The organism is Texas Phoenix palm phytoplasma (assembly GCF_005774685.2).
GTDB lineage: Bacteria > Bacillota_I > Bacilli_A > Acholeplasmatales > Acholeplasmataceae > Phytoplasma.
Genome location: NZ_VBRA02000009.1, coordinates 1 through 57,671, shown reverse-complemented (window position 1 = coordinate 57,671; position 57,671 = coordinate 1). Strand labels below are relative to the sequence as shown.

General features: G+C 22.9%; 65 protein-coding genes, 2 tRNA genes and 3 rRNA genes (1 of these 70 running past the window's edge). 68 read left to right on the top strand and 2 right to left on the bottom strand.

Features of this window, described 5'->3' with window-relative positions:
- From FEF22_RS01420 to FEF22_RS01360, 13 genes are all read left to right on the top strand, one after another.
- Nucleotides 1-337 carry the 3' portion of a uracil-DNA glycosylase gene (locus tag FEF22_RS01420; RefSeq protein ID WP_308699408.1) on the top strand. Its footprint begins 338 nt before the window's first position, so the window shows 337 of its 675 coding nt (coding positions 339-675); the start codon falls outside the window, past its left edge; the stop codon is at nt 335-337.
- Nucleotides 338-391: 54 nt separating this feature from the next.
- Complete coding sequence (rnhC, locus tag FEF22_RS01415; protein ID WP_246833705.1) at nt 392-1,309, top strand: ribonuclease HIII; 918 nt, start codon at nt 392-394, stop codon at nt 1,307-1,309.
- Nucleotides 1,310-1,404: 95 nt separating this feature from the next.
- A complete protein-coding gene (locus tag FEF22_RS01410; protein ID WP_138107892.1) occupies nt 1,405-1,827 on the top strand; it encodes an HIT family protein in 423 nt (140 codons plus the stop codon).
- 69 nt (nt 1,828-1,896) lie between these two features.
- Nucleotides 1,897-2,583, top strand: coding sequence for a PAQR family membrane homeostasis protein TrhA (trhA, locus tag FEF22_RS01405; protein WP_246833704.1), 687 nt, complete (start codon nt 1,897-1,899; stop codon nt 2,581-2,583).
- A 690-nt stretch (nt 2,584-3,273) separates the two neighbouring features.
- Nucleotides 3,274-4,383: a thiamine pyrophosphate-dependent dehydrogenase E1 component subunit alpha gene (locus tag FEF22_RS01400; protein WP_246833703.1), complete on the top strand. Its 1,110-nt coding sequence runs from the start codon at nt 3,274-3,276 to the stop codon at nt 4,381-4,383.
- Between the two features lies 1 nt (nt 4,384).
- Nucleotides 4,385-5,365: an alpha-ketoacid dehydrogenase subunit beta gene (locus tag FEF22_RS01395; RefSeq protein ID WP_138107893.1), complete on the top strand. Its 981-nt coding sequence runs from the start codon at nt 4,385-4,387 to the stop codon at nt 5,363-5,365.
- 137 nt (nt 5,366-5,502) lie between these two features.
- The gene (locus tag FEF22_RS01390; RefSeq protein WP_138107894.1) at nt 5,503-5,727 is read left to right on the top strand and encodes a biotin/lipoyl-containing protein; all 225 of its coding nucleotides are present in this window, start codon (nt 5,503-5,505) and stop codon (nt 5,725-5,727) included.
- A gap of 65 nt (nt 5,728-5,792) precedes the next feature.
- Nucleotides 5,793-6,560 carry a dihydrolipoamide acetyltransferase family protein gene (locus tag FEF22_RS01385; protein ID WP_138107895.1) on the top strand — a complete coding sequence of 256 codons (768 nt, stop codon included), beginning with the start codon at nt 5,793-5,795 and terminating at the stop codon, nt 6,558-6,560.
- 39 nt (nt 6,561-6,599) lie between these two features.
- Nucleotides 6,600-7,982 (top strand): dihydrolipoyl dehydrogenase, encoded by a 1,383-nt coding sequence (gene lpdA / locus FEF22_RS01380; protein ID WP_138107949.1) that lies wholly within the window; start codon nt 6,600-6,602, stop codon nt 7,980-7,982.
- Between the two features lie 133 nt (nt 7,983-8,115).
- On the top strand, nt 8,116-8,874 hold the full coding sequence (locus tag FEF22_RS01375; RefSeq protein ID WP_138107896.1) for a TatD family hydrolase: 759 nt from the start codon (nt 8,116-8,118) through the stop codon (nt 8,872-8,874).
- Between the two features lie 26 nt (nt 8,875-8,900).
- Nucleotides 8,901-9,485 (top strand): lambda-exonuclease family protein, encoded by a 585-nt coding sequence (locus FEF22_RS01370; protein WP_138107897.1) that lies wholly within the window; start codon nt 8,901-8,903, stop codon nt 9,483-9,485.
- Between the two features lie 146 nt (nt 9,486-9,631).
- Nucleotides 9,632-10,024, top strand: a complete 393-nt coding sequence (locus FEF22_RS01365; RefSeq protein WP_138107898.1) for a hypothetical protein — start codon at nt 9,632-9,634, stop codon at nt 10,022-10,024.
- A 28-nt stretch (nt 10,025-10,052) separates the two neighbouring features.
- Complete coding sequence (locus tag FEF22_RS01360; RefSeq protein WP_138107899.1) at nt 10,053-10,925, top strand: hypothetical protein; 873 nt, start codon at nt 10,053-10,055, stop codon at nt 10,923-10,925.
- A gap of 62 nt (nt 10,926-10,987) precedes the next feature.
- Here the strand turns inward: FEF22_RS01360 and FEF22_RS01355 are convergent, their stop codons facing one another.
- Nucleotides 10,988-11,764 carry a Bax inhibitor-1/YccA family membrane protein gene (locus tag FEF22_RS01355; protein ID WP_210352276.1) on the bottom strand — a complete coding sequence of 259 codons (777 nt, stop codon included), beginning with the start codon at nt 11,762-11,764 and terminating at the stop codon, nt 10,988-10,990.
- A gap of 388 nt (nt 11,765-12,152) precedes the next feature.
- On the opposite strand from FEF22_RS01355, the gene FEF22_RS02175 reads away from it, so the two are divergent.
- The 43 genes from FEF22_RS02175 (at nt 12,153) to FEF22_RS01140 (ending at nt 40,292) form a co-directional block, all read left to right on the top strand.
- Complete coding sequence (locus FEF22_RS02175; protein ID WP_210352275.1) at nt 12,153-12,398, top strand: acyl carrier protein; 246 nt, start codon at nt 12,153-12,155, stop codon at nt 12,396-12,398.
- Between the two features lie 74 nt (nt 12,399-12,472).
- On the top strand, nt 12,473-14,977 hold the full coding sequence (gene leuS, locus FEF22_RS01345) for a leucine--tRNA ligase (RefSeq protein WP_138107901.1): 2,505 nt from the start codon (nt 12,473-12,475) through the stop codon (nt 14,975-14,977).
- A 63-nt stretch (nt 14,978-15,040) separates the two neighbouring features.
- The gene (gene gmk / locus FEF22_RS01340; protein WP_138107902.1) at nt 15,041-15,673 is read left to right on the top strand and encodes a guanylate kinase; all 633 of its coding nucleotides are present in this window, start codon (nt 15,041-15,043) and stop codon (nt 15,671-15,673) included.
- An 11-nt stretch (nt 15,674-15,684) separates the two neighbouring features.
- Nucleotides 15,685-15,918: a DNA-directed RNA polymerase subunit omega gene (gene rpoZ / locus FEF22_RS01335; protein WP_246833701.1), complete on the top strand. Its 234-nt coding sequence runs from the start codon at nt 15,685-15,687 to the stop codon at nt 15,916-15,918.
- Nucleotides 15,919-15,988: 70 nt separating this feature from the next.
- The gene (gene rsmH, locus FEF22_RS01330) at nt 15,989-16,915 is read left to right on the top strand and encodes a 16S rRNA (cytosine(1402)-N(4))-methyltransferase RsmH (protein ID WP_138107903.1); all 927 of its coding nucleotides are present in this window, start codon (nt 15,989-15,991) and stop codon (nt 16,913-16,915) included.
- Between the two features lie 498 nt (nt 16,916-17,413).
- The gene (gene rpsJ, locus FEF22_RS01325; RefSeq protein WP_138107904.1) at nt 17,414-17,728 is read left to right on the top strand and encodes a 30S ribosomal protein S10; all 315 of its coding nucleotides are present in this window, start codon (nt 17,414-17,416) and stop codon (nt 17,726-17,728) included.
- A gap of 48 nt (nt 17,729-17,776) precedes the next feature.
- Nucleotides 17,777-18,436, top strand: coding sequence for a 50S ribosomal protein L3 (gene rplC, locus FEF22_RS01320; protein WP_138107905.1), 660 nt, complete (start codon nt 17,777-17,779; stop codon nt 18,434-18,436).
- Complete coding sequence (gene rplD / locus FEF22_RS01315) at nt 18,429-19,067, top strand: 50S ribosomal protein L4 (RefSeq protein WP_138107906.1); 639 nt, start codon at nt 18,429-18,431, stop codon at nt 19,065-19,067. The genes rplC and rplD overlap by 8 nt, the downstream gene beginning before the upstream one ends.
- Nucleotides 19,064-19,354, top strand: coding sequence for a 50S ribosomal protein L23 (rplW, locus tag FEF22_RS01310; RefSeq protein ID WP_138107907.1), 291 nt, complete (start codon nt 19,064-19,066; stop codon nt 19,352-19,354). Before rplD ends, rplW begins: the two co-directional genes overlap by 4 nt.
- Nucleotides 19,355-19,430: 76 nt before the next feature.
- Nucleotides 19,431-20,261 (top strand): 50S ribosomal protein L2, encoded by an 831-nt coding sequence (gene rplB / locus FEF22_RS01305; protein WP_138107908.1) that lies wholly within the window; start codon nt 19,431-19,433, stop codon nt 20,259-20,261.
- A 33-nt stretch (nt 20,262-20,294) separates the two neighbouring features.
- Complete coding sequence (gene rpsS, locus FEF22_RS01300) at nt 20,295-20,591, top strand: 30S ribosomal protein S19 (RefSeq protein WP_138107909.1); 297 nt, start codon at nt 20,295-20,297, stop codon at nt 20,589-20,591.
- A 29-nt stretch (nt 20,592-20,620) separates the two neighbouring features.
- Complete coding sequence (gene rplV, locus FEF22_RS01295) at nt 20,621-20,995, top strand: 50S ribosomal protein L22 (RefSeq protein WP_138107910.1); 375 nt, start codon at nt 20,621-20,623, stop codon at nt 20,993-20,995.
- Nucleotides 20,979-21,674 (top strand): 30S ribosomal protein S3, encoded by a 696-nt coding sequence (gene rpsC, locus FEF22_RS01290; protein ID WP_138107911.1) that lies wholly within the window; start codon nt 20,979-20,981, stop codon nt 21,672-21,674. The genes rplV and rpsC overlap by 17 nt, the downstream gene beginning before the upstream one ends.
- 43 nt (nt 21,675-21,717) lie before the next feature.
- Entirely contained in the window at nt 21,718-22,140 is a 423-nt protein-coding gene (gene rplP / locus FEF22_RS01285) for a 50S ribosomal protein L16 (protein ID WP_138107912.1), read from the top strand.
- On the top strand, nt 22,137-22,331 hold the full coding sequence (rpmC, locus tag FEF22_RS01280) for a 50S ribosomal protein L29 (protein ID WP_138107913.1): 195 nt from the start codon (nt 22,137-22,139) through the stop codon (nt 22,329-22,331). Before rplP ends, rpmC begins: the two co-directional genes overlap by 4 nt.
- A 53-nt stretch (nt 22,332-22,384) precedes the next feature.
- Nucleotides 22,385-22,654, top strand: a complete 270-nt coding sequence (gene rpsQ, locus FEF22_RS01275; protein WP_138107914.1) for a 30S ribosomal protein S17 — start codon at nt 22,385-22,387, stop codon at nt 22,652-22,654.
- Entirely contained in the window at nt 22,651-23,031 is a 381-nt protein-coding gene (gene rplN / locus FEF22_RS01270) for a 50S ribosomal protein L14 (protein ID WP_138107915.1), read from the top strand. Before rpsQ ends, rplN begins: the two co-directional genes overlap by 4 nt.
- A 13-nt stretch (nt 23,032-23,044) precedes the next feature.
- Nucleotides 23,045-23,392 carry a 50S ribosomal protein L24 gene (gene rplX, locus FEF22_RS01265; RefSeq protein WP_138107916.1) on the top strand — a complete coding sequence of 116 codons (348 nt, stop codon included), beginning with the start codon at nt 23,045-23,047 and terminating at the stop codon, nt 23,390-23,392.
- 17 nt (nt 23,393-23,409) lie between these two features.
- Nucleotides 23,410-23,949: a 50S ribosomal protein L5 gene (gene rplE, locus FEF22_RS01260; RefSeq protein WP_138107917.1), complete on the top strand. Its 540-nt coding sequence runs from the start codon at nt 23,410-23,412 to the stop codon at nt 23,947-23,949.
- A gap of 25 nt (nt 23,950-23,974) precedes the next feature.
- Nucleotides 23,975-24,244, top strand: a complete 270-nt coding sequence (rpsN, locus tag FEF22_RS01255; protein ID WP_138107918.1) for a 30S ribosomal protein S14 — start codon at nt 23,975-23,977, stop codon at nt 24,242-24,244.
- A 14-nt stretch (nt 24,245-24,258) separates the two neighbouring features.
- Nucleotides 24,259-24,657: a 30S ribosomal protein S8 gene (rpsH, locus tag FEF22_RS01250; RefSeq protein ID WP_138107952.1), complete on the top strand. Its 399-nt coding sequence runs from the start codon at nt 24,259-24,261 to the stop codon at nt 24,655-24,657.
- Nucleotides 24,658-24,690: 33 nt separating this feature from the next.
- Nucleotides 24,691-25,233: a 50S ribosomal protein L6 gene (gene rplF / locus FEF22_RS01245; RefSeq protein WP_138107919.1), complete on the top strand. Its 543-nt coding sequence runs from the start codon at nt 24,691-24,693 to the stop codon at nt 25,231-25,233.
- A 41-nt stretch (nt 25,234-25,274) separates the two neighbouring features.
- A complete protein-coding gene (gene rplR, locus FEF22_RS01240; protein WP_138107920.1) occupies nt 25,275-25,628 on the top strand; it encodes a 50S ribosomal protein L18 in 354 nt (117 codons plus the stop codon).
- On the top strand, nt 25,628-26,197 hold the full coding sequence (rpsE, locus tag FEF22_RS01235; RefSeq protein ID WP_338140410.1) for a 30S ribosomal protein S5: 570 nt from the start codon (nt 25,628-25,630) through the stop codon (nt 26,195-26,197). Before rplR ends, rpsE begins: the two co-directional genes overlap by 1 nt.
- The gene (gene rpmD, locus FEF22_RS01230) at nt 26,169-26,363 is read left to right on the top strand and encodes a 50S ribosomal protein L30 (RefSeq protein WP_138107921.1); all 195 of its coding nucleotides are present in this window, start codon (nt 26,169-26,171) and stop codon (nt 26,361-26,363) included. The genes rpsE and rpmD overlap by 29 nt, the downstream gene beginning before the upstream one ends.
- A 2-nt stretch (nt 26,364-26,365) precedes the next feature.
- Nucleotides 26,366-26,806, top strand: coding sequence for a 50S ribosomal protein L15 (gene rplO / locus FEF22_RS01225; protein ID WP_138107922.1), 441 nt, complete (start codon nt 26,366-26,368; stop codon nt 26,804-26,806).
- Between the two features lie 16 nt (nt 26,807-26,822).
- Complete coding sequence (secY, locus tag FEF22_RS01220) at nt 26,823-28,076, top strand: preprotein translocase subunit SecY (protein ID WP_138107923.1); 1,254 nt, start codon at nt 26,823-26,825, stop codon at nt 28,074-28,076.
- A gap of 73 nt (nt 28,077-28,149) precedes the next feature.
- Nucleotides 28,150-28,896 carry a type I methionyl aminopeptidase gene (gene map / locus FEF22_RS01215; protein ID WP_138107924.1) on the top strand — a complete coding sequence of 249 codons (747 nt, stop codon included), beginning with the start codon at nt 28,150-28,152 and terminating at the stop codon, nt 28,894-28,896.
- A 53-nt stretch (nt 28,897-28,949) separates the two neighbouring features.
- On the top strand, nt 28,950-29,165 hold the full coding sequence (gene infA / locus FEF22_RS01210; protein WP_138107925.1) for a translation initiation factor IF-1: 216 nt from the start codon (nt 28,950-28,952) through the stop codon (nt 29,163-29,165).
- Nucleotides 29,166-29,209: 44 nt separating this feature from the next.
- Entirely contained in the window at nt 29,210-29,326 is a 117-nt protein-coding gene (rpmJ, locus tag FEF22_RS01205; protein WP_138107926.1) for a 50S ribosomal protein L36, read from the top strand.
- Between the two features lie 33 nt (nt 29,327-29,359).
- On the top strand, nt 29,360-29,767 hold the full coding sequence (rpsM, locus tag FEF22_RS01200) for a 30S ribosomal protein S13 (protein ID WP_138107927.1): 408 nt from the start codon (nt 29,360-29,362) through the stop codon (nt 29,765-29,767).
- A 2-nt stretch (nt 29,768-29,769) separates the two neighbouring features.
- Entirely contained in the window at nt 29,770-30,165 is a 396-nt protein-coding gene (gene rpsK, locus FEF22_RS01195) for a 30S ribosomal protein S11 (protein WP_138107928.1), read from the top strand.
- A 26-nt stretch (nt 30,166-30,191) separates the two neighbouring features.
- The gene (locus FEF22_RS01190; protein ID WP_138107929.1) at nt 30,192-31,145 is read left to right on the top strand and encodes a DNA-directed RNA polymerase subunit alpha; all 954 of its coding nucleotides are present in this window, start codon (nt 30,192-30,194) and stop codon (nt 31,143-31,145) included.
- A gap of 67 nt (nt 31,146-31,212) precedes the next feature.
- On the top strand, nt 31,213-31,569 hold the full coding sequence (gene rplQ, locus FEF22_RS01185) for a 50S ribosomal protein L17 (protein WP_138107930.1): 357 nt from the start codon (nt 31,213-31,215) through the stop codon (nt 31,567-31,569).
- A gap of 121 nt (nt 31,570-31,690) precedes the next feature.
- Complete coding sequence (locus FEF22_RS01180; protein WP_138107931.1) at nt 31,691-32,518, top strand: ATP-binding cassette domain-containing protein; 828 nt, start codon at nt 31,691-31,693, stop codon at nt 32,516-32,518.
- On the top strand, nt 32,494-33,351 hold the full coding sequence (locus FEF22_RS01175) for an ATP-binding cassette domain-containing protein (RefSeq protein WP_138107932.1): 858 nt from the start codon (nt 32,494-32,496) through the stop codon (nt 33,349-33,351). Before FEF22_RS01180 ends, FEF22_RS01175 begins: the two co-directional genes overlap by 25 nt.
- A gap of 4 nt (nt 33,352-33,355) precedes the next feature.
- Nucleotides 33,356-34,390, top strand: a complete 1,035-nt coding sequence (locus tag FEF22_RS01170) for an energy-coupling factor transporter transmembrane component T family protein (RefSeq protein WP_138107933.1) — start codon at nt 33,356-33,358, stop codon at nt 34,388-34,390.
- 73 nt (nt 34,391-34,463) lie between these two features.
- The gene (gene truA / locus FEF22_RS01165) at nt 34,464-35,204 is read left to right on the top strand and encodes a tRNA pseudouridine(38-40) synthase TruA (protein WP_138107934.1); all 741 of its coding nucleotides are present in this window, start codon (nt 34,464-34,466) and stop codon (nt 35,202-35,204) included.
- Nucleotides 35,205-35,228: 24 nt separating this feature from the next.
- Entirely contained in the window at nt 35,229-35,846 is a 618-nt protein-coding gene (gene tmk, locus FEF22_RS01160; RefSeq protein WP_138107935.1) for a dTMP kinase, read from the top strand.
- Nucleotides 35,843-36,814 (top strand): hypothetical protein, encoded by a 972-nt coding sequence (locus FEF22_RS01155; RefSeq protein ID WP_138107936.1) that lies wholly within the window; start codon nt 35,843-35,845, stop codon nt 36,812-36,814. Before tmk ends, FEF22_RS01155 begins: the two co-directional genes overlap by 4 nt.
- A 26-nt stretch (nt 36,815-36,840) precedes the next feature.
- On the top strand, nt 36,841-37,689 hold the full coding sequence (rsmI, locus tag FEF22_RS01150) for a 16S rRNA (cytidine(1402)-2'-O)-methyltransferase (protein WP_138107937.1): 849 nt from the start codon (nt 36,841-36,843) through the stop codon (nt 37,687-37,689).
- Nucleotides 37,690-37,738: 49 nt separating this feature from the next.
- Nucleotides 37,739-39,298, top strand: coding sequence for a methionine--tRNA ligase (metG, locus tag FEF22_RS01145; RefSeq protein ID WP_138107938.1), 1,560 nt, complete (start codon nt 37,739-37,741; stop codon nt 39,296-39,298).
- Between the two features lie 850 nt (nt 39,299-40,148).
- Entirely contained in the window at nt 40,149-40,292 is a 144-nt protein-coding gene (locus FEF22_RS01140) for a hypothetical protein (protein ID WP_210352273.1), read from the top strand.
- A 395-nt stretch (nt 40,293-40,687) separates the two neighbouring features.
- On the opposite strand, the gene FEF22_RS01135 is transcribed toward FEF22_RS01140, so the two are convergent.
- On the bottom strand, nt 40,688-41,311 hold the full coding sequence (locus FEF22_RS01135) for a nitroreductase family protein (RefSeq protein ID WP_138107939.1): 624 nt from the start codon (nt 41,309-41,311) through the stop codon (nt 40,688-40,690).
- A 204-nt stretch (nt 41,312-41,515) separates the two neighbouring features.
- Here FEF22_RS01135 and FEF22_RS01130 point away from each other — a divergent pair, with 204 nt between their 5' ends.
- The 12 genes from FEF22_RS01130 to FEF22_RS01075 all read left to right on the top strand — a co-directional run bounded on the left by FEF22_RS01130 (nt 41,516) and on the right by FEF22_RS01075 (nt 57,660).
- Nucleotides 41,516-42,907, top strand: a complete 1,392-nt coding sequence (locus tag FEF22_RS01130) for a Wadjet anti-phage system protein JetA family protein (RefSeq protein ID WP_138107940.1) — start codon at nt 41,516-41,518, stop codon at nt 42,905-42,907.
- 269 nt (nt 42,908-43,176) lie between these two features.
- Nucleotides 43,177-44,421, top strand: a complete 1,245-nt coding sequence (locus FEF22_RS01125) for a hypothetical protein (protein WP_210352272.1) — start codon at nt 43,177-43,179, stop codon at nt 44,419-44,421.
- A gap of 233 nt (nt 44,422-44,654) precedes the next feature.
- Complete coding sequence (gene yihA, locus FEF22_RS01120; RefSeq protein WP_308699402.1) at nt 44,655-45,248, top strand: ribosome biogenesis GTP-binding protein YihA/YsxC; 594 nt, start codon at nt 44,655-44,657, stop codon at nt 45,246-45,248.
- Nucleotides 45,249-45,368: 120 nt separating this feature from the next.
- Nucleotides 45,369-47,984 carry a valine--tRNA ligase gene (locus tag FEF22_RS01115; protein WP_138107942.1) on the top strand — a complete coding sequence of 872 codons (2,616 nt, stop codon included), beginning with the start codon at nt 45,369-45,371 and terminating at the stop codon, nt 47,982-47,984.
- A 24-nt stretch (nt 47,985-48,008) separates the two neighbouring features.
- Complete coding sequence (locus tag FEF22_RS01110; protein ID WP_138107943.1) at nt 48,009-48,797, top strand: alpha/beta fold hydrolase; 789 nt, start codon at nt 48,009-48,011, stop codon at nt 48,795-48,797.
- A 120-nt stretch (nt 48,798-48,917) separates the two neighbouring features.
- The gene (locus FEF22_RS01105) at nt 48,918-51,704 is read left to right on the top strand and encodes a cation-translocating P-type ATPase (protein ID WP_138107944.1); all 2,787 of its coding nucleotides are present in this window, start codon (nt 48,918-48,920) and stop codon (nt 51,702-51,704) included.
- 29 nt (nt 51,705-51,733) lie between these two features.
- On the top strand, nt 51,734-52,315 hold the full coding sequence (gene pth, locus FEF22_RS01100; RefSeq protein ID WP_138107945.1) for an aminoacyl-tRNA hydrolase: 582 nt from the start codon (nt 51,734-51,736) through the stop codon (nt 52,313-52,315).
- A 388-nt stretch (nt 52,316-52,703) separates the two neighbouring features.
- A 16S ribosomal RNA gene (locus FEF22_RS01095) occupies nt 52,704-54,247 on the top strand.
- Between the two features lie 109 nt (nt 54,248-54,356).
- Nucleotides 54,357-54,433 (top strand) — tRNA-Ile (locus tag FEF22_RS01090).
- Between the two features lie 68 nt (nt 54,434-54,501).
- Nucleotides 54,502-57,362 (top strand): 23S ribosomal RNA (locus tag FEF22_RS01085).
- Between the two features lie 38 nt (nt 57,363-57,400).
- A 5S ribosomal RNA gene (gene rrf, locus FEF22_RS01080) occupies nt 57,401-57,515 on the top strand.
- The 16S, 23S and 5S rRNA genes sit together here with 2 tRNA genes alongside, the layout of an rRNA operon.
- Nucleotides 57,516-57,585: 70 nt before the next feature.
- Nucleotides 57,586-57,660, top strand: a tRNA-Val gene (locus FEF22_RS01075).
- The last annotated feature ends 11 nt before the right edge of the window (nt 57,661-57,671 follow it).

Sequence of the window (57,671 nt, the reverse complement as noted above, 5' to 3'; positions counted from 1 at the left end):
GGCTTTAGAAGGAGTTTTATTATTAAATACTATTTTGACAGTAGAGAAAGGAAATTCTTTAAGTCATAAAAATATTGGATGGGAAATTTTTACTAAGAATATTTTGAATTTTTTATTTCAAAAACAAAATATAGTTTATATTTTATGGGGTAATTATGCTCAAAATTATTCTAAATTTATTAATATTCGACAAAATTATATTATTAAAAGCGCTCATCCTTCTCCTTTATCTGCTCATAGAGGTTTTTTTAATTCGAAACCTTTTTCTAAAACCAATCAATATTTAATTAAAAATAATATAATTCCTATAAATTGGGATTTAAATAGGAAAATTTAAGGAAAATTTAAAATTATTATTTATTATTAAAATTTAAAAAAAAGGATAAAAAAATTGTTAAATTTTTATATTTTTAAGAAATTAAAATTATCTCAAATGAATAATATTCGTATTCTTTATAAATCTTTTTTAGTTAATAATGAAAATAATAATATTTTTTTTATAGTTAATAAAGAAAATATAAGAATAACTGTTTACAAAAATGGAACTTTATTATTGCAAGGCAAAATTGAACAAAAAGAAATTGACAATTTAAAAAAAATTTTAGGTTTTTCTTCTGATGAAAATAATAAAAATAATTCTATATACAATGATTATTATAATTATGAGGATATAATTGGTTCTGATGAAGTTGGCACTGGTAGTTTTTTTGGACCTGTAATTGTGTGTTCTGCTTTTGTTTCTAAAGAAAATTTTATTTTTTTTAAAAATAAAGGTATAAAAGATTCTAAAAAATTATCTAATAAAGAAATTTTTGATTTAATTCCTTTAATTTTAAAAAAAATACCTTATTATGTTTATAATATTTCTCCCAATAAGTATAATATTTTAAAAAAAAAATTAAATTTAAACGAAATAAAAGCTTTATTTCATAATTATGCTATTTTAAAACTTTTATGCAAAATAGATAAAAATGTTAAAGTTATTGTTGATCAATTTTCTTCTTCTGAAAATTATTATTATTATTTAAGAAAAGAAAAAAAAGTATATAAAGAAATTTTATTTGAAACAAAAGCTGAACAAAAGTATTTAAGTGTAGCTATTGCTTCTATTATCGGAAGATATTTTTTTTTAAAACAAATTAATCAACTTAGTAAAAAAGTAAATATAAATTTGAAAATTGGATGTTCCAGAGAAGTAGATAAACAGATATTGGAAATTTATAATTCTAATGGTTTAAAAATTTTTAATGAAATAGCGAAGTGTCATTTTAAAAATTTACAAAATTTATTAAATAAAATTAATGAATAAAAATTTTTTATTAATTAATATTTTTTTAAAAAGATCAAATTGTTATATTTTAATTATTTAAATTTTAAAAATTTAAAGAAATGTGAGTTTATTTTATGATTAATGTTTTTCAAAAAATTATAGATAAAAAAATACCTAGTTATATTATTTATGAAGATGAAATAGTTATTGTTTTTTTAGATAAAATGCAAGCTACTAAAGGTCATACTTTGGTAGTTACTAAAAAACCTTATATCGATATTGAAGAAGTTCCAAGAGATGTTTTTGTTTATGTTTTTAAAATAGTTCATAAAATTAGTAAAATTTTGTTAAAAACTTTTAACGCCAAAGGAATCAATTTATTAAATAATAACGGAATTATATCTGGACAAACAATTTTTCATTTTCATGTTCATTTGATTCCTAGATTTAATAAAAATGAAGTTAATTTTAGTTTTAAAGATAATAGCCATAAATTAACTTCAAAAGAATATTATGAAATTCAAAACAAAATTATTGTTAACTTATTAAAAAAATAAATTAAAAGAATTTATATTTGTTGAAAATTAAAAAAAAAAAAAAAATAAGAAAGAAAAGAATTATTTTATATGAATAATATTTATTATGATGAAAAAAAAAATTCAAAACAAACTATAGGAGAAGAAATTGCTAATTCTATTTCTCATTTTTTAATGATACCTTTAAGTGTTTTTATTTTTTTTATTTATTATGAACTTATTAAAGATAAATCTGAACCTATTTGGCCTTTATTTTGTTTTTTTATTAATATGTTTAATCTTTATCTTTTTAGTTTTTTGTATCATTCTTGTGTATTTGTTAAAGCAAAAATGTATTTTCAAAAAATCGATCATATTTGCATATATTTGCTAATATGGGGTAATTTTATGCCTTTTTTATTTTTTGTAAAATCTTTACAAAGACCACTTTTTTTGTTACCTTTTTTGAATTTTTCTCAAATTTTCTTTTTATTCCAAACAATTTTAGTGTTTTTAGGTATTTTTTTAAAGGTTTTTTTTATGAATAAATGGAACAGAATGCATTTATTTTTTTATTTATTGTTAGGATGGAGTGGTTTAATAATTTTATCTTATTTATGGGAATTAGATTTAAGAATATTAACTTTATTATTTTTTGGAGGAATTTTATATAGTATAGGTATTATCTTTTATAATAAATCATATAAAAAATATTATCATTTTATTTGGCATATTTTTGTAATTTTAGGAAATTTGTTTCATGTTGGTTCTGTTTATTATTTGGTAAAATCGTTATAATTTAATTATTTTTTTAATAATAAAATTATTATTAAATATTATTTTTTTTTATAAAAATTTATTTGACAAAATTTAAAAAATAGGTTACTATTATTTATGATGATTATATCAGGTTAATATGTAATTTTCATAAGTATGTTTAAGTTTTTATTTTTTAATAAAATAAGACTGAAAATCATTATTTAAAAAAATAATTAAATTTTATTTTTTTTAATACTAGTTTTTTTTATATATTTTGTTTTTTTAAATTATTTTTTATATTTTTAATTTGAATTTATTTTTTTTAAAAATTTAAAAAAATATTATTTATTATTTAATAAAATATAAAAATTTTATAGAATAAAAAATAAAAATATAAATAAATTGAAATATTTTTAATTTTTGAATCGTTATATTATATTTTTATTTTTTATTTTTTTAATAAATTTAATTTTTTAATGTTTTAAAAATTTAAATTATTATTTTTTTATTTATTAAAAATAAAAATTTTATTTTGTAAAAATTAAATTATTTATTTATTATTATTATAATTTTATTTTTTGTTTTCAAAATTCATTTTTTCAGTTTATTTTTCGTTTTTATTTTTTTTAAATGATTGATATATTAATATCTTAATAAATGTTATGTTTAAATTTTTTAAAATTTTAAAACAATATAAAAAAATATTTTTTTTGAAAGGTATATTTTTAAATGAAAGTTATTGATTTAAGTGTTTACGAACCTTTAAAGAAGAAAAGATTTCAAATTTTAGATTTAGAAGGCAATATTATTGATGGTCAAAAAGAACCAAATATATCTGATGAAAAATTGTTAAAAATGTATAAAACTATGATTTTAGCTAGAGTTTCTGATGTAAAGGCTTTACAATATCAAAGACAAGGAAAAATGTCTGCTTATATTTTAAATAAAGGTCACGAAGCTGCTCAAATAGGTTCTGCAGCTGCTATGGATAAAAATGATTGGTTTTCTCCTTATTTTCGTGATATTGGTTTCTTTTTATATCGTGATCCTAATTTTTTAGAAGATGCTTATTTGTACTGGTATGGTAATGAAAAAGGTTCTAAAAGAGCTATTGATTTAAAATGTTTACCAGTTAATATAATTATTGGTTCTGGCATAACAATAGCTGCTGGTTTAGCAATGGCTAGTAAATTACAGAATAAAAAAGAAATAACTGTAGCTACTATAGGAGATGGAGGTACGGCTCATGATGAGTTTTATTCAGGATTAAATTTTGCTTCTGTTTTCAAATCTCCTTTATTAGTTATAATTATGAATAATCAGTATGCTATTTCAACTCCTAGAAGGATTGCTTCTAATACTTATACTTTAGCAGAAAAATGTTATGCTTTCGGTATTCCTGGAATACAAGTTGATGGTAATGATGTTTTAGCTGTTTATACTGCTGTTAAACAATTTTCTGAAGATGTTAGGCAAGGTCAAGGACCTGGATTAATTGAGTTAGTTACTTATCGTATGGGAGCTCATACAACTAATGATAATCCTAGTTTGTATCGTTCTAAAGAAGAAGAATTAGAGTGGGAAGCAAAAGATCCTATTATACGTTTTCAGAAATATTTATTAAATAAAAATATATTAACAAAAGAATTAATCGAAAATATACAAAAAGAAACTGAACAATTTGTTTCTCAAATACATAGTAAAATTATTTCTTATGGTAATAAAGTTAAACCGATCGAGATATTTCAACATATGTACCATGAAATGACTCCTCAATTAAAAGAACAATTAAAAGAACATGAAAGTTTTTTAGATTCGTTGGAGAAAGAAGGAAAATAAAATGGCTTTAATGAATTTATTACAATCTATTAATAATACTTTAGAATTAAATTTATCAAAAAATCCTAAATTAGTTTTTTTTGGTCAAGATGTTGGCAAATTAGGAGGAGTTTTTAGAGCAACTCAAGGGTTACAACAAAAATTTGGCGAAAATAGAGTTTTTGATGTTCCTATCAGTGAATCTGGTATTGTAGGTACTGCAGTTGGAATGTCTATTAATGGTTTAATACCTATTGGTGAAATTCAATTTGATGGTTTTGTTTCTACAGGATTACAAGATTTAGTTTCTCATGCTGTTAGAATGAGAAATCGTACAAGAGGAAGTATACATTGTCCGCTTGTAATAAAAATTCCTGTAGGTGCTGGACTTCAATCTTCTTTAGAACATCATTCAGAAAGCATAAATACTTTAATGGGAAATATCCCTGGTTTAAAAGTTGTTATACCATCTAATCCTTATGATGCAAAAGGATTATTAAGTGCTGCAATTAATTCCCCTGATCCAGTAGTTTTTTTAGAACCTAAGTTTTTATATCGTTATGAAAAACAAGAAGTTCCTAATGAATATTATGAAGTTCCTATTGGTAAAGCTAAAGTAGTTAAAGAAGGGAATGATATTACTTTAGTATGTTGGAGTTCTGCAGTTCCTATTTCTAAATTAGCTATAGAAATTTTAGAAAAAGAAGGAATTTCTATAGAATTAATAGATTTAAGAACTATCAATCCTATTGATAGAGATACTATTTTGAATTCTGTTAAAAAAACTGGAAGATTAGTAGTAGTTCATGAAGATCAAAAAACTTTTGGTCCAAGTGCAGAAATTATTACTTTAGTAAATGAATATGCTTTTGAATATTTAAAAACAGCTCCAAAAAGGATTACTGGATATGATATTATAATGCCTTTAGTAAGAGGACAACATCACCAATGTTTAAATATGAATAAAGTTATTTATGGTATTCGAAAAATTTTTAATAAATAAATATATATTTTTTAAAAGTTATTTTAATAAAATTTTTAATAAAATTACATTTACTTTTTATTTACTTTTTTATTTGTAAAAAAATTAAAAAAAAAATTTTAAAAAAAAGAAAGAGATAATGAAAATATATAATTAATATGAAAAAAATAGAAGAATTAAGATTTACTGAAGAAGAAGGAACAATTATAAATTGTAATTTTAAAGTTGGAGATAAAGTTCAAGAAGGCGAAATAATTTTTGTCGTTGAAACTGATAAAATAAATGCTGAAATTACTTCTCCTAAAACAGGAGTTATTAAAGAATTGTTTTTTAAGGAACAAGATATTGTCAAAAATAGTGATTTATTAGCATTAATTGAATAATTTTAACAAATTATATATAAAAATAAATCAATAAAATTAAGTATTAAGGGAATAGAAATACGCAAATGACAAATAATAATTTAAATAATTCCATTTCTCAAAAAGAAGATTGCAAAAAAGAAAATAATTTTGATACAGAAATTATAAAAATTTCAAGATTAAGAAAAGCTATTGCAAAACAAATGGTTATTTCTAAAACTGTTATTCCAGAAGTTACTTTGATTGATGAAATTAATATTAATAAATTAGTTTTATTAAGAAAAAAAATGAAAATTGAAGCCGAAAAAAAAGGCATTAAATTAACTTATATATCATTTATAGCTAAAGCCGTTATTTTAGCTTTAAAAGAATTTCCTTTATTAAATTCTAGTTTTTCTGACGATAAAGAAGAAATTATAATTAAGAAAAATATTAATTTAGGTATAGCAGTTGATACAAAACAAGGTTTAATAGTGCCTAATATTAAAAACGTTTCTAATTTAAGTGTTTTTGAATTAGCTAAACAAATTCAATCAATAGTTAAAAAAACTATAGATAGAAAAATTGAATTAAATGATATTTCTAAAGGAACTTTTACTTTAAGTAATTATGGTTCTATAGGTGCTTTATATGCTACTCCGGTTATTAATCATCCTGAAGTAGCTATTTTAGGTATTGGAAAAATGTTACAAAAACCTGTAGTAGAAGATAATAATATTAGCATTGGCAATGTATTGCCATTTAGTTTAACTTTTGATCATCGTGTAATTGATGGTAGTTATGGTGTTAAATTTTTAAATAAAATTAATTCTTTACTCCATGATACTTCTACATTAGAAGAAAATATTTTTTAAATTTTTAAATATTTTGAATGAAAAAGATAAAGTATAATGATAAAAACATATGATATAGTTATTATTGGCGGAGGTCCTGGTGGATATGTTTCTGCTATTAAATCTGCTCAATTAGGAGCTAAAGTAGCTTTAATAGAAAAACATAAAATTGGTGGAGTTTGTTTAAATTATGGTTGTATACCTACAAAAGCCTATTTAAAAAATGCTAAAGTTTTTAGTTTATTTAAAAAAGCTAAGAGTTTTGGTATTGACGTTTCTGTTGATCAATTAAATTTTAATTGGGAGGAAATTTTAAATCGTAAAAATAAAATAGTTCATAATTTGACTAGTGGCATTCGTTTTTTATTAAAAAAAAATAAAGTTGATTTATATGAAGGATTCGGAGAAGCTTTATCCTTTGATAAAATTAAAATTAATGATGAAATTATAAAAACTAAAAAGTTAATTATAGCTACTGGCTCTAATGCTTTTATTCCTCCTATACCTGGAGCTAAAGAAGCTTATGAAAAAAAATATTTGTACACTAGTAAGGAATTAGTTCAAATAGAATTTGTTCCTAAAAAAATGATAATTATTGGTGGTGGAGTAATTTCTGTTGAATTTGCTACTATTTTTAGTAATTTTGGTACAGAAATTATTATTTTAGAGAAACAAGATAGTATTTTGAATAATATGGATGAAGATGTTATTAAATATTTTTCTACCAAATTGTCTAATAATAATATTAAAATTATTACTCAAGCACAGGTTAATAAGATTGAAGATAATAAAGTTTATTATATTCATAATCAAAAACAACAATTTTTAGAATCCGACATTATTTTAATGGCTGTTGGTAGTAAGCCTAATATGAAAGGTATTGAAAAATTAAAATTAAATACAGATCATTTAGGTGTTGTTACTGATGGTTTTTTAAGAACTTCTGTTCCAGGAGTTTATGCTATTGGTGATGTAAATGGACGCTCTATGTTAGCGCATACTGCTAGTCATGAAGGAATGATAGCTGTTCATGATGCTTTGGGGTTTAAATCTTTAGTTAAAGCTATTAATTATGATCATATTCCTTCTTGTGTTTATGGTTTTCCTGAAATAGCTTCTATAGGTTGGACCGAAGAACAAACAAAATTAAAAAATATCGATTATAAAGTATCTAAATTTCCTGTAAAAGCTATAGGAAAAGCTTTAGCTGATGGCGAAACTGATGGTTTTGCTAAATTAATTATTGATAAAAATAATTTTAATATCTTAGGGATGCATATAGTGTCTTATAATGCTACTGAATTGATAAGTGAAATTGGATTGGCTATGGGAACAAATAAAACAGCTTATGATATAGTTCATAATGTTCACCCTCATCCTACTTTATCTGAATTAACTTTAGAAACTTTTTTAGGAGCTATTGATAAAGCAATCCATATTTAGTAAAAGTAAAAAAATAATATTTTTATTTTTTTAAAAAACCCTATTTGAAAATTATAATAGGGTTTTTTTTATAGTTTATATTTTTTAATAGAAAATAAAAAATTTTAAGAAGAAATGAAAATAAATTGAAATTATGTTAATTGATACTCATGCACATTTAAATTTAAATATTTTTGAAAATGAATTAGAAGAAATAATTAAAAGAGCTTTTCAAAATAATGTTAAATATTTTATTGTTCCTGGTTTAAACGAAGAAACAAATCAAAAAGCTATAATTTTATCTCGTAAATATTCTTGTATTAAAGCAGCTTTAGGAATTCATCCTTGTTATTGGCTTAACGAAGAACCTTTAAAAGTTGAAAAATATTTAAAAAATAATAATGAAATTGTCGCTATAGGAGAAATAGGTTTGGATTTGTATCATGAAAATGATTCTTTACCTATTCAAAAAAAAAATTTAAAAATACAAATAGAATTAGCTTTAAAATATAATTTACCTATTATTTTACATGCAAGAGAATCTTTTAATGAAATAATGGAAATTCTTTTGCCTTATAAAGGAAGAATTAATGGAGTTTTTCATTGCTTAACTACACGTTTGGAAGAAGTTAAAAAAGCTATTGAATTAGGATTTTATGTAGGTTTAGGAGGTATTATTACTTATGAAAAAGCTATTGAAGCTCACAAAATTGTAAAATATACTCCTTTAGATAAAATTTTATTAGAAACAGATTCTCCTTTTTTAACTCCTTTTCCAATACAAAAAAACAAAAGAAACGAACCCTCTTTTATAAAAATTATAGCCGAAAGAATTGCTTTTTTAAAAAAAATTAGTTTTAAAAAAGTTTGTTTTCAAACTACTGAAAATGCTAAAAAATTGTTTAAGATTTAAAATTTTTCAAAAAGAAAGGTTTTTTTATGTTTCAATTTTTTAATTTAACACAAAATTCATTTGAGTGGCATGAACATAGAAAAAAATATATTAATGCCTCTGAAGTTGCAGCTATTATGGGTTTAAATCCTTTTGAAAGTGAAAAATCTATTTTTAGAAGAAAGCTTTTTAATGAGAAAATAAAAGAAAATAAAGCTATTATTCATGGTAGAAATTTAGAACCAGAAGCTAGAGAATTTTTTAATAATGTTAACAAAAGTAATTTTAAACCTGTTGTTTTTGTTAAAGAATTTTTTTCTGCGTCTTTAGATGGTTGGGATAAATTTTTTCAAAGTATTTTGGAAATTAAATGTCCTATTTCTTTAGATACTAAAGTTTGGAATAATTTTTTCTTTAATGATGTTGTTCCTATTTATTATTATGCTCAAATTCAAGCTCAATTGTATTGTGCAGAAGTCGAAAAAGCTTTTTTTTTGGTATATCTTAATTATCAAAACGCTAAGATCAAAGAAATAAAAAAAGATTTAGTTTTTATAAATAAAATGTATGAAAAATGTCGTTTTTTTTATTTTCTCTTAGAAGAAGCACGTCAAATTTTATATCAATTATAATTATTTAAAAATATATTATATATAATTATTAATGGATTAATTTTTTATTTTTAATCATTGGAAATTTTATTTGATTATTGTTTATTGTTTTAATATATTTATTTATTTTGATTTTTATTAAAAATATAAAAAATAAAAATTTAATTTTGAAAGGAAGAAATTTGTTTTCTTTAGATGATATTGATGTTTTTTTAAAAAAATATTTTTTAATTTTGAAAGATTTTATAAATAATTATTTTTTGTCTTTTTATTTTTATACTTTAAAACAATTTAAAAATTTTTTATCAATTAAAGAACATGATTCTAATGTAAAATTTTTTAAAAATTTTGATGTTATTTTTTCATTCTTTTATACATTTATGTTTTTATTGTTTGTCATGATTATTGTTATTTGCGTTCGCGATATGATTTCATTTTTTATTTTTATATTTGATAGTATTTTACATTTTATTATGTCTATAATAGAATTTTTTGGTAATTTTTTTCAAAAAATTTTGTTTTTTTTGAAAAAAATATTAAAAATATTTTTTGGTAAATAATTTTTTAAAAAAGGAGAATTTTGTTTTTATGAAAAAAAAAATAAATAAAAAAAAATATGTATTTTTTTTATTTATTATATTAATGTTAATATTATTATTTTTTTTGTTATTATTTTTATTATTTAATTTTCAATTATTTAAATTTAATATTCCAAAATCTTTTAAACAAAAACCTAATTATTCTGAACAATTTTCTGTGGAGCAATTTCAAGAAATAAAATATCCAAATAAAACTGATTTTTTAATAGAACAAAAAGAAAAAAATAATTTTTTATTGAAAAATAATGAATTAAATGATAAAAATTTAATTGAGAAAGAGGAATTAAATGATTCAGAAATAAACAAAAAAGAAAATAAAAATTCTTTATTAAATAATCCTGTTGCTGTTTCCTCTTCGGAAATAGAAAATGGAAATTATGAAACAAATCAAAACGAATATTTTTTTTCTAAAATAAAATATTTGAATGAAATTATTGATAATTTAAAACAAGAAAATTATGATTTGGTAAATATAAATGAACAATTACAGGAAGAAAATGTAGAATTCACCCAAGAAAATTTACAATTATTGAAAAAATATCAAAAATTAGATTTATCTTTTAAACAATTTTCGCATTATGTTTTTTTAGAATTAAATTCTGGAATTAATTATGGAATGACAAAAGAACAAGTTAAAATTTTAATTAATAGAATTAAAAAAGATAGCGAAATTAATCAATTAAAATATGGAATAAAAACAAATGATAAAAAATATTATGATGAATTTATGAAAAATATTCCTGAAAATTCAAAAAATAAATATTCTCAATTATTAACTGATGACAAAAACATTATTGATTGTCTAGTTTCTTTAGGTTTGTTTATCAGCGCTTATAAATGGTTATCATTAGTTATTATTTAAATTTAAAATTAAAAATGGATTAAAATTATTTTTTATTATTTTTTTTTATATTTTTAACTTGTTTAGTTATTTCTTCTTTTGAAAAAACCTAATATTTGTAATAAGTTAATTAAATTTTTAAAAAGCCAAATTAAAGTTATATGAAAACCTAACGCAATATTCCATTCATTATCCTTATGCATTTTATTAGATATTATAAAATTAGCATCTTCAAAATCTACTGCTAAACTCATGCATCCTAAAAATAGAGAAAAAACAGTTATAATGAGTGAAAAAAAGTTTAGTATATTTAAAAATTGCATAATAATTAATATTAAAAATGATATCAATAAAAATGATCTAAATTTTTTGTTTATTATTATTATATTGCAATAATATAAAAAATGAGATATGGTAAATAATAATATTGTTGATATTAAAGCTATAGTTATTCCTTCTATTGCATTTTTATAAAAAATATTCAAAAAGGATAAAAATAAACTTAAATTTATTCCTTCTATTAAGGCAAAAGAAATTGCTACAAATTTTCTTATACGAATATTTACTATGTTCATCATAATAACTAGAAAAAATTGTACAATAGAAAGTGAAAATATATAAATAAATAATTTATTTAAAAAATTAAAATTTGAATAATAATTTGTTTGAAATAAAAAATGATAAGTTGCAATTGAAGTTGCTATTGTGCATAAAAATAAAAAAAATGTTTTTAATGAAATAGATTGTTTCGAGCAAACATTTTTATCATCTAATTTCGAAAATTTGTGACTTTCTGCTTTTGCTTCATTTTTTATTTTTTCAATCAAAGGATTATTTTGAAAAATTGTTCTTTTATTCATTTTATTTATTATTACCTCTTTCTTTTTAAAAAATTTATAAAAATATTTTTTATTTATTTTAAAATTGAAATTTACCATTATTATATCATTTATATTAATCTTTTAGAAGTATTGTTTTTATAAAAAACAAAAAAAAATTTATTTTTGAACTTTTTTGTTTTTTTTAAAAAAAATATAATTATAATTATATATAATTTTTATATTTATTTTTTCTAAAAATTAAATAATGAAAATTTAAAAAAAATTAAATTTTATAAAATATAAAAAAATAAATAAAAAAATTTAATTTTTGTTTTTTATTAATTTAAATTTTATTTTATTATTTTATAATTTTTTATATTATATATAATTTTTACCATTTTATAACAGAGGTTTAGAGGTTTTTAAAGTGATTTTAAAAGAAATTAAAAAAATAATTGTTGAAAAAAAATCTTTTCTAAAAGAAGAAGATATAAAGTTAGAAACTAAATTAAAAGAAGATTTAGGATTAGATTCTTTTGACGCTTTTGAACTTGTTATTGAATTAGAAAAACGTTTTTTTTTAAAGATTAGTGATGAAGCAGTTAATCAATTTAAAACTATTGGAGATGTTGTTGAATATCTTAAAAAAAATATTATTGATTCTGAAAAATAAATAAAAATAAATTTATAATTTATTGGTTAAAATTTTGATAAAAAAATAAAGTTAAGGGATAATTTGATTAATATATGTTGATATATGATTTTAAAAAAATAGAATCTAAGTGGCAATTTCATTGGAAAAATAATAAAATTTTTAAAACTAAATTTGATTTAAATAAAAAAAAATTTTATTGTTTAGATATGTTTCCATATCCTTCTTCATCTGGTTTACATGTAGGTCATATTGAAGGTTATACTGCAAGCGATATTGTTAATAGAGTGAAAAGAATGCAAGGATATAGTGTTTTTCATCCTTTTGGATTTGATAGCTTTGGTTTGCCTGCTGAACAATATGCTTTAAAAACTGGAAATAATCCTAGAGAATTCACTTATGAGAATATAGAAAATTTTAAAAAACAAATAGAATTATTAGGAAAAGGAGTTGATTGGGAAACTGAAATTGCTACTTCTGATCCTTATTTTTATAAATGGACTCAATGGATTTTTAAAAAATTTTATGAACATAAAATAGCAGTTTTAAAAGATGTTGAAGTGAATTTTTGTAAAGAACTTGGTACTGTTTTAGCTAATGAAGAAGTTATTAAAACTTCTGAAGGATTTGTTTCAGAAAGAGGAAATTTTCCTGTTTTTAGAAAAAAAATGAAACAATGGGTTTTAAAAATTAATAATTATGTAGAACCACTTTTAGAAGAATTAGAAAATTTAGATTGGCCTTCGCAAATTAAAGAAATTCAAAAAAATTGGATAGGAAAACAAGAAGGTTTTATTTTTAATTTTGAAATTGATGATTCTGATGGAATTTATTTGAGTGTTTTCACAACTAAACCTAATACTATTTTTGGTGTTAATGCATTAATTTTAGCTCCTGAACATTATTTGATTAAAAATATTGTTACAAAAGAATTTTCTTTTTCAGTAAATGAATATATAAATCAAATTGCACGAAAAAGCGATTTAGAACGTAGTATTAATTACGAAAAAACAGGTGTTTTTACTGGATGTTATGCTATAAATCCTTTCAATAGAAAAAAAATTCCTATTTGGATTTCAGATTATGTTTTATCTCATGTCGGTACAGGAGCTATTATGTCTGTTCCTTTTTGTGATAAAAGAGATTTTTTGTTTTCTCAAAAATATAATTTGGAAATTATTCGTATTTTTGAAAATAAAAAAATTAAAAATAAAAATAATAGTAAACAAATTTCAAATTATTTAGTAAATTATGAAAAAGAAAAAGATAATTTTTGCGAATCTTTGGATGAAGGTTTTTTTATTAATAGTGAATTTTTAAATGGTCTTAATAATGAAGAAGCTCATAAAAAAATAATAGAAATAGCTTCGAAAAAAAAATTTTTTTTTAAAAATATTACTTATCAAATACACGATATATTATTTTCTCGTCAAAGATATTGGGGCGAGCCTTTCCCTTTGAGATATGATAGAGATAATAATATTTATTTAGAAAATGATGAATTTTTGCCTATTGAATTGCCTTTTTTAGAAAAAATTGAGGTTTCAGGAGATGGTACTTCTCCATTATCTAAAGTTACTTCATGGTTATATTTTAAAGAAAATGGAATTAATTATAAAAGAGATTCTAATACTATGCCTCAATTTGCCGGTAGTTCTTGGTATTATATTGCGTATATTTTAAAAAAATTTTCTTTAAATTGTGTTTCTGATTTAAAAAGTATTAAAGCTAAAAAATTATTAGATTATTTTTTACCTGTGGATTTATATATTGGAGGAAAAGAACATTCAGTAGGGCATTTAATATATGCTCGTTTTTGGCATAAATTTTTATTTGATTTAGGAATAGTTTCTTGTAAAGAACCTTTTCAAAAATTAGTTAATCAAGGAATGATTTTAGGTCATGATAAATTGAAAATGAGTAAATCTAAAAATAATAGTGTTAATGCTACTTTAGTTTTAGAAAAATATGGTTCTGATGTTATTAGGCTTTATATTATGTTTTTAGGGCCTTTAGAAGATGATAAAATTTGGAATGAAAATGGCATTAAAGGAATTCAACGTTTTTTAAATAAAGTTTATAAAGTTTGTTTTAATTTTGTAAGTGATAAAGAAAATTTACATTTATCTTCTGAATTGCAAAAAACAATTTGTTTGGTAACTGAATATTATGAAAAATTAAAATTTAATAAAGTAATTAGTCAATTAATGATTTTTATTAATAAAGTTTTTTGTTATGAACAAATAAGTCATGAACAAATTAGAATTTTTTTGCAATTATTAAATCCTATAGCTCCTCATTTAACAGAAGAATTAAATCAAAAAGTTTTGAATAATAAAGAAGAATTAGTTTTTTCTGAATGGCCTTCTTTTTTGAAAGAAAAATTTAATTTTTCTCTTTCAAAAGAAAATAAAGAAATTATAATTCAAATTAACGGTAAATTTAAAACTAAACTTTATTTTGATACAAACAATATAAATAAGGAAACAATTTTAAAAGAAGCTTTAAAAAACGATAAAATATTAAATTATATTAAAAAAGAAAAAGAAATTAAGAAAGTTATTTATATTTCTAATAAATTATTAAATTTGGTAATTTGATTTTTAATATATTTTTTTTATAAAAAAATATAAAATAAATTTTTAGAGAGAATTATTAAAGATATGAAATTACATCAAAAAGGATTATTAATAATAATTTCAGGACCTTCAGGAGTTGGTAAAGGTAAAATAACAAAATCTTTACTCAAAAGAGAGAAAAATAATTTTGTTTATTCTGTTTCTGCTACTACTAGAAAACCTAGAAAAGGCGAAAAAGAAGGTATAGATTATTTTTTTGTTGATGAACAATATTTTCAAAAAAAGATTCAAGAAAATTATTTTTTAGAATATAATAAGTTTGTTGATAATTATTATGGTACTCCTTACAATTTAGTTAATGAACAATTGGAAAAAGGAAAAGAAGTTGTTTTGGAAATAGATATTCAAGGAGCTTTGCAAATTAGAAAACATAAAATCAATAAAGACAGTATTTTTATTTTTATTGCTCCTCCTAGCAAAAAATGTTTATACGAAAGATTAAAAAATAGAAATACTGAAAGCAATGAAATTATTCAAAAAAGAATTAAAAAAGCTAAAGAAGAATTTTCTTTGGCTTATAAGTATGATTATATTGTTGTTAATGATGAAATAGAAAATGCTGTTGATAAAATTTTATCTATTATTGTTGCAGAACATTCTAAAACAAAAAACAGTATTTATTATTATTTAACAGAAATTTTAGAAAAAGAGGTTTAAAAACTTTATTTATGAATAATATTATGAATATAAAAAAAGAGAAATTAGAAGGACTTAATTATCCTTCAATTGATAAATTATTACAAAAAATTGATTCTAAATATAAATTAGCTTATTTATCTAGTAAAATTGCTCACTGTATAAAAGTTAATAAGATATCATTGCCTGATAATTTAGGTAAAAAAACTTTAACTAAAGCTTTGAATGAAATTATTAATGATAATTTTGAGATAGTTTTTAAATAAAAAATAAAAAATTTTTTTATTTTATATAATTTTTTTATTTAATATTTCATTTTCAAAAAAGGATTATAAAATGAATTTTAATCATATTCCAGTTTTAACGGAAAAAGTTTTAGAATGTTTGAATATTAATAATAAAGGTATTTATGTCGATGCTACTTTAGGTGGTGGAGGACATAGTGAAGAAATTTTAAAAAAACTTACTTATGGACAATTATATTCTTTCGATAGAGATATTTTTTCCATTAATTTTTGTAAAAAAAAATTTAAAAAAAATAAAAATATTTTTTTAATTCATAGTAATTTTAATTTTTTAAAAGAAGAATTAAATAAGAAAAATATTTCTACTATTGATGGTATTGTTTTTGATTTGGGGTTATCTTCTTTTCAAATTGATGATAAATCAAGAGGCTTTAGTTATTTGAGTGATTCTTTTTTAGATATGAGAATGGATCAAAATCAAAAAAAAACAGCTTATTTTGTCATTAATAATTATAGTTATGAGGAATTAAGAAATATTTTTTTTATTTATGGAGAAGAAACAAAATCTTCTTTAATCGCTAAAGAAATTATAAAAAAAAGACCAATAAATACTACTTTAGAATTAGTAAGAATTATTGATAAGTTTTATCATTTTTATGGTAAAAAAACAATAAGAGGGCATAGTTCAAAAAAAATTTTTCAAGCTTTAAGAATAGAAGTCAATCAAGAATTGAAAAATTTAGAAAATGCATTATTCCAAAGTATACAATTATTAAATAAAAACGGAAGAATAGTTGTAATTAGTTTTAATTCGCTTGAAGATCGTTTGGTTAAACATTTTTTTAGAAAGTATAGTCAATCTAATTTTCCTTTAAATTTACCTATAGAAGACAATAAAATTCCTCCTACTGTTTTAAAGTTGTTTAAGAAAAAAATTTTTTATCCTGATTGTAAAGAATTGAAATTAAATTATCGTAGTCATTCTGCTAAATTAAGATTTGCTGTAAAAAATATCTAATTTTGAAATAGTTATATTTAAATAATAAATTTTTTAATATATAATAATTAAGATATAATATTTTAGGTAAAAAGTTTAAATTAATTAAATAAAAATAAATAATTCTATAAAAACGAAATGATTATATTTTTTGATATTAATTTGTTTATGTTATTGTATTACTATTTATTGCTATTTTGTTTTTAATAAATTTAATATATTAATTTAATTAATTTTAATTTAAATTTTTTTTTATTTATAATTTAATTGTTTTATTTTTCTAAATATAAAAAATGTAAAATGATTTTTTAAATAAACTTTTTATTAATAAATATAATCATATTTATTATTCTATGAATTTATTTTGTTCATTTAATTTAATAAGTTTTTTTATTGTTTTTATATTAAATAATTAAGTAATAATCTTTTGAAATTTTTCAAAAGATAAAAAAATAATATATTCTAATGATTTTTTTGTTTTTATTTAAATATTAATTTTAAAATGGAAGGTATAACAAAATGATGAAAGAGCAAGAGGTTGTTAAAATTATTTTAAAAACATACGATTATCAATTAATTGATCAAGTTGCTAAAAAAATTGTTAATAGTGTTGTAAAAACTGGAGTTAAAATCAAAGGACCTATTCCTTTGCCTACTAAAAGAGAGGTTTTTACTGTTCTTCGTTCTGCTTTTGTTCATAAGGATAGTAGAGAACAATTTGGGCGTTCAACTCATAAACGTTTGATTCAAATTATTAGTCCTAATGCTAAAACAATTGATTCTTTAATGCGTATTAATTTGCCATCTTCTGTTAATATTTATTTAAAAAAATAATAATAAATTAATAAATAATAATTTTGATTTAGTGAAAGAGGGTAAAAAATGGCTAAAGGTATTTTAGGAAGAAAATTAGGTATGACACAAGTTTTTGATTCTCAAGGCTTTTGTATTCCAGTAACAATTGTTGATGTATCTGATAATATTGTTTTGCAACAAAAAAATATTAATATAGATGGTTACCAGTCTACTCAATTAGGTTTTTTTGATAAAAAAGAAAATTTAACTAGCAAACCTCTTTTAGGTCATTTTAAAAAAAATAATTTAGTTCCTAAAAGTTTTATAAGAGAAATTTCTTTTTCTTATCCTGAAAGAAATGAATTAAAAGATATTAAAATTGGCGAAAAGATAGACATTAATATTTTTAAGTCTGGTGAATTTATTGATGTTATAGGTATTAGCAAAGGTAAAGGATTTTCAGGAAACATAAAAAGACATAATCAAAGTAGAGGACCTGAGAGTCATGGTTCAAGATACCACAGAAGACCTGGTTCTATGGGGCCTATTAAAGGAAAAATTAAAGGAAAAAAACTACCTGGTCAAATGGGTTGCGAAAAAGTTACTTTGCAAAATTTAAAAATTATTTCAGTTGATATTGAAAAAAAAATAATTTTAATTAAAGGTTGTATTCCTGGCAATAAAAAAGGTTTTATTGTTATAAAATCTGCTTTTAAAAAAAATTTAAAGGAGTCAAATAATGCCTAAATGTAATGTTTTAAATCAACAAGGCGAATTTGTATCTGAAATTTATTTATTGGATGAGTTTTTTGGAGTAAAACCTAATAAACAAGTTTTATATGATGTTGTTAATAGTCAAAGAGCAGCACTAAGACAAGGCACTCATTCTACTAAAAATAGATCTGCTGTAAGAGGCGGCGGTAGAAAACCTTATCCTCAAAAAGGAACTGGTAATGCGCGTCATGGTACTATTCGTTCTCCTTTATGGAGGGGTGGAGGTGTTGTTTTTGGCCCTAAACCTAGAAAATATTCTTTAAAAGTAAATTATAAAGTTAAAAAAATAGCTATAAAATCTGCTTTTTCTTGGCAATTAGAGCAAGGTAATTTAATTATTATTGATTCTTTTAAATTTGAAAATCCCAAAACAAAATACTTTTATAATTTTTTAAAGAAAATTAATCTTAATACAAAGAATAATAGAATTTTAGTTATAGTTAAAGAATTAAATGATAATTTATTACTTTCAACTAATAATTTATCCGGAGTTAATGTTGAAAGTGTTAAACATGTTAGTGTTTATCAACTGTTAAAGTTTAAAAAAATAATAATTTCTAAAGAATGTATTAATTTTTTTGAAAAAGGTGTTGAAAAAAAATGAATAAATATTATGATTTAATAAAATCTTCTATTATTACTGAATCAACAAATAAAAAAATGGAATTTCAAAATGAATATACTTTTAAAGTTGATAATAAAGCCAACAAAATAGAAATTAAAAAAGCTATTAAGAGTATTTTTAATGTTAAAGTTTTGGATGTTAGAACTATTAATGTTTTACCTAAATTTAAAAGAAGAGGAAAACATAGTGGTTTTACTTCTGGTTATAAAAAAGCTATTATTAAATTAGTTCCAGGACAAAAAATAGATATTTTTATTAATAAATAAAATATTATATTAATTTTTTCTTTTGAAAACAAATCAAAATAATTTATAATCTATTATTTTGGAAGAAAGGTTTTTTATGTCTATTAAAAAATATAAACCTACATCAAATGGGCATCGTAACATGAGTTTACGTAGTTTTAATGAAATTACTACTTCTACTCCGGAAAAAAAATTACTTTTATCAAAAAAGAAAACAGGTGGTAGAAATAATCAAGGTAAAATTACTTTAAGACATCGTGGCGGAGGTCATAAAAAGATGTATCGTTTAATAGATTTTAAACGTGATAAAGATAATATACTAGGTAAAGTTATTACTATAGAATATGATCCTAATCGTAATTGTAATATTTCTTTGATTCATTATAAAGATGGTGAAAAAAGATATATTTTATGTCCTAAAAATTTAATTGTTGGAAGTACTATTATTTCTGGTGTTGATTCTGATATAAAAGTTGGTAATTCTTTGCCTTTAAAAAATATTCCTATAGGAACTTTTGTTCACAATATTGAAATGAAACCAAATAAAGGTGGTCAATTAGCTCGTAGCGCAGGAACTTCAGTTCAAATTGTAAAAAAAGAAGATAAATATGTTGTTTTAAGTTTACCTTCTGGAGAAATTAGAAAAGTTTTATCTAATTGTAGAGCTACAATAGGAATTATTGGTAATGAATCTCATAAATTGATTAGAAATGGTAAAGCTGGAAGAACACGTTATTTATCTATAAGACCAACAGTTAGAGGTTCTGCTATGAATCCTAATGATCATCCTCATGGAGGAGGAGAAGGGCGTGCTCCTATTGGAAGAAAATCTCCTATGACACCGTGGGGCAAAAAAGCTCGTGGCCTTAAAACTCGTAAAAGAAATAAATCTTCTGATAATTTAATTTTAAAAAGACGCAAAAAATAAAAAAAATTAATTAATAAGAGGTATATATGAAAAATGGCTCGTTCTATTAAAAAAGGTCCTTTTTGTGACGAACATATATTAAAAAAAATATTTAAACAAAAAAAAAATAAAATAAAAAAAGTTATTCAAACACGTTCTCGCAGAAGTGTTATTATGCCTGATTTTGTTGGACACAAATTTTCTGTTTATAATGGTAAAGAATATATTATTTCTTCCATTACAGAAGATATGGTTGGTCATAAATTAGGTGAGTTTTCTCCTACTCGTACTTTTCGTGGTCATTCTAAAAAAGATAAGAAACCAGAAAATAAAAAAAGTTCCAAAAAATAAATTTAAGAATTTAAAGAAGGTATAACAAAATGAATGTTAAAGCTGTTGCAAAACAAATATCTATTGCTCCTAGAAAAGCTCGTTTAGTTGTTGATTTGATCCGAGGAAAGGAAATTAAAGAAGCTCAAGCTATTTTAATGTTTACTCCTAATGCATCTTCTTTTGTTGTTTTAAAACTTTTAAAAAGTGCTGTATCTAATGCTATTAATAATTTTAGTATGAAAATGGAAAATTTATACATTAAGGAAATTTTTGTTAATGAGGGAATTAGATTAACTCGTTTAATGGCTAGAGCTAAAGGTAAATCAGATAAAATAAAAAAAAGAACTAGCATTATAACTATAGTTGTTGCTTCTAAAAATTTAGAAAATAAAGGAGAAATAATAAATGGGTCAAAAGAGTAACCCTATAGGTTTAAGACTTGGAATTAATAAAAATTGGGAATCTCAGTGGTATGCTGAATATAAACAAGTCCCTTTTTTTGTTATTGAAGATTTTAGAATAAGAAAATTAATAAATAATTTTTATACAAAAGGTATTATTTCTAAAATCGTTATTAAGCGTTTGAAAAAATCTAATATAGATAATATTGAAATTGATTTATATACATCTAAAATAGGTCTTGTTCAGAGCGCTGAAAAAAAAGAAAAAAATGTTTTAATAAAAAAATTAGAACAATTAATTAAGAAAAAATTTAATGTTAATTTTTTTGAAGTTAAATCTTCTGAAAAAATTGCTATTTTAGTTGCTCAAAACATTGCTTTGCAATTAGAAAAAAGAGCTTTTTTTAGATCTGTTCAAAAAATATTTTCTAAAAGAGTTTTAAAAAGCGGAGCTGAAGGAGTTAAAATTACTATTTCTGGTCGTTTAGGTGGAGCTGAAATCGCTAGAAGAGAATCTATTTCTTTGGGACTTGTTCCTTTGAATACTTTTAAATGTGATATTGATTATGGTTTTTCAGAAGCTCATACTACTTTTGGAGTTTTAGGAGTTCAAGTTTTAATCAATAATGGAATTAAAAAAACTCCTACTTTAAAAATAAATAATAATATTAAACAAACAGATTTAGAAAATAAAAATTAAAAAAAATATTCCTTAAAAAAGGTGACAAAGGTGACAAAATATTATGTTAATGCCTAAAAAAACTAAATATCGTCGTTTTCATCGTTTAAGTTATGAAGGAAAAGCGAAGGGTAAAAATAAAATTTTAAATGGTAATTTTGGTTTATATGCTAAAGAAGGTGCATGGATTACAAGTCAACAAATAGAATCTTCTCGTATCGCTATGACTCGTCAATTAAAAAGAGAAGGTAAAGTTTGGATTAATATATTTCCTCATTTATCTTTAACTAGAAAACCTTTGGAAGTTAGAATGGGTTCTGGTAAAGGTTCTCCTGAATTTTGGGTTTCAGTTGTTAAAAAAGGAAAATTATTATTTGAAGTGAGCGATATTAATAATATAGAAAAAAACGAAATAACTGCTTTAAAATTAGCATCTCATAAATTACCTATTAAAACTAAAATAGTTAAAAGAGGTCAAGAAGAATGAATATAAAAGAAATTCAGAAAATGACACTTTCAGAACTAGAAAAAAAAATTCTTTTTCTGAAAAAAGAATTATTTCATGTTAAACTAAAAATAGATTTATCTCAAGCAAAAGACACTTCTCTTATACGCAAAATAAGAAAAAATATTGCTCGTATTAAAACTGTTATTAATCAAAAATCAAATAAAGAATAAAATTTTTCTTTATTATTTATTTATTATTTTTAATTTAAAAAGGAGGTTTAAAATTGATTCGTAATTTAAGAAAAATTTTATTAGGTACTGTTGTTTCTGATAAAATGCAAAAAACAATTACTGTTAAAGTAGATTATTATAAAAAGCATATTTTATATGGAAAAAGAATAAAAAGAACTAGTAAATTTTATGTGCATGATGAAAAAGAAATTGCAAAAATAGGCGATTTTGTTCAATTTATGGAAACTAGACCTTTGTCTAAAACAAAAAAATTTTGTTTATTAAAAGTTCTTTCGATAGCTAATAAGGAGAATAATGTATGATTACAAGAAATAGTCGTTTATTAGTAGCTGATAATAGCGGCGCAAAAGAAGTTTTAGTTATTGATATTCCTGGTTCTAGCCAAAGACGTTATGCTAATATAGGTGATGTTGTTATTGTAACTGTTAAAAAAGCGATAACTTCTGGTACAGTAAAATCAGGAGATGTTACAAAAGCTTTAATTTTGAGAACTAAAAAAGGATTAAAAGGAAAAGATGGTTCTTATATTAAATTTGATGATAATTCAGTAGTTATTATTAAAGATGATATGACTCTTAGAGGTAGTAGAATTTTTGGTCCTGTAGTTAAAAATAATAAGTTAAGAAATAGTAATTTTTCTAAATTTATTTCTTTAGCTGAGAAAGTATTTATTATATGATGAGGTTATTATTATGTATATTAAAGTAGGAGATATAGTTTCTATTATTTCAGGAAAAGATCGTTTTTATTTTAATGATCAAGGTCAAAAAAGTTTGAAAACTGGAAAAGTATTAAAAATTTTTTTTAAAGAAAAAAAGGTTTTAGTGGAAGGCATTAATATTGTTACTAAACATAAAACTCCTACAAAAGATGATGAAAAAGGAAATATTATTAAAGAAGAGTCTCCTATTCATATTTCTAATGTTGCTTTATTTGAACCAAAAAGCAAAATGCCTAGTAGAATCGGTTTTCGAATTGAATCAGGAAAAAAAGTGCGTTATTATAAAAAAACTGGCGCTCTTGTAGATATAATAAGTTAAAGAAGGTTTTAAATATAATGAAAAATTATAACAATTATTCTGAAAAAAATTTATTTTTGACTTTAAAAGAAATTTTTAATTTTAAATCAATAATGCAAGTGCCTAAAATTGAAAAAATAGTTATTAATATGGGAGTTGGAGAAGCAGTTTCTAATGATAAAGTTTTAGATGAATTATATGAACAATTAACTTTATTAAGCGGCCAAAGACCTTTAATGATTAAGGCAAAAAAATCTATTTCTAATTTTAAATTAAGAGAAGGAATGATTATTGGATTAAAAGTAACTTTAAGAGGTAAAAAAAAGGAAGCTTTTTTTTATAAGTTAATTAATATTGTTTTTCCTAGAATAAGAGATTTTAGAGGAGTTTCTCCTAAATCTTTTGATGGTAATGGGAATTATTCTTTAGGAATAAAAGAACAGAATGTTTTTCTTGAAATTGATTTAGATAAAATTAAAAAAATTTCTGGAATGGATATTACAATTGTTACTACAGCTAAGAATGATTCAGATGCTAAAAAATTATTAGAATTTTATGGCATGCCTTTTCATAAATAAAAAAAAATAAAAAAAGGAGGTTTTTATGGCGAAAAAATCTAAAATTGTTAAACATTTAAAACAACTAGAATTATTTTTAAAATATAAAGAAAAACGTTTGATTTTGAAACAAAAAAAAGATTATAAAGCGTTATCTCGTCTTCCTGTTAATTCTTCTTCTGTTAGAATAAAGAATATAGATAAAATTGATGGAAGAGCTAGAGGTTATATTAGAAAATTTGGTTTATCTCGTATAAATTTTCGTAATTTAGCTAATCAAGGAAAAATACCTGGAGTTAAAAAGGTTAGTTGGTAAAGGAGAAAAAAAATATTATGTCAAATAATCCTATTGCTGCAATGCTTACGAAAATTCGTAATGCTAATTTTATGTTTCATGAAAAAGTTTCTGTTTCTCTTTCTAAAATAAAATTAAAAATAATAGAAGCTTTAAAAAAAGAAGGTTTTATAAAAGATTTTCAAGTATTGTATTTAGATAAAAAAAGTAAAAATAAAAAAGTTATTATTGTTTATTTAAAATATGATAATGTTACTAAGGAAAGAGTAATTATAGGATTAAAAAGAGTTTCTAAATATGTTTCTTTAAAGAAAATCCCTAAAGTATCTAATGGTTTAGGAATAGCTTTAATTTCTACTTCAAAAGGTATTTTAACAGATCATGAAGCTAGATTGAATAAAGTTGGAGGAGAAGTTTTAGCTTATATTTGGTAATTATATTTTTCATAATTATTAAGGAGATATTAAATGTCTAGAATAGGAAAAAAACCAATTTTTATTCCTGAAGGGGTAAAAGTTGAAATTAAAGATAAAAATTTAGTTATCGTTAATTCATCTAAAGGAAATTTAGAATATCAGTTTAATTCTGGTTTAAAAATAAAAAAAGAAGGCGATTTTATTCATATTTCTAGACCGAATGATGAAGTTTTTATGAAAAAAATTCACGGAACCACAAGAGCTTTATTGTTTAATATGGTTAAGGGATTAAAAGATAATTTTTTTAAAAAACTTGAAATTGTTGGTTTGGGATATGATGTTAAAAAAGAAGGTTCTAAATTGATTTTTAATTTAGGTTTTTCGCATAATGTTATTTTAGATATTCCAAATAATTTAGAAATAGAAATTTTAAAAAATAAAGAAATTATTGTTAAAGGCATAGATAAACAATTTGTAGGAGAATTTGCTGCTAAAATTGTTAAATTACGTAAACCAGAACCTTATAAAGGTAAAGGTATTCGATATGTTGGTCAGTATATTCATCGTAAATCTGGTAAAAGCGCTAAAAAATAAAAATTTAATAAGAAAGGATTAATTATTTCTTAACAAATTATATGAAAAATAAATATTCATCTCTAAGTTTACGTAAAAAAAGACATTTACGTTTAAGAAAAAAAATAATGGGTACTTCAGAAAGACCACGTTTAAATATTTTCGTTTCGAACCAACATTTTTTTGTTCAAATTATAGATGATCAAAAACAAATTACTTTATGTAGTGCTCATAGTAGAGATATTGAAGCGAAATTAGTTAACAAAGAAGTAGCTGGTCATATCGGAACACTTATTGCACAAAAAGCTTTAAAAAAAGGAATTAATTGTGTTGTTTTTGATCGTGGAGGATTTTTATATCACGGAAGAATTAAAGCTTTAACTGAAAACGCTAGAAAAGAAGGGTTAAAATTTTGATAAAAGAAAGTTATATTAAAAATAAAAAAGACGCTAATCAATTTAAAAAAAATATTTTTGAAGAAAAAGTAATTCAAATTAAAAGAATTACTAAAGTTGTTAAAGGTGGTCGTCGTTTTAGATTTTCTGCTTTAGTTGTTGTAGGTAATAAAAAGGGGAAAGTAGGTTTTGCTACTGGAAAAGCTCAAGAAATTTTAGAAGCTATTAAAAAAGCTTTAGAAAAAGCTAAAAAAAAATTAATTAATGTTGAATTAGCTCAAGGTTCTACTATTTTTCACGAAATTATAGGTGTTTTTGGTTCTACTAAAATTATTTTAAAACCTGCTTCAACAGGAAAAGGTATTATTGCTGGAGGAAAAGCAGCAAGAACTATTTTTGAATTAGCAGGAATAAATGATATTTTAGCAAAATCTTTTGGCTCTAGAAATTCTATTAATGTTTTGAGAGCAGTAGAAGATGGGTTAAAAAAAATAAGAACTATTAAAAAAATTGAACAAATTAGAGGAATTTCTTTAATTGAAAAATTTAAGGATTATAAAAATGAAAAAAATAGAAATCACATTAAATAAAAGTTTAATCGGAAGAAAACCAAACCAAATAAAAAATGCTTATGCTTTAGGATTGAGAAAGATTAATCAAAAAGTTATAAAAAAAGATATTGCAATTATTCAAGGAATTCTTAAAAAAATTAATCATTTAGTTTCAATTAAAGAAATTATTGAAAAGGAAAATTAAAAATGTTAAATTCATTAAAACCTGTTAAAGGTTCAAGAAAAACAACTAAACGTTTAGGAAGAGGACCTGGTAGTGGCAATGGTAAAACTTCAGGAAGAGGTTCTAAAGGGCAATTAGCTCGTTCAGGAGGAAATGTTAGAATAGGATTTGAAGGTGGACAAACTCCTTTTTTTCAAAGAATTCCGAAAAGAGGTTTTCATAATATAAACAAAAAGAATTATTCACTAGTTAATTTACAAGATTTAGAGATTTTTGATAACGGAACTTTAGTCAATAGAGAACTTTTAATTAAAAATAAAATTATTAAAAAAAATAATTTATTAATTAAAGTTTTATCTAAAGGTAATTTTACTAAAAAATTAACTGTTCAAGCTTCTAAGTTTTCTAACAAATCAAAAGAAATTATTAAAAAAAATGGCGGAAATGCAGAAATATTAAATTAAATTTTTGGAGTAGAATATGAAAAAAATAATTAATTTTTTTTTAAATAAAAAAGATATAATTAAGAAAATTTTTTTTACTTTATTTATTATTTTTGTTTATGTAGTGGGTTCTAATATTTATATTCCTTTTCTTCCTGTAAGAAAATATGAGTTAATTATTTCACATCAAAAATTACCTTTTTTATTTGGTTTTTTAGGCGAACATTTTAATACTTTATGTCTTTTATCCTTAGGCGTTATGCCTTATATTACTTCTTCTATTTTTGTTCAGATTATGCAAAAGTTTTTTTTACCTTTGAAAGAATGGTCAGAACAAGGAGAAAAAGGTAAATATAAAACGAGTATATTTACTAGAATTTTGACTTTTTTTTTCGCTATAGCTCAAAGTTTAGCTTTAATTTTAAATTCTAAAGTTTTTTATCCACAAGATGATTTGTTTTTAATTTTACAAACATTATTTTTTTTAATAGTTGGCGCTTTTATTTGTATTTGGTTATCTGATTTAATAACTTCTAAAGGAATTGGTAATGGTGTTTCTCTTTTATTGGTTTTGAGTATAAGCAAAGAAGTTTTTAATCTTTTTAAATTTTTAATAAAAGGCGATGGTAGTATGTATATTGCCGATAGAATAATTATATTGTTTTTATTTTTACTTTTGTTAATTTTAACTGTTATTTTATCTTCTTCTTATTTAAATATTCCTATTCATTATACTACTAAGGTAAATAATGATAATAAAATAGAAAGAAATATCCCTATTAAGGTTAATGTTGTCGGAGTATTACCTATTATTTTAGCTAATACTTTATTAAATGTTATTCCTATTTTTAGTGTTTTCTTTAATAAAGACAGTTTTTTTAATAAATTTGCAAAACTTTTTGTTGAATCAAGACATTATTTAGGAATAGGATTTTTTATTTATCTTTTATTGATTATTTTATTCTCTTTTTTTACAGTTTTTATGATTATTCAACCTAATGAAATTGCTGAAAGTTTATCAAAACAAGATGCTTTTTTAGAAAGTGTTAAACCAGGAAAAGAAACTGTTTATAAAATTACTTATGAATTATTTAGAGTTACAATTGTAGGAACTATTTTATTGACTTTATTATCCGCTTCTCCAGATTTGATTGGATATTTTTTCTCAATTCCAAAAAATTTTAAATTTGGTGGTACTAGCCTCCTAATTATTGTAGGAGTGGTTTTTGACTTTATACAAAGAATAACTTCTAAAACAAATATTCAACAAATGTATGATAAATTGTTTTAATTTAAAATAAAAAAATTAATTAATATTTTTTTATTTTATTTATTTTTTTTAGAGAGGTTTGGTTATATTTATAATGTTATTTATTAAAACTTCGAATGAAATTGTTATAATGAGAGAAGCAGGAAAGATTTTATCTGTTATTAGAAAAAAGTTATTCAATTTTGTAAAAGCTGGAGTTTCAACTTTTGAACTAGATATTATTGCACGAGATTTAATGGCAGAACATGGGGTTATTTCTGCTTTTAAAGATTACAAAGGATTTGGTGGTTATACTTGCATATCTGTTAATGAAGTTATTGTTCACGGTTTACCTTCTAAAGATATAATTTTAAAATTAGGAGATATAGTTACCATTGATATCGGAATTAAACATAAAAATTATTATGTTGATTCTGCTTATACTTGTGCTTTAGGAAATGTATCGCAGAAAGTTAAGAATTTTTTGTATAATACTGAAAAAGCTTTATTTGAAGGAATAAAACAAGTTAAAAAAGGTAATTATATCTCAGATATTTCTATTGCTATTGAAAAAATTGGTTTAAAGTATAATTACGGCATAATAGAAGTTTTTTCTGGACATGGAATAGGCGCTAAACTTCACGAAGAACCTTATATTTTTAATTTTAATTATATTAAGAAAGATTATTTAATGAAACCTGGTATGATTTTTTGTATCGAACCTATGTTTACTTTAGGAGGAAAAAACGTTAAAATAAAAGAAGATGGATGGACAGCTTTTACTGCTGATTATAGTTTAAGTGCTCATTTCGAACATACAATTTTAGTTACTGAAGAAGGATATGAAATTTTAACATTATAAATATAAATTAATTATTATAAAAAATTATTTTAGAAGGATATTATTGTGAACATATGAATGAAAAAAAAAATGATATTGAAAGCGATGATGCTTTAGTTATTAAAATTTTACCAAATACTAAGTTTCAATTAAAATTATCTAATGGAAAAATAATTACTGCTTATATTTCTGGTAAAATGAGGACTAATAATATTCGTATTTTATTAGGTGATTTAGTGAAAGTAGATCAAAAAGGACGTATTATTTTTCGTTATATTAACAAAAAATAAGAAATTATTATTTTTTGTTAAAAATTATTGAGGAGAATTTAAAAATGAAAGTTAGAGCTTCTGTTAAGAAACGTAGTGAAGATGATATTGTTGTTCGACGTAAAAAAAGAGTATATATTATTAACAAAAAAAAACGTCGTAATAATCAAAGACAAGGATAATATTAAAATTATGAAAGGGTATAAATAAATAATATGGCAAGAGTAGAAGGAGTAGACTTACCTATCAATAAAAGAATAGTAATAGCTCTTACTTATATTTTAGGCATTGGAAAAAGCCAATCAAAGAAAATTTTAAAAAAATTGAATATTGATGAAAATATTCGTGTAAACCAATTAACTGAAGAACAATTATCTCACATTAGAAATGAAATTATTTCTTCTAAAATAATTGTTGAAGGTGAATTAAGAAGTAAAGTTTTTTCAGATATTAAACGTCTAATAGAAATTAGATGCGATAGAGGAATTAATCATAGAAGAGGATTGCCAGTTAATGGTCAACATACTAAGAATAATGCTAAAACTGCTAAAAGAAATAGAACAATTAAATTGTCTCTGAATAACAATAAAAATATTAAAAATAATAGCAAAAGAGGAATTTAATTATGCTTCAAAAGAAAAAGAATAAACGTAAAAAAATAAAAAAGATTCTTCCTTTGGGTAAAGCTCAAGTAAAAATCCAAACTAATTTTAGTAATACTATTATTAATATTACTGATATGAAAGGAAATACTATTGTTTGTGGTTCTGCTGGGTATGTTGGATTTTCTGGTTCAAGAAAGTCTACTGCTTTTGCTGCGCAACAAATAGTAAAAAAAGTTGTTTTATCAGCTAAAGAACAAGGCGTTCAAAGAGTAGATGTTTTCGTTAAAGGTCCTGGTTCTGGTAGAGAAAGTTCTATTCGTTTTTTAAAAGAATTGGGATTAGAAGTTCTTTCTATTACGGACAGCACTCCTATTCCTCATAATGGTTGTAGGCCTCCTAAACGTCCACGAGGATAGAAAAACAAGAGTAGAAGGGTATAAAAATGGAAAAATTAAAATTTATAAAACCTGTTATGACTGTTGATGAAGCAGATGGGAATGATTTATTTAATAAAACATTCATTGTTAAACGTTTAGAAAGAGGTTTTGGCGTTACTCTCGGAAATTCTTTAAGAAGAGTTTTACTTTCTTCTTTGCCTGGAGCTGCAATTGTTAATGTTTATATTGAAGGTGTTGAACATGAATTTAGCGTAATTCCTGGTGTTTACGAAGATGTTATGTCTATTGTTTTAAATTTAAAAAAAGTTATTTTAGCTGTGGATTCTTCTGAAGAGGATTTTGAACAAAAATTAGAAATAGATGTTGTAGGTGAGCGAGTTGTTACTGCTGCTGATTTTAAACTTGTTGATGGAGTTAAAATTATTAACAAAGAACAACATATTGCTCGTATTTCAGGAGAAACAACTCGTTTTAAAATGGAAGTAAGCGTGAGAAAAGGAATGGGTTATGTAAGTTCTGAAGGAAATAAAATTTATAATCAAAATCGTTTTGGAGTTATTCCTATTGATTCTATTTATACTCCTATTTCTAGTTTTTCTTTTAATGTCGAACAAAAGTTAAATAATAAAGAAGAATTAACTATGAATATAACAACTAACAAATCTATTACTTCTAAAGAAGCATTAGCTACTGCTTCTAAAATTTTAATCGATCATTTAAATGTTTTATTAGAATTATGCGAAAAAGTTCAAGAAAATAATTTCATTTATGAACCTAAAATAGAAAGTCATAATCATGTTTTAGATTTAAAAATTGATCAATTAGAAGTTTCTGTAAGATTATTTAATAGTTTAAAAAATTCAGGAATTAATACTGTTAAAGAATTAGTAAATTATAGAGAAAAAGATATTATGAAATTAAATAGTTTAGGAAAAAAATCCTTTGAAGAATTAAAACAAAAAATGGATAAATTAGAAATTTCTTTTAAAAAAGAATGATAAATGATAAATAAAAAATATTTTTAAAAATTTATTTTATAATTTTACGATAGGAGTTAATAATATAATGGCTTACAGTAAATTGAGACGTAATTCGTCCCAAAGAAAAGCTTTATTAAGAAATTTAGTATCTAATTTAATAAAATATGAAAAAATTTTTACAACTGAGTCTAAAGCAAAAGAAGCTTCAAAGATAATAGATAAATTGATTACTTTAAGTAAAAAAAATACTTTAGATTCCAGACGTAGAGCATTAATTTGGATTTATGATGGTAAAGTAGATGAGAAAAAGACTATTTTACAAAAATTATTTACAGATATATCTTTAAAATATCAAAATAGAAAAAGCGGATATACAAGAGTTTTGAAAAGTACATTTCGTAGAGGAGATTCTTCTAATATGGCTTGGCTTTTTTTAGTTTAGTTTTTAGAAAATAATTTTTTTAATAAATATTAAAAATAAAAATTAATTAAATTTTATTTTTTTTGTTTATTTTTTAATTTAATTTTTTATTAAAACCTTAAAAGAAAGAAATTAATTATAAGTGATAATTGTTAAAAATTTAGATTTCAAATACAAAGATAAAAGAATTTTTCATAATTTGAATTTTATAATTGAATCTGGACAATGGATTTCTATTATAGGTGAAAATGGTTCTGGTAAATCTACATTGGCTAAAATTTTAACTGGTTTATTGCAATTTCAAAAAGGAGAAATTTTAATTAATAATTTTTCTTTAAATGAAGATAATTTAATTTATTTACGTTCTTTAATTGGAATTATTTTTCAAAACCCTGATTATCAATTTGTAGGTTTTGATGTAAGAAGCGATATTGCTTTTGGATTAGAAAATAAAAAATTTCAAAGATCTGAAATTTTAGAAAAAATTAAAAAATATTCTGCAATGCTAGGAATTGAAGATTTATTATATAAAAAACCTCAAGAATTATCTGGAGGACAAAAGCAAAAAGTTTCTATCGCTTCAGTGCTAGCTATGGAACCAGAAATTATTATTTTTGATGAACCTACTGCTTTTTTAGATCCGAAAGGAGCAAAAGAAATTCAAAATATTATTCAAAATATTCATAAACAAAAAAATAAAATTTTAATAACTATTACTCATGATTTTTCTTTTGCTTTAAAAAGTGATAAAATTATGCTTTTGCAAGAAGGTTTTTTATTGAAATATGAAAAATCTCATAAGTTTTTAAAAGATTTTGATTTTTTATATAAATTTTTCCCTAATTTACCTTTATCTTTGCAACTTTATTTTTTATTATTTAAGGATAGAAAAATTGATACTCAAAATAAAAATAAAAAATTTTTTAATAAGTTAAAGGATGCTTTATGGCAATATATTTTGAAAATGTAACTTATTATTATAATAAAAATAAAAAAAAAAATTGTGCTTTAAAAAATATTAACTTAAAGATAGAAGACAAAGGGGAAATTATTGCTTTATTAGGGAAATTAGGTTCTGGAAAATCTACTTTAGTACAATTAATGAATGGTTTATTAATTCCTTCTGAAGGGAATATAGAAATTTTTAAAAATAAAATAGATTCTAAGACTTCTTCTCAAAATTTAATTCCATTAAGAAGAAGAATAGGTTTGGTTTTTCAGTTTCCAGAATATCAATTATTTGAAACGACAGTTTTGAAAGATGTTATGTTTGCTCCTAAAAATTTTGGAAAAAGTGATTATGAGGCTAAAATAAAAGCTATTGAAGTTTTAAAACAAGTTAATATTGATGAAGAATTATTTAATTCATCACCTTTTCAATTATCAGGCGGACAACAAAGAAAAGTTGCTATTGCTGGTATTTTAGCAATGGAACCTTCTATTTTAATTTTAGATGAACCTACTAGAGGATTAGATATTAAAAATAGGAATGAAATAATTAATATTTTAATTAAAAAAAATCATAATGAAAAAAAAACTATTATTTTTATAACACATGACATGGATTTAGTTTCTGAATTTGCTAATAAGGTTATTTTATTAGAAAAAGGAGAAATTGTTTTTTTTGGTTGTAAAAAAGATTTTTTTTTAAATGAAAAAATAAAATATAAAAATATAGAAAGACCTGAAACTTTTAAAATTTTAAAATTTTTACAAGAAAAAATAAATATTCCTTTTGAACCTAAATATTCTTTAAAAGAAATTTATCAATATTTAAAAAAATTTTTTAGAGGGAAAAAATAGTTGGATGAAAAACAATTATAATAATATAAAAAAATATAATTTTGAAGAAAATAAATTTTTTTTATATCGTTTAAATCCTGCTATAAAAATTATTTTAACTGTTTTGATGTTTAAAATTATTTTTAGTTTAAACATTAATTTTTCTCAAAATAATATATATTTTTATATGAATATTTTTCTTTTTATTTTTTTTATTTTTGTTTTATTTTGGTTATTAATAATTATTGATTTTTCTTTAAAAAAATTATTTTATCAGATTTTGAATTTTAAATTTCTTTTTCTTTTTAGTTTGATAATTCATTCATCATTTCAAATACCTAATTTAGCTAATCATAATGATTATTTAGAAATTTATATATGGAAAAATTTTTTTAATTTATTTTTTATATTTTTTATATTTTTTTTATTTTTTTGTTTTTTTGTAAAAGATAAAATTTATAAAAAGATTTATTGGATTTTGAATTTTTTCTTTTTTTTAGTTTTACCTTTTTTAATTCATTATGGTTATATTTATATTAGTTTCTTTTCAAAAATATATATACAAAGTATTTTTTTTAAAAAAAATGATTTGTTTCAAATTTTTTTAATTTTTATCCGTATTTTGTTGATATTAATAGTTAATATTTTAATAAATCAAACTACTTCTTTTATAGAAATTAATGATGGATTAGAAATTATCCTAAAACCTTTAAAAAAAATTAAATTTCCTGTAGAAATTTTTTCTATTATGTTATCTTTAATTTTTATGTCTATTCCTTTTTTATTAGAAGAAACACAAAAAATTTTTAAAGCTCAATTATCTCGTGGTTTGAATTTTTATACTCATAATTTTTTTAAAAAAATTTATTATTTAATTTCTCTATTGATACCTATTTTTATTTTATCTTTTAAAAAATCTTTTGTTTTAGCTAATGCTATGGAAAGTAGAGGATTTGTTTTAGGACAAGAACGTACTAAATTAGCTAATTATAAAATTTTAAAAAAAGATTATTTTATATTAATTATTGTTTTTTTATTTTTTTTGATAAGTTTTTTTTGATAAATTAATAATTTTTCAAAATTTTATTAAATTAAACAAAATATTTATATAAATAGTGAAAGGATTTTTTATATTGAAAAATTTTACTTATAAAATGATTTTGAGTTATAATGGAACTGGTTATTATGGTTATCAAAAACAAAAACAAACCAAATTAATTACTATTCAGTCGGTTTTGGAAAAATCTTTATTTAAATTAACAAAAAAACCAATTAAAACTTTTGCTGCTAGTCGCACAGATAAAGGTGTTCATGCTGAAGGTCAAGTTGTTCATTTTTCTTTATCATTTTTTATTTTTGAAAATGTATTAAAATTTAATTTAAATAAAATTTTACCTGAATCTATTAAAATAATTGATATAAAATTAGTAAATAATAATTTTCACGCGCGTTATAATTCTAAATCAAAAATTTATAAATATGTTTTTTCTAAAAAACCTTTAAATCCTTTTAATTATTGTTTAAAAGTTTATTTTGATTCTATTGATTTTGAAAAAATTTCTAAAGCAATATGTTTTTGCGAAGGTAAACATGATTTTTCTTTATTTACTAATAATAAAGATAAAAATAAATCAACAATAAAAAAAATTTATCGTTCTTTTTTAGCAGAAACAGAAGAAAAATATATTTTATTTTTTCATGGAAAAGGTTTTTTAAAAAAAATGATTTTATTTTTAGTTGGATTTTTAATTCAAATTGGAAAAAAACAAAGAAGTTTAACTGAATTAATAGATACAATAAATTTGAATACAAATCAAAAGTGTTCTTTTGCTGCTCCCGCTAAAGGTTTATATTTAAGTAAAATTTTTTATTAAAACAAAGAAAGAAGAATAATAACAATGTTTATTTCTTTTGAAGGTGGAGAATCTACAGGAAAAACTACTTTATCAAAATTTTTATTTAAAAAATTATCTAATAATTATGAAGTTATTTTAACCAAGGAACCGGGAGATGGAATTTTCAATTCCAAAATAAAAAATATTTTATTTAATTTTTCTAATAAAATTGATATAATTACAGAATCTTTATTATATGCAGCTGATAGAAATGAACATTTACGAACAGTTATTATTCCTTCTTTGGAAAATAAAAAAATTGTTGTTTGTGATCGATATTTAGATTCTTCTATTGTTTATCAAGGATTTGTTGGTGGAGCAGAAGAAAAATGGCTAAAAAAAATTAATTATAAAGCTTTTTTAAATTTACCAAATATTACTTTTTATTTAGATTTAGATCCTAAAATAGCATTAGAAAGATTATATAAAAATAGAAAAGATAAGATAGAATATTTCGATTTAAAAGATTTACAATTTCATAATAGAATAAGACAAGGATATTTAAATCTTTGTGAAAAATATCCAAAAAGAATTTATAAAATAGATGTAAATTCAAGTTTATTAAATATTCAAAATATAATACAAAAAAAAATTGAAAAATTATTAAAAATAAAATTATGAATAATTATAAATATTTATTAAATAGGTTTAAAATTATTATTAAAAATAAAAAGTTAACTCATTTTTATTTGATAGAAGGAAAAGAATTTATAGAGCAAAAAAAAATTGCTATTGAATTGATTTATGAATTTTTGAAAACTGAAAACCAATCAGAAAAATTAAGAAATTGGATTGAAAATTTTAGTTATCCTAATATTTATCATTTAGGAATAAAAGATGAAGAAATCAAAAAAGAACATATTTTGAATATGCAAAAATATTTTTTTCATACTTCTTTTTTGCAAAAAAAAAAAGTTTGTTTAATTGCTAAAGCTGAAAATATTTCTTATCAAGCTTCTCATAGTTTGCTTTATTTTTTAGAAAATCCTGTTAATGAAAATTTTTTATTTATTTTATTAACTAGTAATCGTTATCTTTTAATACCTACTATTGTATCAAGAGCTCAAGTTTTTTCTTTAGATTTGATTAATAATAAAAATTTTAATTTAGAAAGTGATGATTTTTTAATTAATAAATCTGATAAAGAAAATTTGGATTATTATTTAATTTTTTTATTTAATCGTTCTAAAATTAGAGAATCAAATTTTGTATTAAGTTCATATTATTGTAATTTTAAAAAATTTTTTTTGTTTTTTTTGGATAATTTTCCATTTTTTTTAGATAAAAAAAAATTATTTTTATTTATAAGAAATATTTCAGAAGAATGTAAAATTTTTTTTAAAGATTTTTTATTTATTTTCACAATGTTTTTTTTAGATTTAAATTATAAAAAAAATAATTTAAAATTTTTTTTTCCTTTAAATATTTTAAATTATTTTTGTGATAAAAATAAAATATCTATTGAGCAAATTAATAATATTTTGTATATTTTTAAAGAATTAGAACAAAAAAATCATATTTTAGATGATTTAGTTTGTTTTATGATTTTTTTTATAAAAATAGAAAAAATTTTTAAGAAGGAAATTTAATTTTTTTAAATTGAAAAATTATTATAATGGTTATAATACAAAAAACTTTTACTGAAAAAAAATCTATTTTATATTTAGTTTCTACTCCTATAGGTAATATGTCTGATATTAGCTTAAGAGCTTTGCAAATTTTGAAAAAAGTAGAAGTTATTTTTTCTGAAGATACTAGAATATCTAGAAAATTATTAAAATTTTACGATTTAAAAACTCCTTTAATTTCTTTTTATGAACATAATGAAAAAAAACGTATTAAAGAAATTTTACTTTTATTAGGAAAAGGTAAAGATTTAGCTTTAATTTGTGATGCAGGAACACCTTTAATAAGTGATCCTGGTTTGTTTTTAGTTCAAGAAGTTAAAAAAGCTGGTTTTCATGTTACTACTGTTCCTGGTGCTTCAGCTTTTTTATCTGCTTTTATTTTGTCTTCTTTTGAATTACCTTTTTGTTTTTTAGGATTTTTGCCTAAAAAAAAACAAAAAAAAGAATCTTTTTTGAAAAAATATCGTTTTTTTGAAGGAAGCATAATTATTTATGAAACTTCTAAAAGATTATTAGATACTTTATTTTTGATAACAAAAATTTATAAAAAAAGAAATATTTCTATTTCTCGAGAATTAACTAAAAAGTTCGAAACTATTATAAATGGTGATATTGATGAAATTTTAAAACAAGATTTTATTTTAAAAGGAGAATATGTTTTAGTTATTGAAAAAAACAAATCTTCGTATTTAGAATTAGAATTATCTTTAGAAGAACATATTGATTTTTTTTTAAAACAAGGTTTTTCTGAAAAAGAATCTTTTACTAAAGTTGCAAAATATAGAAAAATTCCTAAAAAAGAAATTTATAAAAAATATAAAATTTTAAATAAATGATTAATAAAAAAATAAATTTATAAAAGCAAAAAGAGGTTAAAATTGTATTTTGAATAAAAAAGATAAAAAAAAATTTTATATTTCTACTTCTATTGTTTATGCTTCTTCTAGGCCTCATATTGGTAATTTATATGAAATTATTTTATCAGATGTAATAGCTCGTTTTAAAAGAATGGATGGTTATGATGTTTATTTTCAAACTGGTACAGATGAACATGGTCAAAAAATAGAACAAAAAGCTATTCAAAAAAATTTTACACCTAAAGAATATGTTGATTTTTTTTCTTTTGAAATTGAAAAAATTTACAAGAAAATGAATATTAAATATGATTATTTCGCAAGAACAACAGATTCTTTTCATAAGAATATTGTTCAAAAAATTGTAAAAAAATTTTTTGAACAAAAAGATGTTTATTTAGGAAATTATGAAGGATGGTATTCTGTTTTTGAAGAAAGTTATATTTCTGAAAAAGATTTGATAGAAGGCAAAACTGCTTCTGGCGAAACTCCTATTTGGGCAAAAGAAGAGGTTTATTTTTTTAAATTATCTAAGTATCAAAAAAAGTTTTTAATTTTTTTAGAAAAAAATGATAATTTAATTTTTCCTGAAAAAAGAAAAAAAGAAATTTTAAATTGGTTAAAAGAACCTTTGCCAGATTTATCTATCACCCGTACTTCTTTTAAATGGGGAGTTGAATTGGATTTTGATCCTAAACATGTAGTTTATGTATGGGTAGATGCTTTGATGAATTATATTACTGGTTTAAGATACGATCCTACTAAAAAAAAAGAAGAACAAAGTAAAAAATTTTTAAAATACTGGCCTTGCGATCTTCATGTTATAGGAAAAGATATTAGTAGATTCCATCTTGTGATTTGGCCTATTTTGTTGATTGCTTTGGAATTACCTTTGCCTAAACATTTTTTAATTCATCCTTGGATTTTATTTAATAATAAAAAAATGTCTAAATCTATTAATAATGTTATTTATGAAAAAGATTTATTAAAATTTTTTTCAGTAGATTCTATTAGATATTTTGTTTTACATGAAATTCCTTATAATGATGATGGAATAATAACTTATGATATTTTTTCTCAAGTTTATAATTCTGATTTAGTAAATACATTAGGAAATTTATTAAGTAGAACTATAGGACTTATTTCTAAATATCGTGATGGAAAAGTAAAAAAAATTTCTAATTTTAAAAAAGAATGTGAAATTAATTTATCACAAAAATCTTTAGAAACTTTACCTATTATTAAAAAATTGATGAAAGAGTTTAAAGTTGGTGAATCCTTAGAAAAAATTATGCAATTATGTAGATTGTGTAATAAATATATTGATTTAAATCAACCTTGGAATTTAATTAAAGAAAATAAATTAGAAGATTTGGATTTTTGTTTATATAATTTGATAGAAACGATAAGATTTATAGGTGTTTTATTAAAACCTTTTTTACCTGATACTGCTGAAATTATTTTAAAACAAATTAAAGCTGAAAAAGATAGTTTTGAAAGTTTAAATTTTTTTGGATTAACGAAAAATAAAAAATTAAAAAAAGAAAATAAATTATTTCCTCGTTTTGAAAAAAAAAATTTTTTTAATTAATTTTTATGTTTTTATATTAAAATATTAATTGGGGATGTAATTTGGTGTTGCCAAAGCTAAAAGTAGTTTTTTTTAGCATGTCTGTGCGCGAAATGATACCTAATTATTAGTGATTTAACGCATCATGAACATAATGATAATGTGTTCCTTCGTATTCTTGGCTTTTGAAACTAAAGAATCAAAAGTTACAGCAAAGAATAAAAGCGGGTTGAGGAGAAATTCATATCCAATAAGATTACGCAAGAAGAAAATGACTCACAAGGATAACCTTTATGAAAGAAGGCTAAATGCAATAAAGGGTGTAAATACTATATACTGAACAGAAATGAATTGTAACTGTTTATCAAAGTTATTAGATATTTAAAATAAGATATGGATATCTAAATTATCAATGTTTTTAAGAAAAACATCATAGGGTTTTATTATTAAACCTAACTTTGAACCTACCTTTATGTGAATTAACTTATTTTTCAATGTTATATAGATTGAATAATAATTATAAAGGTTTGCATACCTAAATGAGTTACGTAGATAATTAGAGTAACTTCGATCTTCCTAAACTTATCTTAGAGAAAAATATTCTTTAAAGAAAAACACAGAATAGTTTGTGGAAGCAAGGAAAAAGCAGAATCATAGTAGTCGTGAGCAATTCAAAGCTTCTTTTGGAATAAAGAAGTGAACTGACTCACCAAGGAAAAGGGTAACAACCTTTACAAGGCGAAAGAGGAAAAACAAGTTTTTAAAAAAAACTTGTTTAACCGCCGAATGCTTGGAAATTTGCTTGTTCGGTGGTGTGAGGGGCTTAGATTAATATCTAGTAATATAGAAAAACGGTCTAATTCTATCTCGATTGGTTAAGCAAGTAAAAACTTCGAGGTTAATAATAACTGGCAAAAATAAAATTGTAAATCAACCAAAGGTTGATGAAAATAATTATCGTTTTAATTTTTTAAATGCTAATGTTTCTCCAATGATGGGAACTGCTACAGCTTAAAAAATTAATATAAATTATATAATTTATACTTTTTAAAACTAAATTTTTTAATTTTAAATTATTTTTTTAATAAAAAAATAAATTTTTATATTTTAAAAAAAATTTTGTTTGTTTTTGAAAAAAACAAAATAAATATGTAGAAAGATTAAAATAAAATTAGCTTTGTACAGGGGTTCGACTCCCCTCATCTCCACCAAAAAAATATTTTTTTATTTATTAATTAAAAAAAATAATTAAATATATTTTAAAAAAATAATTTTATATTTTTATTTTTTTGATACAAATTTTTTATTTAATCATTTTTTTTAATATAATAATAATATAAAAAAAAGATATTTTATTTTTTTAAAATAAAATATCTGTTGTTAGAAATTTTTTTAATTTATAATATTTTTTTATATAAAATTAACGAAATCTTTTTGTTTTAATTTAAAAATAGATTTTTCTTTGTGATTTTTTTTTAATTTTTTATCAATATTTTGTTCTTTTTTTCCTATTGCAATTAGTATTAATGGTAGATAATCTTTTGAAATAGAAAGATATTTGTAAATTTTTTCAAAATCACAACCTCCCATAAAACATATATTATATTTTAATTTTTGCGCAACCAATGCAAAATGCAAAGAAATTAAACCTCCTTCAAAAGATGTTTCATTTTGTAATCTTTTTTCATTAATTTTGTTATAATGATTTTTAATATTTTCCAATATCATTTCTTTTTCTTTTTGATTTATTTGATTATTTAAGAATTTTTTTTGGTAAATATATTTGCTTAATTCAATTTTTTTTAAGTAACAACAAAGTAAAATTATAGCTGAACTTGTTTCTAATTGTTTTTTATTACCTATTAAAATTTTTTTTAATTTATTTTTTTTTTCTTGACTTTCTATTATAAAAAATCTCCATGGTTGTAAATCAAAAGAAGAAGGCGTAAAACGAATTTCTTCGAAAATTTTATCCCAAATTTTTTTAGGAATTTTATGATTTTTTTGAAATGATCTAACTGTTTCGATTTTCATTTTTGTATTCCTTAATATTTTCAAAATTAATTTTTTGCTATTTAAATTTTATAATTCAATATTTTTTATTTTTTATAAAAAAAATAAATTTTTTTACAAAAATATTATCGAAAGATAAATTTTTGTTGCATATTATTATTTTATTATTATTATTAGCAATAAAATAATAAAAATTAAAAAAATGATAAAAAAAGAAAATAAATTATGTCAAGATTATTTAAAATTATTCCTTCAAATTTTTTTCAATTGTTTGCTTCTCCTAATAAAGATATTTATATAGATTGTCTTTTGATTTTAGAATCATTAGCTAATGAAGATAAAGAATTAAATATTAAAAAGATTTTAGCAGTGGATGTTTTAGAAAAATATTTTAATGATAAAACAAAAATTTTTTTAGAAGAAGAAGAAAAAAAAATAGAAATATTGAGTGATAATCGTCAAAAAGCTTTTAAAGTGATAAATAATTTAAAAAAAAATGGTTGGTTGGCTGAAGAAAGAATTAATCATTATGTTGTTAATTTGAATTTTTTTGATTATAGTTTGGAAATGATTTATTTTTTAAAGAAAATTCTTAATAAGATTAAACCAGAATCTATTGGCAATATTTATAGTATTTATTCTCTTTTAAAGTTGTTTTTATCTGAAAAAAATTATGTTACTTTTAAAGAATCTTCTTTAAAAACTCAAAGTCTTTTGATAAAATTAAAAGTTTTGAAAGCTAATATTTATCGTTTTTATCATCAATTAATAAATACTAATTTTCATAATAATGTTCAGAATGTATTAGAGCAATTATTGTTAGATTATAAAAAAAATTTTTTTGATTCTTCTTATTATTTGTTGAAAACTACTGACAATTTTTTTAAATATCGTAGGAAAATTAATTTTTTTTTACAACAAATAGATAATGAACCTGAATATATAAAATTACTTACAAAACAATTTAAAATAATAAATAATGTTTCTGAAGAAGAATCTTATGAAAATGTAATAAATGAATTTAGAAATATAAAAGATAATTTGCAATTGATAGATCAAATTATGGTTGTAATAGATCAAAAAAATGAACAATATTTGCAAATTGCTTGTGAAAAAATTTTATTTTTTGAAAATAAAAAAAATAGTAATAAATATATTTTGTACGATGCTATTAAACTTCTTCTTCGAGGGGAACAAATTAATAATGATTTTTTAAATCTTTGTGAAATTAAAAATTTAGATAAATTTTCTTTATATAAACCTAGAGCGCAAAAATCTAATTTAATGGTTTCTTCATTAGATTTATTTTCTATAGAAATTAAAAATAATTTGAACAAAAAGAAAAAAATATTTTTAGAAAGAGATTATTTTTATGATAAAAAAAACATTAATTTATTTGTTAAAAATATTCTGAATTCTAAAAATCCTGTCAAAGCTTCTGAAATGTCTTTAAAAAATGATAAAGACATATCTAGGCTGATTTTGATTTATCTTTTTTCTGGTTCTGTTTTTAAAAACAAGAATATTTATCAAATTAAAACTTTAAATAAAAGAGTTACTTGCAATAATGTTACTTTTTCTAATTTTTTAATTTTTTTAAAGTTAAAAAATAAATAATAAATTTATATTAAAAAAATTATTATTAATATTTTTTTATTATTTTGTGTGAATAATTCAATTTATAAAATAATACTTTTTATATAAAATTAAATTATATAAAAAATTTTTATATATTTTTCCTCATATATATTATTGATGATGTAAAATAATGTATAGAGAGGAAGATTTTTTTCTGTAAAATAATGCAAACTGAAAATAAATATAAAAAATATTATTTTAAAATATCTATTTTTTGCTCTTTTATTATTATATTTTTTTTGTTTTTTTTGTTAAAATACAAAATAAAGATACAATTAGATAATGTTGAAAACAAAGATGATTCTTTTTATGAGGAAATTTATTATAAAAAAAGTACAAATAAAAAAATAGATGATTTTGATGATTCTTTAACTGAAAAAATAAAAAAAGAAGAAAAAGTTAATGAAGAACTTAATAAAGAATATTTTCCTGTTGATAATAAAATCAAATTAAATTCTACAAATGAAAATTTTTTACCTAATTTAATGCAAGAAAAACATCAATTGGATGATAATTCAAAATCGAAAAAAAAAGAATTTAAAATTCCTGAACTTGAAAATCTTTCAAATCTTAAAACATCACCTTTATATATAGGTAATGAAATGTATAACAATATAGGACATATTGGTTTTGAAAAATATCATAATTATAATTTTATGGATTTTTCTGGAAAAGATCCAAAAGATTATAAAATTATAGAAAATAAAGCATCTTTGGAAAAAGATAATATTTTTAATAATAATGGTAAAATTTATCCTGATGTTTCTTCGCCTCAACAAATGCTACCAGGTACAGTTGGTTTTGCTGTTAATAATAAAAAAGATTATAAATTTACAGAAAATAAACTATCTTCAGAAACAAAAGATAATATTATTGTTGATAATAATGATGAAAATACGAAACCTAATACTTTTTTTGCTACTGCGCCATCTTTAGATAAAGTTGGTTTGGTTGCAAACAATAAAAAAGATGATAATTTTTCAGAAAATAAATTATCTTTAGAAACAAAAGATAATATTGTTGATAATAATGATGAAAAGACGAAACCTAATACTTCTTCTGCTGCTGCACCATCTTTAGATAAAGTTGGTTTGGTTGCAAACAATAAAAAAGATGATAATTTTTCAGAAAATAAATTATCTTTAGAAACAAAAGATAATATTGTTGATAATAATGATGAAAAGACGAAACCTAATACTTCTTCTGTTACTGCGCCATCTTTAGATAAAGTTGGTTTGGTTGCAAACAATAAAAAAGATGATAATTCTTCAAAACATAAAATATCTTCAAAAAAAGATAATATTTTTAATAATTATGATAAAAATTATCCTAATTCTTCTGCTCCACATCCAAATGAAGTTTATATACATTATGATAATACAAAAGATAATGTTATAAATGCTAATAGTAATATTTTAAATTCTAACGGTAATAATTTGATAACTGGTATTGTAAATGTTATGCCAGAAACTTCTAATGTTATTTATTCTTAATATAAAAATTTTAAATAAAAAATAAAAAAGTTTTTTACTAGTATTAAAATTTAAATAAAATTTATTTACTTTTTTTAAATAAATTAATTAATTTTTTTAAAAAAAAGATTAATCATAATATTTAGTAATATTTAAATAAATTAAATTTTAAATATTGTTTTTATTTTTAGTTTTTAATTTTATTAAAATTTTATTTTAAAAAAATTAATTAATAGGTAAAGGAATTAAATTAAGTGATTATTAATAAATGTATTTTTGTCAAAAGTATTGATAATTTGAAAAATCGTCCTATACCTTTTTTAAAAGAAATTTTTTTAATTGGTAGAAGTAATGTTGGTAAAAGTTCTTTTATTAATGTTTTAACTAATAAAAAAAAAATATCTTTTGTTTCTAAAAAACCTGGAAAAACTATGTATTTGAATTATTTTTTGATAAATGATTGTTTTTATCTTGTAGATGCTCCTGGTTATGGATATATAAAAAAAAGTAAAAAAAATATAAATAATATGATTAATATTTTGAATAATTTTATTCAAAATAATTTTTATATTAAAATCGTTTTTCAAATAATAGATTTTAAAGTTGGTCCTACTCAATTAGATTTAAAGATATATAAATTGTTAAAAGAATTTAATTTTTTTATTATTTTAATTTTAAATAAAAAAGATAAAGTTCTTAAAAATAAAGTATTTTATAGATTTAAAGAAATTAAAAAGATATTTTTTGATTTATATCTTACGGATGTTCCTATGTATTTATTTTCGTGTAAAACAAAAGAAGGTTTAAATGAAATTATTAGATTAATTTTTGATAGAATAACGACATAAGTTATAAATATTTTTTTAAAAAATTTAATTTAAAAATAAAATTTTTTTTCAACATAAATAATTTTTTGAAATTTATTATTTTTGTTTACATTTTGTGAACTAGAGGATTATTGAAATAAAATGAAAAATAAATATGATTTTCTAAATATAGAAAAAGGAAGATATAAAATTTGGTTAGAAAGAAATTATTTTGAAACTGAAAAAAATATTAACAAACCAAATTTTACTATTGTTATTCCTCCTCCAAATATTACTGGTAAATTACATTTGGGTCATGCTTGGAATAATATTTTGCAAGATATTCTTATAAGAAGAAAAAAAATGTTAGGATTTAATGTTCTTTTTTTGCCTGGCATGGATCATGCTGGAATAGCTACTCAAAGGAAAATTAAACAAAAATTAAAAAAAGAAGGATTTTCTGAAAATAATTTAACTAAGGAAATTTTTTTAAAATATGCTAACTTATGGAAGAAAAAATATGCTGAAAATATTCGTTTTCAATGGTCTTCTTTAGGATTATCTTTAGATTATAAAAATGAAAAATTTACTTTAGATAAAGAATTATGTGAAGTTGTTGAAAAAGTTTTTATAAAATTGTACAAAGATAATTTTATTTATCGTGATTATAAAATTATTAATTGGGATTCTGAATTACAAACTACTTTATCTAATGTTGAAGTTTCTTATAAAGAAATTAATGGAAAATTGTTTTATTTAAAATATTTTATTTCACAAAATGAAATAAAAGAAACAATAGATAAAAATTTTTTTTTAGAAGTTGCTACTACAAGGCCCGAAACTATTTTTGCAGATCAGGCTTTAATGATTAATCCTTTAGATAAAAGATATCAAAATTTAGTTGGAAAAAAATTTTTTATTCCTAATACAAAAATAGAAATACCTCTTATTATTGATAATTCAGTTGATATTAATTTTGGTACTGGAGTTGTAAAAGTTACTCCTGCTCATGATGAAAATGATTTTAAAGTAGGGAAAAAAAATAATTTAAAAAATGTTAGTTGTATTAATAAAAATGGAACAATGAATGATAATGCACTTCAATATAAAAATTTAAAAATTTTAGAATGTAGAGAAAAGTTAATTGAAGAATTAAATTTTAAAAATTTTGTTACAAAAATAGAAGATTATAAACATTCTGTAGGGTTTTCTACTATTTCTGGTTCAATGATAGAACCTAGATTATCTTTTCAATGGTTTTTAAAAACAAAAAAATTAGCTTTATTTTGTTTAAAAAAACATAAAATTAATTTTTTTCCTAAAAGATTTCTTAATATTTTTAATAATTGGTTAAGTAATTTTGAAGATTGGTGTATTTCACGTCAATTATGGTGGGGACATCCTATTCCCGCTTGGTATAAAAATAATGAAATTAAAATACAGTCTGAAGATCCAGGAAATGGATTTATTAAAGAATTAGATGTATTAGATACTTGGTTTTCTTCTTCATTATGGCCCTTAAGTGTTTTAGGTTGGAATAATGATGTTAATGAATTTTCTTTATTTAAAAATCGTTTTCCTTTAGATGTTCTAGTGACTGGTTATGATATTTTAACTTTTTGGGTTTCGAAAATGGTTTTACAAAGTATGTATTTAACTAAACAAATACCTTTCAAAGATGTTTGTTTACATGGTTTAGTTAGAGATATTAAAGGACAAAAAATGTCTAAATCTAAAGGTAATGGTATAGATCCTATTCACATAATTAATAAATATGGAACAGATTCTTTAAGATGGTTTTTATCAACTAATTCTTCTATGGGTTCTGATTTGTATTTTGATGAAAATAAAGTCAAAAATAGTTGGAATTTTATTAATAAAATTTGGAATATTAGTGTTTTGATTAAAAATAATATTCTTACGAATAAGACTGATTTTAAAAAAGAATTTTTATTATTACCTGAAAAAGCTTTATTAACTCAATTATTTCAATTAATTAAAAAACATAATCTTTTATATGAGTATTATGAATTTAATACTATAGGTACTGAATTGTATCATTTTATTTGGGAAGATTTTTCTAATTGGGTTTTGGAATTTTTAAAATTTTCTTTAAAAGAAAAACAAAATAATAATATAAATACTCATAAATTTTTATTATATGTTTTAGAAAATATATTAAAATTGTTACATCCTTTTATTCCTTTTGTTACAGATTTTATTTATGAAAGTTTAACTCAAAAATCTATTTTACATTCTCAATGGCCAAAAATAGATTATAATGATCAAGAATCTTTAAAAGAATTTAATTGTTTAAAAAAAATAATTATTCAAATGAGACATTTTAGACAAAGTTATAATTTGTCATCTAAACAAATATTTAAATTATATATTGAAGCTCCTAAATTACAAATTAATAAATTGGAAATTTTAATAAATTCTTTGAAAAAATTTTTAAAAGCTTCTGAAATTGAATTAGTTGAAAATATAAAAGATAATAATAAATATTTTTGTTTATTTACTGAAGACTATTTTTCTCTTTTTATAGAAAAACAAATTTTTTTGAATTTAAATAAAGGTCAAATGAAAAATAATTTTTTAGAAAGAAAAAAAAATATTTTATTCGAAGTTAAAAGAAGTGAAAATATTTTAAATAATAAAATGTTTTTAAAAAAAGCGAGTAGCGAAAAAATACAAGAAGAAAAAGAAAAATATAGAAAATATTTAGAGCAATATAATAATTTAGTTAAAAATATTACAAATGTTGATGAAGAATAATAAATTATTTTATATAATAATTCTATGATTATAAATGAAAATTTTTGTTATATTAAATTTAAAAATGTTAAAATTCCAAAAGCTAATGTAGTAATTTTACATGGTTTAGGGGAAAGTTCGCAAGAATATATTCATTTATCTAATTTTTTAAATCATTATTCTTATAATGTAATAATATATGATATTAGGGGACATGGAAAAAGCGGAGGAAAACAAGGAGATATAAAACATTTTTATAATTTTTTAGATGATTTAAAATGTATTGTAGATTTTGTTCGGCAAAAAAATAAATTAAAAATTTTTTTATTAGGACATAGTATGGGCGGCATTATTGTTAATAATTATTTAGTAAAATATGGTAATGTTGATGGAGCTATTGTTAGTGCTGCTTTAACAAGAATTCCTAATCATTGTAAATATTATATTTATTTAAAATATCCTTTATATTTAATTAATTTTAAACAAAAGAAAAAACTGAAATTTTATGATAATATTAGTAATAATTTATTTTTTCAAGAATATTATCCTTATAGATTAAATTTTGTTACTTATAGATTATTAAGAAATATATTATTTTTGAGTTTAGAATATCTAAATAAAAATTTTTTTTCTTATTTAACTCCTGTTTTATTTTTGTACAGTTATAAAGATAGTGTTGTTTCATTTTTGGATGGTAAATTTATATATGAAAAAATTTTTTCTAAAGATAAAAAATTAAAATTATATCAAGAAAGTCAACATAATTTAATACATAATATCGAATATAAAATTGTTTTTAATGATATATTAAATTGGTTAGAATTTAGAATTTAGAATTTTTTAATTTTTTATATATAATCATAATTATGATAATTATGTATATTATTATTATTTTAATTTTTTATTTTAATTAAATTATTTTTTTTAATTTTTTAACAAGAGGAATATAAGAAAATGAAAAAAAAAGATATTTTTGAAATTAGTAGTTTTTCTAAAGAAAAAATATTTAAATATTTTAATACTAGTTTTGAAGGATTAAAAACAGAAGAAGTTAAAAAAAGACAAATTTTATATGGTTTTAATATTATTAAAAAAAGTAGAAATTTTTCTTTTATAAAAAAATTTATTAAACAATTTACTTCTTTGTTTGCTATTTTGTTATGGGTATCGGGTTTTTTAGCCTTCTTAATTGAAGAAAATGCTGTATCTATATCTATCATTTCAGTAGTTATTGTTAATGGTATTTTTTCTTTTTTTCAAGAACATAAAGCAGATAAAATTTTATCTTCTTTAAGTGAAATGATACCTAAAAAAATTCAGGTTTATAGAGATGGCGAAATAAAAATTATAGATGTTACTGATTTAACAATAGGAGATTTGATATTTTTAGAAGTAGGGGTTACTATACCTGCTGATGCAGTTTTAATAGAAGCGAATAATTTTTTTGTTGATAATTCTATTTTAACTGGAGAAACTATACCTTTAAATAGAAATGTTATTCCTAATAATAAGAAAACAAAAGTTATTTCAGAAATATCTAATTTGGTATATGCTGGTACAACAGTATCACAAGGCAGTGCTAAAGCTATTGTTTACGATATTGGAAAAAATACACAAATTGGTGAAGTTTCGAATTTGTCTCAAAATATAAATAAGGGAATTAATACTCTTGAAAAAGAAATACATAAAGTAATTAAAATAATTAGTTGTATTGCTATTATTTTATCTTCAATTGTTTTTTTTATTTGTTTGTGGCGTTTTTATGATTCAGAAGTTTCTTGGAACAAAATTTTAATACCTTCTGTAGTTGTAGCTTTAGGTATGTTAGTTGCTAATATTCCTGAAGGATTATTGCCTACTATTAATTTAAGTTTAGCTATAGGTTCTCAAAGAATGGCTAAACATAAAGCTTTAATTAAACAATTATTTTCCGTAGAAACATTAAATTCTGCAACAGTTATTTGCACAGACAAAACAGGGACTTTAACTAAAAACCAATTGACTTGTAATAAAATAATATTTCCTAATGGTATGATTAAAATTACTGGAAATGGTTTTCAGAAAGAAGGAAAAATTTTAAATTTTAATAATATAAAGTGTAATAAAATTATTAATAAAATTTTTATTGCGGCTGTAATGTGTTCTGAAGCAAATTTAATTGATGATTTGAAAAATAAAAAATATTTTAAAATAGTTGGAAATCCTACAGAAGGTTCATTATTAATTGCTTCTTTTAAATATGGATTAGATATTAACAAAATTCGTAATAGTTTTGTAACGGAAAAAATAAATCCTTTTTCTTCTGAAACTAAAAAAATGAGTGTTTTGGTTAATAATATATCTCAAAAAAATTATGATATCGGAAGTAAATATTTATTTGTTAAAGGTGCTCCAAATGTTCTTTTAGAAAAATGTAATGCTCAATACAAGGATGGAAAGGTTACTAATTTTTCTAAAAAAGAAAAAGAAATTTTTTCTTTTAAAAATGAAGAATTATCCAAACAAGGATATCGTATTTTAGCAATTGCTTATAAAAAAATAGAACAAAAAGATTTTAAAGAAGAGGATATGGTATTTTTAGGTTTTGCTGTCAATTATGATCCTCCTAAAATAGAAGTTCGTGATGCAGTTAAAAAATTACTAAATGCTGGTTTAAAAATTACTGTTATTACTGGTGATTATGGACCTACAGCTATTTCTATTGGTAAACAAGTAGGTATAATTAAAGATGATTATCTTAATATAGATGGAATAACACTAGATAAAATGTCTTTTGAAGAATTAAAAAAAATATTAAAAACTAAAAAACCTATATTTTTTTCTAGAACAACTCCAAAACATAAATTGAAGATTGTAGAAGCTTATCGTTCTAACAAAGAAGTAGTTGGCGTAATAGGAGATGGAGTTAATGATATTTTAGCTATGAAAGCTGCTCATATTGGTATTGCTATGGGAAAATCTGGTAAAGATGTAGCACATAATGCTGCTGATATGATTTTATTAGATGATAATTTTTCTACTATTCCAAAAGCTGTTTTAGAAGCTAGAGGAATTTATGATAATGTTAAGAAATTTATGACTTATGTTTTTTGTTCTAATATTCCTCAAATTTTCCCTATTATTTTTATGGCTTTTTTCCGTGTTCCTCTTTATTTGACTGTTATGCAAATTTTAGCTATTGATTTAATAACAGATTTAATTCCAGCTATTGCTTTAGGTGCTGAAAAACCTAAAATTAATTTGTTAAATAAAAAACCTATAACAGAAAAAGATCATTTGCTAGATTTTCAATTATTGAAAAGAAGTTATGGTTTTTTAGGCATGGTAGAGGGCATAACAACTTTGGTTTTTTTCTTGTATTTTGGAGGTTTAAAATTATATCAACAAGAAATCCCTTTTAAACAAATGTCTCATATGGCAGAATTTAAATTAGCATCTACGATGGCTTTTGGTTCTGTTATTTTTTCTCAAATTGGAAATGTTTTTGCTTGTCGTTCAGATCAACTTTATTTTTGGCAAACAATAAAGCAAAAAAATAAACTTTTATATTTTGGTATTTTTTGTGAGATTTTTTTATTTGTATTAATTTCTCAATCTTTTGATACTTTAAATAATTTTTTTGGAACTCAAAAAATTAGATTTAATGATTATATTATTCTATCATGTTGTATTTTTGTTATGTTATTTTTTGACACTATTTATAAATTTTTTTCAAAAAATAAAATAAATAATAAAGAATAGTACTAAAGGAAAAAAGAAGAAAAAGAAAAATGAAAATGATTTGTGGTTTAGGTAATCCCGGAGTTGAATTTGAATCAACTCCTCATAATATAGGTTTTATGTTAGTTAATTATTTTTTAGAAAAATTTCAAGAAAATATTTGTTTTTTTAAAAAAAAATTTTCTAGTTTAATTTATTGTATTCAAATTCAAGAAAAAAAATTTTTATTAGTAAAACCTGAAAGTTATATGAATTTATCTGGAAATTCTATTTATAAAGTTATGCAAAATTATAAAATAAAGACAAAGGATATTTTAATTATAAGCGATGATATTTATTTAAATCCTGGTTCTTTTAAATTTAAAAAAAAAGGGGGACACGGAGGACATAACGGAATAAAAAATATTATTGATAATTTGAAAACTAATGAATTTAAAAGGTTAAAAATAGGAGTAGGATATGATTGTTCAGTTTCAATAGAAAAATATGTTTTAAAAAATTTAGATAACAATGTTAAAAATAAAATTTTAATTAATTTTCCTTTATTTTATGATTTTTTAATTAATTTTGTTCAAGGAATTTCTTTTGAAAAAATAATTAATTTAGTTTTAAATAAGAATAAAATAAAGTAATTTTTTTTAAAATTTATTTTATTTTTTTTATAAAAAACGTTGATTATTTTAATCAATATGATATAATAAAAGTATAAAAATTGTTTTAAAATTGCTTATTTATTTTTGCTGTTTAAATTTTTTTTAACAATTTAATTTGAAATATTTTGATAGTTGGTTATTTATATAATTACAAATAAATAAATTAATTTATTTTTAATTTGATTTTGAAATTTGTATGTTATTTTTAATTTTTTTATCTTAATTTTAATTCTTTGAAAACTGAAGATGATTTTTTTAATTAAAAAAATTTAAAATACTTTTTTGCAAAAGTATTACATATAAAAAATGTATTTCATTAAAATTAATTACTAAATATTATTTAATTTTAATTTAAAACTTTATTATTAAAATTAAGAGTTTGATCCTGGCTCAGGATGAACGCTGGCGGCGTGCTTAATACATGCAAGTCGAACGGAAATCTTTTAGAGAAATCTTTTAGATTTTAGTGGCGAACGGGTGAGTAACACGTAAGCAACCTGCCTTTAAGACGAGAATAACAATTGGAAACAGTTGCTAAGGCTGGATAGGAAATAAAAAGGCATCTTTTTATTTTTAAAAGACCTTCTTCGGAGGGTATGCTTAAAGAGGGGCTTGCGTCACATTAGTTAGTTGGTAGGGTAATGGCCTACCAAGACGATGATGTGTAGCTGGACTGAGAGGTTGAACAGCCACATTGGGACTGAGACACGGCCCAAACTCCTACGGGAGGCAGCAGTAGGGAATTTTCGGCAATGGAGGAAACTCTGACCGAGCAACGCCGCGTGAACGACGAAGTACTTCGGTATGTAAAGTTCTTTTATTGAAGAAGAAACAATAGTGGAAAAACTATCTTGACGTTATTCAATGAATAAGCCCCGGCTAACTATGTGCCAGCAGCCGCGGTAATACATAGGGGGCGAGCGTTATCCGGAATTATTGGGCGTAAAGGGTGCGTAGGCGGTTTAATAAGTCTCTAGTTTAATTTCAACGCTTAACGTTGTCCTGCTAGAGAAACTGTTTGACTAGAGTGAGATAGAGGTAAGCGGAATTCCATGTGTAGCGGTAAAATGTGTAAATATATGGAGGAACACCAGAGGCGTAGGCGGCTTACTGGGTCTTTACTGACGCTGATGCACGAAAGCGTGGGGAGCAAACAGGATTAGATACCCTGGTAGTCCACGCCGTAAACTATGAGTACTAAGTGTCGGGGTTAAACTCGGTACTGAAGTTAACACATTAAGTACTCCGCCTGAGTAGTACGTACGCAAGTATGAAACTTAAAGGAATTGACGGGATCCCGCACAAGCGGTGGATCATGTTGTTTAATTCGAAGATACACGAAAAACCTTACCAGGTCTTGACATACTCTGCAAAACTATAGAAATATAGTGGAGGTTATCAGGGATACAGGTGGTGCATGGTTGTCGTCAGCTCGTGTCGTGAGATGTTAGGTTAAGTTCTAAAACGAGCGCAACCCCTGTCGTTAATTGCCAGCACGTTATGGTGGGGACTTTAGCGAGACTGCCAATGAAAAATTGGAGGAAGGTGGGGATTACGTCAAATCATCATGCCCCTTATGATCTGGGCTACAAACGTGATACAATGGCTATTACAAAGAGTAGCTTAAACGCGAGTTTTTGGCAAATCTCAAAAAAATAGTCTTAGTTCGGATTGAAGTCTGCAACTCGACTTCATGAAGTTGGAATCGCTAGTAATCGCGAATCAGCATGTCGCGGTGAATACGTTCTCGGGGTTTGTACACACCGCCCGTCAAACCACGAAAGTGGACAATACCCGAAAGCGATAGCCTAACTGCGCAAGCAGAGGGAATCGTCTAAGGTAGGGTCGATGATTGGGGTTAAGTCGTAACAAGGTATCCCTACCGGAAGGTGGGGATGGATCACCTCCTTTCTAAGGAAATTTTTAAAATCATCATCTTCAGTTTTGAAAGACTTAAATTAATTTAAAAAAATAAGTTTTTCTTTTTCATTAATTATTCTTATAGTATTTAATTTTTTAAGGGCCTATAGCTCAGTTGGTTAGAGCACACGCCTGATAAGCGTGAGGTCGGTGGTTCAAGTCCATTTAGGCCCACCAGTCTAAATGAACTGAAAATCAAAAAAAAGTTCTTTGAAAAGTAGATAAACAACGTAAATTCTCAAAATAATGAAGAAAATAAGGGCGTACAGTGGATGCCTTGGCACTAAGAGCCGATGAAGGACGCAATTAACGGCGATACGTCATGGGTAATTGTAAATAAATGAAGATCCATGAATTTCCGAATGGGGAAACCTACTATAATAAACTTATAGTTTTTTTGATGTTAAAGTCAAAAAAGGGAACGCAGTGAACTGAAATATCTAAGTAACTGTAGGAAAAGAAAGTAACAACGATTCTGGTAGTAGCGACGAGCGAAACCGGAAGAGCCTGATACGAATTACTAGTTATAAAATTTTAAAAAACTCGAAGTTTTTGGAAAGAAACATCAAAGAAGGTTATAATCCTGTAGAGGTAATTTAAAATCTAGCGTATCAAAAAGTACGGCGAGACACGAGAAATCTTGTCGGAATATGGGAGGACCATCTCCTAAGGCTAAATACTCCTTAGTGACCGATAGTGAACTAGTACCGTGAGGGAAAGGTGAAAAGAACCCCGGGAGGGGAGTGAAATAGATCCTGAAACTGTATGCCTACAATTAGTCAGAGCTCGTTAATGAGTGATGGCTTGCCTTTTGCAGAATGAACCGGCGAGTTATGATATAGAGCAAGGTTAAGTTTTGAGGAACGTAGCCATAGCGAAAGCGAGTTTTAATAGAGCGTTTAGTTGTATGTCATAGACCCGAAACTGAAGTGAGCTAGCCATGAGCAGGTTGAAGTTTAGGTAAAACTAAATGGAGGACCGAACCAGGACACGTTGAAAAGTGTTTGGATGACTTGTGGCTAGGGGTGAAATTCCAATCGAACTCAGAGATAGCTGGTTCTCCCCGAAATAGCTTTAGGGCTAGCGTTGATTATAATTTTTTTTGAAGGTAGAGCACTAAATGAGTGATGGTTCCACCTCGGGATACTGACCTCAATTAAACTCCGAATGTCATTAAAATAAAATCAGCAGTCAGACTATGGGTGATAAGGTCCATAGTCAAAAGGGAAAGAGCCCAGACCGTCAGCTAAGGTCCCTAAATTAATGTTAAGTGGAAAAGGAAGTGAAGATGTTCAGACAACTAGGAAGTTGGCTTAGAAGCAGCCATCTTTTAAAGAGTGCGTAATAGCTCACTAGTCAAATGACTTTGCACCGAAAATGTACCGGGGCTAAAACATTATACCGAAGCTACGGATAAAAATATTAAAATATTTTATATGGTAGGGGAAGCGTTCTGATTTCAGTGAAGTCATAGCGTAAGCAGTGGTGGAGAGATCAGAAGTGAGAATGCCGGTGTAAGTAACGAAAAGATAGGTGAGAATCCTATCCGTCGAAAACCCAAGGTTTCCAGGGGCAGGTTCGTCCTCCCTGGGTTAGTCAGGTCCTAAGATGAGGAAGAAATTCGTAGTCGATGGCAAGCAGGCTAAAATTCCTGCACTAAAAAAACAACTGATGGAGGGACAAAGAAGGATAAGCACGCCTTTTATTGGATTAAGGTAGAAGAACCAAGTTTGAGAAAATAGGCAAATCCGTTTTCTTATTCCAAAAAATGAGGTTTGAAGGTAAAGTGACTGATTTCATACTTTCAAGAAAAGCTTCTAGGGTTAATTGTTTTTTTACCTGTACCGTAAACCGACACAGGTGGGAAGGTAGAGTATACTAAGACGCGCGAGAAAACTCTTGTTAAGGAACTCGGCAAAATGACTCCGTAACTTAGGGATAAGGAGAGCTTTTATTTCAAAAGTAAAAGCCGCAGATAATAGGCCCAAGCGACTGTTTATCAAAAACATAGGTCTCTGCTAAACCGTGAGGTGATGTATAGGGGCTGATGCCTGCCCGGTGCTGGAAGATTAAAAGGAGATGTTCGGGAAACCAAAGCATTGAATTGAAGTCCCAGTGAACGGCGGCCGTAACTATAACGGTCCTAAGGTAGCGAAATTCCTTGTCGGGTAAATTCCGACCCGCACGAAAGGCATAACGATTTGGGCGCTGTCTCAACAAGAGTCTCGGTGAAATCAAATTACCGGTGAAAATGCCGGTTACCCGCGACAGGACGAAAAGACCCCATGGAGCTTTACTGCAACTTAATATTGAATTTGGAAAACTCATGTACAGAATAAGTGGGAGACTATGAATTTAAAACGCTAGTTTTAAAGGAGTCGCCTTTGGGATACCACTCTTGGGTTTTTTAGCTTCTAACCTACACAAGTGTATTGTGAGGGACAGTGTTTGGTGGGCAGTTTGACTGGGGCGGTCGCCTCCTAAAGAGTAACGGAGGCGTTCATAAGGTTCCTTCAAAATGGTCGGAAATCATTTCGAGAGCGTAAAGGCATAAAGGAGCTTGACTGCGAGACATACAAGTCGAGCAGGGACGAAAGTCGGACTTAGTGATCTTACGGTACCGCATGGAAGGGCCGTAACTCAACGGATAAAAGCTACCCTGGGGATAACAGGCTTATCGCTTCCGAGCGTTCACAGCGACGAAGCGGTTTGGCACCTCGATGTCGGCTCATCGCATCCTGGAGCTGGAGAAGGTTCCAAGGGTTGGGCTGTTCGCCCATTAAAGCGGAACGCGAGCTGGGTTCAGAACGTCGTGAGACAGTTCGGTCTCTATCCGTCGTGGGCGTTGGAAATTTGAAAGGAACTGTCCCTAGTATGAGAAGACCGGGATGGATATACCTCTGGTGTTTCAGTTGGTTCGCCAGAGCCACAGCTGAGTAGCTATGTATAGAAGGGATAAACACTGAAAGCATCTAAGTGTGAAGCCTCCCTTAAGATGAGATTTCCCTATGAGAACCCTGAAAGACTATCAGGTTGATAGGCTAGAAGTGTAAGAATAGTGATATTTTCAGCTGACTAGTACTAATAGATCCATTGACTTTATTTTTTGAGTAAAAAACGTTTGTTTATCTAGTTTTGAAAGAACCTTGGTGATTTAGCTAAGGGGAAACACCTGTTCCCATTCCGAATACAGAAGTTAAGCCCTTACGCGCTGAAAATAGTTTTTATTTATAAAAGTGAAAATAAGTTTTGCCAAGGTTTACTTTGAAAAAAATAATTTATTTATTTTTTACAAATTTTTATATTTTTTATTTTGAATTTTTACAGACAGAGGATTAGCTCAGTGGGAGAGCGTCTGCCTTACAAGCAGAAAGTCGGGGGTTCAAATCCCTCATCCTCTACCACAAATCCATAT

What these genes read in the sequence shown, in the direction of transcription:
- rpsS (WP_138107909.1), top strand. Translation starts at nt 20,295, where the DNA reads ATGGCTCGTTCTATTAAAAAAGGTCCTTTTTGTGACGAACATATATTA.
- FEF22_RS01110 (WP_138107943.1), top strand. Translation starts at nt 48,009, where the DNA reads ATGATTATAAATGAAAATTTTTGTTATATTAAATTTAAAAATGTTAAA.
- trhA (WP_246833704.1), top strand. Translation starts at nt 1,897, where the DNA reads ATGAATAATATTTATTATGATGAAAAAAAAAATTCAAAACAAACTATA.
- rplO (WP_138107922.1), top strand. Translation starts at nt 26,366, where the DNA reads ATGTTAAATTCATTAAAACCTGTTAAAGGTTCAAGAAAAACAACTAAA.
- rpmC (WP_138107913.1), top strand. Translation starts at nt 22,137, where the DNA reads ATGAATATAAAAGAAATTCAGAAAATGACACTTTCAGAACTAGAAAAA.
- leuS (WP_138107901.1), top strand. Translation starts at nt 12,473, where the DNA reads ATGTTGATATATGATTTTAAAAAAATAGAATCTAAGTGGCAATTTCAT.
- secY (WP_138107923.1), top strand. Translation starts at nt 26,823, where the DNA reads ATGAAAAAAATAATTAATTTTTTTTTAAATAAAAAAGATATAATTAAG.
- FEF22_RS01355 (WP_210352276.1), bottom strand. Translation starts at nt 11,764, where the DNA reads ATGAATAAAAGAACAATTTTTCAAAATAATCCTTTGATTGAAAAAATA.
- gmk (WP_138107902.1), top strand. Translation starts at nt 15,041, where the DNA reads ATGAAATTACATCAAAAAGGATTATTAATAATAATTTCAGGACCTTCA.
- rplE (WP_138107917.1), top strand. Translation starts at nt 23,410, where the DNA reads ATGAAAAATTATAACAATTATTCTGAAAAAAATTTATTTTTGACTTTA.
- rplW (WP_138107907.1), top strand. Translation starts at nt 19,064, where the DNA reads ATGAATAAATATTATGATTTAATAAAATCTTCTATTATTACTGAATCA.
- rpoZ (WP_246833701.1), top strand. Translation starts at nt 15,685, where the DNA reads ATGAATAATATTATGAATATAAAAAAAGAGAAATTAGAAGGACTTAAT.
- FEF22_RS01375 (WP_138107896.1), top strand. Translation starts at nt 8,116, where the DNA reads ATGTTAATTGATACTCATGCACATTTAAATTTAAATATTTTTGAAAAT.
- pth (WP_138107945.1), top strand. Translation starts at nt 51,734, where the DNA reads ATGAAAATGATTTGTGGTTTAGGTAATCCCGGAGTTGAATTTGAATCA.
- FEF22_RS01175 (WP_138107932.1), top strand. Translation starts at nt 32,494, where the DNA reads ATGGCAATATATTTTGAAAATGTAACTTATTATTATAATAAAAATAAA.
- rplB (WP_138107908.1), top strand. Translation starts at nt 19,431, where the DNA reads ATGTCTATTAAAAAATATAAACCTACATCAAATGGGCATCGTAACATG.
- rpsK (WP_138107928.1), top strand. Translation starts at nt 29,770, where the DNA reads ATGCTTCAAAAGAAAAAGAATAAACGTAAAAAAATAAAAAAGATTCTT.
- rpmJ (WP_138107926.1), top strand. Translation starts at nt 29,210, where the DNA reads ATGAAAGTTAGAGCTTCTGTTAAGAAACGTAGTGAAGATGATATTGTT.
- rpsM (WP_138107927.1), top strand. Translation starts at nt 29,360, where the DNA reads ATGGCAAGAGTAGAAGGAGTAGACTTACCTATCAATAAAAGAATAGTA.
- FEF22_RS01370 (WP_138107897.1), top strand. Translation starts at nt 8,901, where the DNA reads ATGTTTCAATTTTTTAATTTAACACAAAATTCATTTGAGTGGCATGAA.
- rplD (WP_138107906.1), top strand. Translation starts at nt 18,429, where the DNA reads ATGCCTAAATGTAATGTTTTAAATCAACAAGGCGAATTTGTATCTGAA.
- rplV (WP_138107910.1), top strand. Translation starts at nt 20,621, where the DNA reads ATGAATGTTAAAGCTGTTGCAAAACAAATATCTATTGCTCCTAGAAAA.
- infA (WP_138107925.1), top strand. Translation starts at nt 28,950, where the DNA reads ATGAATGAAAAAAAAAATGATATTGAAAGCGATGATGCTTTAGTTATT.
- tmk (WP_138107935.1), top strand. Translation starts at nt 35,229, where the DNA reads ATGTTTATTTCTTTTGAAGGTGGAGAATCTACAGGAAAAACTACTTTA.
- rsmH (WP_138107903.1), top strand. Translation starts at nt 15,989, where the DNA reads ATGAATTTTAATCATATTCCAGTTTTAACGGAAAAAGTTTTAGAATGT.
- rpsJ (WP_138107904.1), top strand. Translation starts at nt 17,414, where the DNA reads ATGATGAAAGAGCAAGAGGTTGTTAAAATTATTTTAAAAACATACGAT.
- rplQ (WP_138107930.1), top strand. Translation starts at nt 31,213, where the DNA reads ATGGCTTACAGTAAATTGAGACGTAATTCGTCCCAAAGAAAAGCTTTA.
- FEF22_RS01395 (WP_138107893.1), top strand. Translation starts at nt 4,385, where the DNA reads ATGGCTTTAATGAATTTATTACAATCTATTAATAATACTTTAGAATTA.
- map (WP_138107924.1), top strand. Translation starts at nt 28,150, where the DNA reads ATGTTATTTATTAAAACTTCGAATGAAATTGTTATAATGAGAGAAGCA.
- rpmD (WP_138107921.1), top strand. Translation starts at nt 26,169, where the DNA reads ATGAAAAAAATAGAAATCACATTAAATAAAAGTTTAATCGGAAGAAAA.
- FEF22_RS01385 (WP_138107895.1), top strand. Translation starts at nt 5,793, where the DNA reads ATGACAAATAATAATTTAAATAATTCCATTTCTCAAAAAGAAGATTGC.
- rplR (WP_138107920.1), top strand. Translation starts at nt 25,275, where the DNA reads ATGAAAAATAAATATTCATCTCTAAGTTTACGTAAAAAAAGACATTTA.
- rplF (WP_138107919.1), top strand. Translation starts at nt 24,691, where the DNA reads ATGTCTAGAATAGGAAAAAAACCAATTTTTATTCCTGAAGGGGTAAAA.
- rpsC (WP_138107911.1), top strand. Translation starts at nt 20,979, where the DNA reads ATGGGTCAAAAGAGTAACCCTATAGGTTTAAGACTTGGAATTAATAAA.
- FEF22_RS01130 (WP_138107940.1), top strand. Translation starts at nt 41,516, where the DNA reads ATGTCAAGATTATTTAAAATTATTCCTTCAAATTTTTTTCAATTGTTT.
- FEF22_RS01410 (WP_138107892.1), top strand. Translation starts at nt 1,405, where the DNA reads ATGATTAATGTTTTTCAAAAAATTATAGATAAAAAAATACCTAGTTAT.
- FEF22_RS01170 (WP_138107933.1), top strand. Translation starts at nt 33,356, where the DNA reads ATGAAAAACAATTATAATAATATAAAAAAATATAATTTTGAAGAAAAT.
- FEF22_RS01155 (WP_138107936.1), top strand. Translation starts at nt 35,843, where the DNA reads ATGAATAATTATAAATATTTATTAAATAGGTTTAAAATTATTATTAAA.
- rsmI (WP_138107937.1), top strand. Translation starts at nt 36,841, where the DNA reads ATGGTTATAATACAAAAAACTTTTACTGAAAAAAAATCTATTTTATAT.
- rplP (WP_138107912.1), top strand. Translation starts at nt 21,718, where the DNA reads ATGTTAATGCCTAAAAAAACTAAATATCGTCGTTTTCATCGTTTAAGT.
- FEF22_RS01105 (WP_138107944.1), top strand. Translation starts at nt 48,918, where the DNA reads ATGAAAAAAAAAGATATTTTTGAAATTAGTAGTTTTTCTAAAGAAAAA.
- FEF22_RS01360 (WP_138107899.1), top strand. Translation starts at nt 10,053, where the DNA reads ATGAAAAAAAAAATAAATAAAAAAAAATATGTATTTTTTTTATTTATT.
- FEF22_RS01390 (WP_138107894.1), top strand. Translation starts at nt 5,503, where the DNA reads ATGAAAAAAATAGAAGAATTAAGATTTACTGAAGAAGAAGGAACAATT.
- rplX (WP_138107916.1), top strand. Translation starts at nt 23,045, where the DNA reads ATGTATATTAAAGTAGGAGATATAGTTTCTATTATTTCAGGAAAAGAT.
- rplC (WP_138107905.1), top strand. Translation starts at nt 17,777, where the DNA reads ATGGCTAAAGGTATTTTAGGAAGAAAATTAGGTATGACACAAGTTTTT.
- FEF22_RS01190 (WP_138107929.1), top strand. Translation starts at nt 30,192, where the DNA reads ATGGAAAAATTAAAATTTATAAAACCTGTTATGACTGTTGATGAAGCA.
- FEF22_RS01115 (WP_138107942.1), top strand. Translation starts at nt 45,369, where the DNA reads ATGAAAAATAAATATGATTTTCTAAATATAGAAAAAGGAAGATATAAA.
- rpsN (WP_138107918.1), top strand. Translation starts at nt 23,975, where the DNA reads ATGGCGAAAAAATCTAAAATTGTTAAACATTTAAAACAACTAGAATTA.
- FEF22_RS01400 (WP_246833703.1), top strand. Translation starts at nt 3,274, where the DNA reads ATGAAAGTTATTGATTTAAGTGTTTACGAACCTTTAAAGAAGAAAAGA.
- FEF22_RS01135 (WP_138107939.1), bottom strand. Translation starts at nt 41,311, where the DNA reads ATGAAAATCGAAACAGTTAGATCATTTCAAAAAAATCATAAAATTCCT.
- rplN (WP_138107915.1), top strand. Translation starts at nt 22,651, where the DNA reads ATGATTACAAGAAATAGTCGTTTATTAGTAGCTGATAATAGCGGCGCA.